Below are 56,630 nucleotides of genomic sequence, written 5' to 3' on the forward strand. Positions count from 1 at the left end.
GGCTACGTAGCTCAGTTGGTTAGAGCACATCACTCATAATGATGGGGTCCCCTGTTCAAATCAGGGCGTAGCCACCATTTTCTTGCTACCAATAAGAAAATGGTATAAAACACAAAATGTGGAAGATGCGGGATTTTGATTCCTTCTTTGTACACATAAAAATGCGGGAGTGGCGGAATTGGTAGACGCGCTGGATTTAGGTTCCAGTATCTTCGGATGTGTGAGTTCAAGTCTCACCTTCCGCACCATGTATTAACCTTCTTAGTTATCCTTCAAAAATATCAATCCTGATTCTTAATCATTTAAACACCCTTAAACTTCTTTCTATCCATTCGTTATATACCTGATTTTTTATGGCATAAAAAAAGCCGCCCTATTGAGCAGCTTAGATAGATTTGCAGTCACTTTTACAATTAAGTAATGCCGCCCATGGCGTGTTTCAAGACCTGTTGTTTCAGCGGACCAGCCTTGTTCGCTGCTGTCAAAGCCAAATTACGCAAATATTTAAGTGGCGATACGCTGTTCGAGAAACCAAAATAACAGGCATCCATCATACTCATCATCAGCAGATTGTCCGTGCGGCGCGTGCGCTGATAATGCGCCAGAGCGTCCGCTAAGGTCGCGCTGGTATCAGCTAACGCCTTAGCAAGTGCATCCACATCTTTAAAACCAAGATTAACTCCTTGTCCCGCCAAAGGATTAATGGTGTGGGCAGCATCACCAATGAGTGCGACGCGTGAGCCGATATAGGTATTTGCATGCTGACGGGCTAATGGGAACACGGCGGCGGCTTCTACCTCAAAGTCACCGGGAAGAGTAAAAAAGTGCGCTTCAATCTGTTTCTTTAACGCCGATTTATCCAGCTGTTGCAGTTGCTTAAGCTTGGCGCCTTGGTCATACCAAATAAGATTGGCATAGGGATATTGCATGGGTAGAAAAGCAATGGGGCCACTGGGTTTAAATTGTTGCCAGGTTTTCGTTTGTTGTGGGGCGTCCAGTTTTATCAGTATGCCCATACAATGTTGCTGATACTGCCAGCCGGTCACACCAATTCCTGCTAATTGACGAATACGAGAGCGGCCACCGTCGGCGGCAATAATCAGATCACAATGAAACTGCTCGTGTTCATAGATAAGAGTCGCTCCTTGAGACGTTTGCAGCAATTGCTGAGCTTGTCCCTCGGGTGAGCATACCTTGATGTCGTATTGGTCGAACTGGGCCCACAGGGCTGCTTGTAGAAGCTTGTTCTCGACCAGATGTCCTAAGTGGCTGGCGCCAAGTTCCTGGCAGTCGAAAAGCAGCTGCTCGGGCTTATCTTCGTACGCCTCCAATTGGGTGTACTGGGCAATACGGTTTTGACGCAAAGCCGGCATGGCCCCTAACTCGTCCAACAGCTGCTCGGAAAAGCGGTTAATAGCGGATACGCGAATATCAACCTGATCGCTTTGTAGAACCGCCTGCGGGTCTATTACCTGCTGCTCGATAACGCATACCTGCATGCCCTGCTTGGCCAGCTTGATGGCACAGGCTGCGCCCACCATACCGCCACCGACAATCAGCACCTGTTTTACACTCATTGGCCTTGTCTCTTATTCTTGTTTCGCTGGCGCAATTGTAACCCAGTTCTTTAGGCAAATGGCAGTTGTTGACATCAAGATGTCAAGCATCTTTGATTTACTGCACCCCGGCGCGGCAAATATCAAAACTATACTTGGCTCATAGCGCGATAGCATATAAAATACGCGTCCTTTAGGCTAAGCTAAGTCAATGACCACAGGTCCAGAGTATTAACTTGGCCTAGTCGTGCATAGTCAGTACCGGATTGAAAACGAGGCAATATTTCAATGAGCAAAAAGCTGCATATTAAAACCTGGGGTTGTCAGATGAATGAATATGACTCCCAGAAAATGGCGGATCTTCTAGATGATACCAATGGTTATCAACTGACCGAAGAGGCCGAAGATGCGGACGTGATTTTGCTTAACACCTGCTCTATCCGTGAAAAAGCACAAGAGAAAGTATTCCACCAGTTAGGCCGCTGGAAGCCGTTAAAAGATAAAAACCCGGACCTGGTTATCGGTGTGGGTGGCTGTGTTGCTTCACAAGAGGGCGACACCATTCGCCAACGCGCGCCTTTCGTTGATATCGTATTTGGCCCGCAAACCTTGCACCGCCTGCCGGAAATGATCCAGCAAGTACAAGCCAAAGAAGGCTCGGTCGTTGATATTACCTTCCCGGAAATCGAGAAATTTGACCGTTTACCTGAGCCGAAAGCGGAAGGCCCGAGCGCTTTCGTATCAATTATGGAAGGCTGCTCTAAATACTGTACCTTCTGCGTGGTGCCTTATACCCGAGGTGAAGAAGTAAGTCGCCCTCTTGATGATGTGTTGCTTGAAGTGGCTCAGTTGGCCGAGCAAGGCGTGCGTGAAGTAAACCTGCTTGGTCAAAACGTAAATGCCTACCGTGGTGCCACCCATGACGGTGAGATTTGCTATTTCTCAGATCTACTGCGCTATGTCGCCGCCATCGATGGTATCGACCGTATTCGTTACACCACATCGCACCCGGTTGAATTTACGCAAGACATAGTCGATGCCTATGCCGATATACCAGAGTTAGTTGATCACTTACACTTGCCAGTGCAAAGCGGCTCAGATCGCATTCTTAATCTGATGAAACGCGGCCACATGGCGATGGAATACAAGTCGACTATTCGTGCCCTGCGCAAGGTGCGCCCGAATATCAGCATGAGCTCTGACTTTATTATCGGCTTCCCAGGTGAAACCACCGAAGACTTTGAAGCAACAATGAAGCTTATCAATGACATCGGTTTCGACATGAGCTTTAGCTTTATCTACAGCGCCCGTCCGGGTACGCCGGCGGCCGATTTACCGGATGACGTAAGCGAAGACGAGAAAAAGCAACGCCTTTACATTTTACAAGATCGCATTAACCAAATGGCTCAAAAGATCAGCCGTGATATGTTTGGTACCGAGCAGCGTATTTTGGTTGAAGGTCCTTCGAAGAAGAACCCGATGGAACTGCGCGGCCGTACCGAGAACAACCGTGTGGTAAACTTTGAAGGTCCACACTCGGTGATCGGTCAATTTGTGGATGTACGTATTACCGAAGCGCTGCCAAACTCACTACGTGGTGAACTTATCCGTACCGAAGCAGATATGAATCTGCGTCGTGACGTGGCCCCAAGCGATATTCTCGCCAAGGCACCAAGCGAAGAGCAAACCAATGAGATTGGCGTGGTTACCTTTACCCCTAATTAATAAAAATAATGCGCTGTGGCCAAGGCCACGGCGCCAATCAACAGGAAGCAACTTTGAGTAACCAGCTGAAGAACATCGATATTTATTTAGAACCGTCCGATAACACCCGCCTTTCTTCTTTATGCGGTCCTTTTGACGAGAACATAAAACACATCGAGCGTCGTCTGGGAGTTGAAATTGCGCACCGCGAAAACCTCTTTAAAATAACCGGCAAACCACATACGGCAAAGGCTGCAGGCGAGATCATCAAAAGCCTGTACCTTGAAACTGCACCGGTCAAAGGCAAGCAAAAAGAAATCGAGCCCGAGCATGTGCATCTGGCCATTATTGAAGCCGATGTGCTGGAGCAAGAAGCGCCGAGCGTCTGGGGTAAAGAAGTCTTTATTAAAACCCGCCGAGGCGTGGTAAAGCCCCGTAACCCGAATCAAAGCCAATATGTGGCCAACATCCTGAACCATGACATATGTTTTGGTATTGGCCCCGCCGGTACGGGTAAAACCTATCTGGCCGTTGCAGCTGCCGTTGATGCCCTGGAGCGCCAGGAAATCCGTCGTATTTTGCTTACCCGCCCTGCGGTAGAAGCCGGTGAAAAACTGGGCTTCTTACCGGGTGATTTAACTCAGAAAATAGACCCCTATTTGCGCCCGCTTTACGATGCCTTGTTTGAGATGCTGGGCTTTGAAAAGGTTGAGCGCTTAATTGAGAAAAATGTCATTGAGGTTGCACCACTTGCCTATATGCGTGGCCGTACCTTGAATGACGCCTTTATTATTCTCGATGAAAGCCAGAACACCACGGTGGAGCAAATGAAGATGTTCCTGACCCGTATCGGCTTTAACTCTAAGGCGGTGATCACAGGTGATATCACCCAGGTCGACTTGCCTCGTGGCGCCCGCTCAGGCCTGCGCCATGCCATTGAAGTCTTGGGGGAGGTTAATGAAATAAGCATGAACTTCTTCCAATCTCATGATGTTGTTCGCCACCCAGTGGTAGCGCGCATCGTTGAGGCCTATGAGCATCACGAAGAAACAGAGCGTGTTAAGCGACTGCAAAAAGAACAAGCCAAAAAAGAGTCTGACCAATGAGCACCACAGTCGATCTGCAAATAGCCTGTGAGTTTGATAACTTACCAAGCGAGGCCCAGTTTCAGAGCTGGGCGGCACTGGTACTGGATGAGCTGAAGCCCGACTCAGAGGTCACCATTCGCATTGCCGACGAGCATGAAAGCCAAAGTCTGAATCACAGCTACCGTGGTAAAGACAAGCCGACCAATGTCTTATCCTTTGAATTTGACGCCCCGGCCGGAATCGAATTACCCTTGGTGGGTGATTTGATTATTTGCCCGCAAGTGGTATATGGTGAAGCCTTGGAACAACATAAGGCATTTCATGACCACTTTGCCCACATGGTGGTACACGGGTGCTTGCATTTACTTGGCTATGACCATATAAATGAGGCCGATGCCGAGATTATGGAAGCGTTGGAAAAACGTTTGCTGGCCAGCATCAATATTAGCGACCCATACAGGGATGATGAGTGTTAATCCCAATAGTGAGCTAGGTCTCATTATCGGAATTAATTCAACTTGGAGCGCATAAAGCTAATGAGCGACGAAAACTCGCATAGTAGAGAGGGTTCTTCTGGAAAATCCTGGTTAGATCGTATCAGCCAGATGTTTCAAGGAGAGCCCCAAAATAAGGAACAGCTGGCAGAAGTGATCTCAGATGCCCAGGAGCGCGATCTGATCGATCCTGAAACCAAGGAAATGATTGAAGGTGTTTTGGGTGTCTCTGAACTCAAAGTACGAGATATCATGATCCCCCGCTCGCAAATGATCACCCTGGATGTCGATAAACCCTTGTTCGACCAATTACCGCAGATGATCGAGTCGTCACACTCGCGTTTTCCTGTGGTCTGTGAGGACAAAGATCATATTGAAGGGATCTTGCTGGCGAAGGATTTACTTCCTCTGCTGATGGATAAGGAAGCCGATCTTCCTACCTTACGCGAAGTATTACGCCCGATTGTGATTGTTCCCGAAAGCAAGCGTGTTGACACCCTGCTTAACGAGTTCCGTCAGCAACGCTACCATATGGCCATAGTCATTGATGAATATGGTGGTGTATCCGGCCTGGTAACCATTGAAGACATTTTGGAAATTATCGTCGGCGAAATCGAAGATGAGCACGATGATGAGGAAGAAAATCTGCAAATTAAGCAAATTTCCAAGCATGTTTTTTCAGTGCAAGCCCTCACTCCTATCGATGAATTTAACGATAAATTCAACACAGATTTCAATACCAACGAAGCCGATACCATAGGTGGTATTGTTCTTCATGCCTTTGGCCATATGCCTGGGCGCGGTGAAATCATCGACATCCCTCCCTTGCAGTTTAAGGTAACAAGCTCCGACAGCCGTCGTATTTTGCAACTGCAAGTGACTTTGCCAAAATCGAATGATGGCGAAGACTCTGACGCGGCTTAAGGGCGCACTAAGGGATAATAAAACCTGGCTGGCCTTCGTGGCCGGCCTTGTTTTAACCCTGGCCTATGCCCCATTTTCAATTTGGCCCATCGCCTTTCTCAGCATCGCAGTGCTGAGCTGGTGCAGCTATCAACAAACGCCCAAAAAAGCAGCCTGGTACGGTTTTGCCTTTGGCCTTGGCTGGTTTGGCGCCGGAGTTAGCTGGGTTCATGTTTCCATTGCCGAGTTCGGCGGCTTACCCATTATCGCCTCCTTGGCGGTCATGGCGTTATTGGTGTGCTATCTGGCCCTGTTTCCGGCTCTGGCGCTGGCGATTACCGGCTGGTGTTACCGTCGCAGCGGCAGCTGGTTTGCCCCTCTCATTCTTAGTTTCGCGTTCGCTGAGTGGCTACGCGGCACACTGTTAACCGGTTTTCCCTGGCTCTCCCTGGGTTATACGCAAACCGACTCACCGCTTAATATTCTTGCCCCACTGGTCGGTGAGTTTGGTCTCGCCTGTGTCGTATTGGCACTGGGTTACAGCCTGTTTCGCTTAGTCTTGAACCGTGCCTGGCAACCCCTGGTTGGTACTTGTGCCCTAGTGGCTATAATAGCGCTTAGTGCATACTTTGCCCCGGCTAATCAGTATGCCAACAAGCATCTTTCGGTGGCTCTGGTGCAGGGCAATATCAAACAAAGCATGCGCTGGGAGCCGGAAAACTTCTGGCCAACCATGCTCAAATACCAGGATATGACCCGCACTCACTGGCAGGCGGATCTGGTGGTCTGGCCCGAGGCGGCCGTGCCCGAACTGGAGTCCCTGGCCGGCGACTTCCTGCGCTCTTTGGATAAGGCCGCGGTCTTTAACGACAGCGCCCTTATCACCGGCATAGTGGATTACCAGTATGACACCCGCAAGGCCTACAACACGCTTGTGGTTATGGGTAAACAAGAGGCAGACAGCAGTGAGGGTCAATATACTTACCTGCATAGAAATCGTTATCGCAAGCACCAGCTTTTGCCCATAGGCGAGTTCGTGCCTTTTGAGGATCTCCTACGCCCCATAGCGCCGCTGTTCGACTTGCCCATGTCGAGCTTTAGCCGTGGAGAGCGAGTGCAGAATAACCTGCTCGCCAACGGCTATCATATTTTGCCGGCAATCTGCTATGAAATCGTCTTTCCCGATTTGGTGCGCGCCAACTATCGCAGTGACTCGGATATTCTCTTTACCGTCAGCAACGACGCCTGGTTTGGCGACTCCCACGGCCCCCATCAGCATATGCAAATATCACGTATGCGGGCGCTAGAGCTAATGCGTCCCCTGATTCGCGTTACCAACACAGGGGTCACTGGGGTGTATGATCCGCTGTCACAAAAGCAGGTGAGCCTGCCTCAGTTTGTTGATGATGTATTACTTACCGATGTACAGCTTATCGACGGCGACAGCTTCTACGCCCGCCAAGGTACATGGCCGGTGTGGCTGCTGTTGATTGGCTTTGCCCTGGTTAGTATGGGCATTACTTACCGAAGTAAAAAAGGCGCTTAATAGCGCCTTTTCACTTTCCTATTTCAGTATCACTTATCCAGGTAATCAAACACCAGATTAGTGAGGGCCTTCACGCCTAGCGGCAGCCCCTGCTCATCAATATAGAAGTGTGGCGAATGGTTGCTTGGCGCCGTTTTTGCGTTTTGATCGGCTGGAGTGATCCCTAAGAAAAAGAACATTCCCGGCGTTTCTAGGGCGTAGTAGGAAAAGTCCTCGGCACCTGTGATCAGGTCGGTAATAATGACATTATCCTTACCCGCCGCTTGCTCCAGGGTAGGCATCATCTTCGCCGTGAGTTCGGGGTTATTCACAGTCACCGGATAGCCATGGTCTATATGCACCTCGGCCTTGGCACCTGCGGCTTGTGCAGTCAATTCGGCAGTATGTTGTAAGCGTTTTTTAATGTCGGCGCGCATATCCTGATCAAAGGTGCGAATGGTGCCGACCATTTCCACCTCATCGGGAATAATGTTATTGCGCACACCACCTTTAATGGCACCGTAGGAAATAACCGAAGGTGCCTTGGTCACATCTACCTGACGTGACGCTATGGTTTGAGTGGCCATAATGATCTGACTGGAGGCCACGATTGGATCTATGCCATTCCACGGCCTCGAACCATGGGTTTGACGGCCACTGACCTTGATACTAAAGGCATCCGAGCTGGCCATCAGCGGCCCAGAGCGCAACCCTATCTGGCCGCTGTTAAGGGATGAGGTTACATGCAGGCCGAATACCGCCTCGGGCTTTTGCGCAAACAAACCTTCTTTCAACATTAACTCGGCGCCACCCTCCTCGCCTTGAGGCGCCCCTTCTTCGGCGGGTTGAAAGATCAAGAGTACATCGCCGGCAAGTTCATCCTTTAAGGCCACCAGCGACTGTGCCACCGCCATTAAGATGGCGACGTGAGCGTCATGGCCACAGGCATGCATTACACCTACGTCTTCACCACGGTAAGTGGCTGTTTGCTTTGAGGCAAAAGGCAAGTTCACCTGCTCGGTCACCGGCAGAGCATCCATATCGGCGCGCAGCGCTATCAAGGGACCACTTTTACCACCCTTAATTTTTGCCACTACCCCGGTGTGGGCGACGCCCGTTTGTACCTCTAGGCCTAAACTTTCGAGATGTTCGGCGACATATTTGGCGGTTGCAAATTCGCGGTTACTGAGCTCCGGGTATTGATGCAAGTGACGGCGCCACTCGATCAGCTTGTCTCCTACCTCGGCATTGACGGTATCGATTTGCGCCGCTAATGAAGCGGCATAGGTGTGCATACTTAGGCCAGTGACGGCACTAAAGAGCAGAGCCTGACATAAAGGTTTACCTAGTTTCATTGTTTCATCCCCTGTTGATTGCTTTGGGCTGCTGGCTCTGTGAACAGCACAGCTTCATTAAAACTAGGCTATCAAGGCGGGGAACAACAGCGCAATGCGACAAAAGGCAGGTATAAAAAACCACCGCAGGGGCGGTGGTTTTTTTATTGATTAGCACTGATTTAACCTAGGCGCAGTAGCTCAACCTCAAAAATTAACGCACTGGCAGGCTCAATGATCCCCACGCGACGGTCGCCATAGGCGAGGTGGGCGGGGATGTACAAGGTGGCCTTATCGCCCACACGCATCTGTTGCAGCCCCAGCTGCCAGCCCTTGATCACCTGATCCAATTTAAAATCTAAAGGCTTGTCACGCTTATAGGAGCTGTCAAACTCACGGCCATCTAGCAAGGTGCCACGATAGTGCACACAAACCTTGGATGTTGGCTCTGGCTGTACTCCCTCATCGCTGCGACTCTGCCACAGGATTTGCACCCCGCTTGGCAGCTCCTCCAGCCCTTCCTGCTCTTTGTTTTTGGCAAAGAAATCGGCTTCCTTCTGCTTGTTGAGGGCCGCAACCTTACGGTTGCGCAGGTGCCCGCGTATGGTCAAGACCAGTAAGACAAGAATAATGACCGAAAGAATAAGATTAAGCATCGTCTTCATCCTCCCCACCGACTATGGCGGCAATTTCGCGCAGTCGGGTCATGGCCAGGTCGTGAATACTGCCCTTGGTATAGGCGCCATCTTTTAGCTCGCCGCACTCCTTGCCTGTAAGCAGGCTTAGCGCTTCATCGACATTGGCCACAGGGTAAATATGAAAACGTCCCTGCTCCACGGCATCAATCACGTCCTGGTTTAATACCAGATTCAAGCAGTTCGATTTAGGGATAATCACCCCCTGCTCACCACTTAAGCCGCGCATCTGACAAAGCTTGAAGAAACCTTCAATCTTCTCATTCACACCGCCTATGGCCTGCACCTCACCGCGCTGGTTAATCGAGCCGGTCATAGCGATGCCCTGGTCGATGGGCACTCGGGTAATACTCGATACCAGGGCACACAATTCCGCCAAAGACGCGCTGTCACCATCGATATAGCCGTAGCTTTGCTCGATGGCAATATTGGCGCTCAGGGTCAGGCTGAAATCTTGGGCATACTTGCTACCCAAATAACCTGTCAACAGCATCACCCCTTTAGAGTGAATCGCCTTACCCAGCTCGGCCTCACGTTCGATATCGATAACACCATCACTGCCGGCATAGACGGAAGCACTGATGCGCGCCGGGGTACCAAATGAGGTATCACCCACATGCAACACGGTAAGACCGTTGACCATGCCCACCGCCTTGTCCTCGGTGGCAATCAAAATATGACCTTCGCGGATATCGCTGAGCATATGTTCACTCATTTGCCCGGTGCGGTATTCCTTGCCGGCCAGGGCCTCGTGTACATGAGTGGCGTGGATCTGCTCGCTGCGGTCCTGACGGGCGTAATAGCTGGCCTCTGCCACCAACTCCATCACATCGGCAAAACGCGCCGAGAGCTTTTGCTGATGTTCGGCCTGACGATGGCTAAAACGCAGCAAAAGTGACATGGCATCGCAATTCACCTCGGTTTTTAAGGTCTCGCGGCAATATTCCTGCACCTTGGTAATAAACTGGTACTGGTATTTGTCCGTGCCCGGCAGGTAGAAATCAAAGTCCGCCAGCACCCTAAAGTGCTCGGCAAACTCTTCATCGTATTCGTTAAGTGCGTAGTAGAGGTCGCGAGAGCCCAACAAAAGCACTTTTACATCCAGGGGAATAAGCTGGGGGCGCAGGGTAAAGCTGCTGCCCACAGAGCTGTCCTGATAGGGCAAATCATTTTTTATCTGGTGGGTTTTTAAACTCAGCTTTAAGCCATCCCACACCTGGGCATTGGCCATCACCTTCTCGGCATCCATAATCAGATAGCCGCCGTTGGCACGGTGCAAGGCGCCGGGCTGAATACTGCGGTAACTGGTCACCAAAGAGCCTTGCGAGGTAGAATATTCAATCTTGCCAAAAAGATTACCAAAGGTGGGATTCGGCTCGTAAATTACCGGTGCGGCATCGTGCTCCTTGTAGGGCACCAAAAGGTTAGGAGCAAAGAATTCGGTAAGCATTTCCTTGCGGTCATACTCCTCCTCGCTCTTGTCATTGCTCTGCTCTTCATCTAGCCATTCCAGTACTGTATCCACCAGCTCCGAGCGCAGGTCTTTTAGATAGCGTAATACGCCGATATGGGTGGCGTATTTGTGCTCCAATTCACGCAGTAACGGCTTAATGGCCGCCTCTGCCGTGGCCTTTTTCAGCTTACGCAGCGCTTCGCTCGACTCACGTTTCCATTTCGGCAGCTCGATCAGGGCATCGATTAAGGCATCTTCGAGCTCAGTAATGGCGTTGATAAAGCGCTCCTGAGTGTGCTCGTCCAGGGCGCTGAATTGCTCATCACTTAAACGTTGATTGTTCACTATGGGCACAAAGCCAACGTTGTTTTGATCTTCAATCAGCTCCACGCTGTGTTCATTGGCCAGCTCTTCTACATGGGCCAGCGCATCTTCGTATTTGTCTTCAAATTCGCGGTCGATTGACTTTTTCTTACGCTGATAGCCAGGGTTGTCAAAGGCAGCAGGAAAGGTATCGAGAATTTCCTCAAGCACGGCGTCAATATCGTCCACCAGAACCTGCCCTTCACCCGGGTTCATCAAGATAGCAATAGGCTCACGGTGATCCTGATAGTTGTTTACGTACAACCATTCTCTGGGGGTTTCCCTGTCCTTGGCATACTGTTGCAGCTTGTGTTGCACCAGGGTGTAACGACCCAGAGCCGGCTCGCCCATCACATACGCATTGTAACCCGGCAAGTGCATACCCAAGGCAAAATCAAGGGCACTGTCGGCACGCTTTTGGCCGATAAAAGGCAGCTCTTCGGGGTAAGGATGAGTGAGACAAGTACGAATATGATTTTCGGAAATTTGCGGCGCAAGAGCGCAAGCACTTAAGGTGCTGACCACGCCTGATGTTTTATGTTTCATACAACACGTCTTTTGCTGGGCCCATAGCCGGGCCCTTGTTATTTTCAACGCCGCTAAAATTGGCTATGGCTGCAGCGCCTGACGATTAAAGTGAATGCCGCCGCACTCGGTGCAGGGCAGAATTTCACTGGGGTGGTAAACATCTACCTTAGAATGGCAATTTTGGCACACTAAGGTGCCCATGGCTATCCATTCTCCGCTATGATAAACCCCTTTATGTTTAAAGTCTTGGCTCAACGCCTGCCACTCCAACTGGGACTTGTCTTCGATATGGGATAACTCAAACCAGAGGCTCTCCTTAAGCTCCTGCCAGGCCAATGAGTTGTAATAGTTCTCGTGCTCGATAAGGTGGTCTATATCCCGAGCCAAATAACGCTTATATTCTTCGTACTTATCCTTGCTTAAATCCTTTAGCGCCTGCTTAGACTCTAAAAAGGTGGCCACCATATCTTTGACTTCATGGTCGTTAACATCCTTTAGCCAATCGCTAAATTCGGATAACCATTGTCGATAATCTGCCATATTAACTCCTTGCATAATTTTTACCCCTACTAGTTAACTATAGCCTGCCTGCCCACAATTCAATAATGGCGACAAAAAAGCCTGTCCCTTGCTGTGATTAACCATAGATTTGGGGTATGCTATCGGGCAAATTTGTCATCATTTTGCAAGAAGTCTGGAAGAGTAGATGCAAGAGCAATATAACCCGCAGGAAATTGAAGCGAAAGCCCAGTCATACTGGGAAGAAAACAAGGTATTTAAAGCCACAGAAGACGACTCGAAAGAGAAGTTTTACTGTCTCTCCATGTTCCCCTACCCCAGTGGTCGACTGCACATGGGTCACGTGCGCAACTACACCATTGGTGATGTAGTTTCTCGCTTCCAGCGCCTGCAAGGTAAAAACGTAATGCAGCCTATGGGTTGGGATGCTTTTGGTCTACCTGCTGAAAACGCCGCGATTAAAAACAACACGGCGCCGGCTAACTGGACCTATCAAAATATCGATTACATGCGCAACCAGCTAAAACTGCTTGGTTTTGGTTATGACTGGGATCGTGAAATCGCGACTTGTCACCCTGGATACTACAAGTGGGAACAGTGGTTCTTCACTAAGCTTTACGAAAAAGGCTTGGTGTACAAGAAGATGTCAACAGTTAACTGGGATCCGGTAGACCAAACCGTACTTGCCAACGAGCAGGTTATCGATGGTAAAGGTTGGCGTTCAGGCGCGGTAGTTGAACAAAAAGAAATTCCGCAGTGGTTTATTAAGATCACCGACTATGCACAAGAGTTGCTGGATGACTTAGACAAGCTAGAGCACTGGCCTGAGCAGGTACGCACCATGCAGCGTAACTGGATTGGCCGCTCAGAAGGCGTAGATATCACCTTTAAACGTGCCGATGGCCAGGGTGAATTCAGTGTCTACACTACCCGTCCTGATACCTTTATGGGCGTGAGCTATGTGGCCGTGGCCGCAGCGCACCCGATTGCCCAGGAAGCAGCGGCAGCCAATGCCGAGGTAGCGGCCTTCGTTGAAGAATGTAAAAACACCAAGGTGGCCGAAGCCGATGTTGCCACCATGGAGAAAAAGGGTATTGCCACAGGTTTGTACGCCATCCACCCATTAACGGGTCAGGAAGTGCCAATCTGGATCGCCAACTTCGTATTGATGGATTACGGTTCAGGCGCAGTTATGGCCGTACCGGCACACGATCAGCGCGACTTTGAATTTGCAACGGCTTACGGCCTTGATATCAAACAGGTTATCGCAGCAAACGAAGGCGATGAGTGCGACCTTTCAAAAGCCGCCTACACGGAAAAAGGCACGCTGGTTAATTCTGGCGAGTTCGATGGCCTGGATTTTGATGGCGCCTTCAATGCCATCGCCGACAAGCTAACCGTGCTTGGCGTGGGTGAGCGCAAGGTTAACTTCCGCCTACGTGACTGGGGTGTAAGCCGTCAGCGTTACTGGGGCTCACCAATTCCTATGTTGAACACAGAAGATGGCTCTGAGCTGGCCGCGCCTGAAGACATGCTGCCGGTGCGTCTGCCAGAAGACGTAGTCATGGACGGTGTAACTTCGCCGATCAAATCAGATCCAGAGTGGGCCAAGGCTACCATTAACGGCGAAACCGTGTTCCACGAAACAGATACCTTCGATACCTTTATGGAGTCGTCTTGGTACTATGCCCGTTATTGTAGCCCGCGCTACGATGAAGGCATGTTAGAGCCGGGTGCAGCCAACTACTGGCTACCGGTAAACCAATACATTGGCGGTATCGAGCACGCGATCTTGCACTTATTATATGCGCGTTTCTTCCACAAGCTATTGCGTGACTTTGGTCTAGTTAATTCTGACGAGCCGTTCGAGCGCCTTCTGTGTCAAGGCATGGTACTTGCTGAAACCTACTTCCGTAAGGATGAAAAAGGCGGCGATATCTGGATTTCACCCACTGACGTTGAAACCGAAAAAGACGACAAGGGCCGCATCATCAAGGCGTGGCACAAAGACGACGGCCAGCCGGTAGAAAGCGCCGGTATGAGCAAGATGTCGAAGTCGAAAAATAACGGTATCGACCCGCAGCATGTTATCGATCAATACGGTGCCGATACCGTGCGCTTGTTTATGATGTTCACTGCGCCACCAGAGCAAACCCTGGAATGGTCAGACTCGGGCGTAGAAGGCGCGCACCGCTTCATTAAGCGTGTTTACAAATATGCGCTAGATGTGAAAAAAGCCGGCTTTGTAGCGTTAGATGTTGCTTCGCTCTCGAAAGAGCAAAAAGAACTGCGTCGTGAACTGCACAAGGCGATCGCCAAGATCACCGACGACCTAGAGCGCCGTCAAACCTTCAACACCGCCATTGCCGCCGTGATGGAGCTGTCTAACAAGCTGATCAAAGCACCATTAGCGGATGAGGGTGACAAAGCGGTGGCCAACGAAGCCCTAGAAGCCATGTTGATCATGCTTGCGCCTATCACCCCGCACTTGTCGCACCAGCTATGGCAAGACTTGGGCAAAGAAGGCGATGTGCTTGACGCTACTTGGCCGGTTGCCGATGAATCGGCTATGGTTGAAAGTGAAAAGCTGGTCGTGGTCCAGATCAATGGTAAGGTACGTGCGAAACTGACTCTTGCGGCGGATGCCAGCCAAGAAGCGGTAGAGCAAGCTGCTTTTGCCGATGCCAATGTACAGAAATTCACCGAAGGCCTGACTGTGCGTAAAGTGATTTATATTAAAGGCAAAGTGCTTAACGTGGTGGCGAACTAAGATGTTCGCCCCATCGCGTTTGCTCAACCTTATGATCCTCGGCTGCTTAGCGCTTATGCTAAGCGGCTGCGGCTTTCATCTTAAACGAGCTTCCGACCTGCCTGAAGAGCTTATGACCTTAGAAGTCACAGCGCAGGACCCTAACTCGGCCCTTTTTGCCGAGGTATTGCAGGAGCTTGAGCACAGCAATGTGCTGGTAAACCAAAATCTTAGTGCTAAATCCCCGACACTCACTCTAAAAGCCGATAGTCTCGACAGACGCGTACTATCGCTGTTTAAAAACGGCCAGGTAGCGGAATATGAGCTGATTTATTCGGTTTCCTATCGCTTAGAGCGCGCCAACGCCGAGCCAATTGAGCAATACTTTGAGCTCTATCGTAATTATCAGGATGACCCGGATAATGCCCTGGCTAAGGCCAATGAGATGACCATCTTGCTCGACGAGTTGCGCAAACAGGCCAGTCGTCGCATCGTTCGTGAGTTGGCCCAGCTCTAATGCGCGTCTACGCCAATCAACTGCCGCAACAACTACAAAAAGGGTTAGCGCCATTTTACATGGTCTTTGGCGAGGAACCCTTTCAAGTCAGTGAATGCGTGCAGCAAATTCGCCACAGCGCCAAGCAACAGGGCTTCGATGAAGTCATTAAGCTGAGCGCCGGGGCGCAATTCGATTGGCAAGAGCTAGACGGTCATTATCAAAGTATGTCGCTCTTTAGCGCCCGCACCCTGATTGAAGTGGATATGGCGGGGCAAAAACCGGGCAAAACCGGAGCCGAGCACCTAAAAGGCTATGTGCAATCCCCTAACCCGGATTGTGTTATCGTCCTGCACGGCATGAAGGCATCGCAAGAAATCCAGCGCAGCGCCTGGTTTAAGGCTCTGGATCAGCAGGGCCTCTTTATCCCCTGCTACCCCTTAAGCGGCAATCATTTGCGCCGCTGGCTCGACGGCCATTGCCGTCGCCTGCAGTTAAACCTCGAAGGCGATGCTAAACAGGTGTTGCTCGACACCACGGAAGGCAACCTGCTGGCCTGCTATCAGGAGCTGGAAAAGCTCTCCCTGCTCTATGGGCAGCGCGCCATTAATGGCCATACCCTGCTCGGAACCTTACTGAATCAAAACAAGTTCGATATTTTCGATTTGGCCAATGCCATCTTGCTGGGCGACAGCACTAAGGCCATCCAGGTATTAACCCGGTTGCAAAACGATAATACCGAGCCCACCGCCATTGCCTGGGCCCTGACCAAGGAAGCGCAGCAATTACAAAAGCTGCTGAGCTTGCAACAAAACGGGCAAGACTTTAACAGCGCCTGCAAACAGCTGGCCATATGGAAAAACCAACAAGGTATGTACAGCCAGGCCTTGCAGCGCCTGCGCAGCGAACACCTAAGTACGTTGCTCGACCTGCTGGCCGATTTCGATAGCGCCTACAAAAGTGGCAAACTGGGCTCTCCTTACCCCATGTTGGCCCATATCAGCGTCAGCTTTTGCCGGGCACTGCCTTTTGCCGCACCTAGCTTTGTGGAGTAAGCATGTTGTTATTTGGCGGCACCTTTGATCCGGTGCATTTTGCTCACCTGAATATGGCCGAGCAGTGCCTTGAGCACTTCGGCGGTAACACCCTATTTTTTATGCCCAATCGGGTTCCCGCACATAAACAGGCAAGCGGTATCGACAATGCCGATAAGTTGGCAATGCTGAAACTAGCTATTGCCGCCGAGCCCCGCTTTGCCATAGACGAGCGCGAATTGCACCGCAGCGGCCCCTCTTATTCCTTATTAAGCCTGCAAGAATTGCGCAGCGAACTCAACGCCAGCGGTCGGACGCAGGAACCCATTTTGTTTTTGTTGGGTATGGACTCCTTTAACGGCTTTGATTCCTGGTACCAGTGGCGCGACATTCTCGAGTTATGTCATCTGGTGGTGTATCAGCGCCCGGACGAGCATCTGTCCCCCTCGCCTCAGTTGCAGGCCTATTTAAACCAGCACCAATGCAACCAAGGTTCGGCGCTGGAGTCTAAACAAGCGGGACTGGTGTACTTTTTAGCCGGGCCGCAACGGGCTGTCTCCTCAACCTTGGTGCGCGAGCGCTTGCAACGTGGAGAGCCCTGTGAAGATTTAATACCCGCGGCGGTGAGCCAATATATACGCGATAAGCGCCTGTATATGGCCGGTTAAAAGTGATAACATCACCCGCTTAAATGAATTTGATTAAACAGAGAGTGTATTTTGCAAACCAACGAACTCCTTGACTTTGCATTAGACAAAATTGATGACATGAAAGCCCGCGACGTGATCACCTTAGACGTACGCGAAAGCTCAGACATTACCGACTACATGGTGGTGTGCTCTGGTAACTCCAAACGCCAGGTACAATCTATTGCTCGCCATCTAGCTAAAGAAGCCAAAGAACATAACTTCGACGTCATCGGCCAAGAAGGTCAGGACGTGGGTGAGTGGGTATTGGTCGACCTTGGCGATGTAATCGTCCATGTTATGCAAGACGAAACCCGCGACTTCTACCAGTTAGAAAAACTCTGGGGTTAAGCGGTGAAGATCCAATTGGTCGCCGTGGGCACCAAGATGCCTGCTTGGGTTGAAGCGGGCTTTAGCGAATATCAGCGCCGCTTTCCCAAAGATATGGCCTTAGAGCTGGTCGAGATCCCCGCCGGTAAGCGCGGCAAGAATGCCGATATTAAACGCATCTTGCAGCAAGAAGGTGAGCGTACCCTGGCCGCCATCCCTAAGGGCAACCGCATAGTCACTCTGGAGGTGACGGGCAAGGCCATGGACACCCATCAATTGGCCAAAGCCATGGAAAAGTGGCAGCTTGATGGCCGTGATGTCAGCTTATTGATCGGCGGCCCAGAAGGCCTGGCGCCCGAGTGTATCGCCCGCTCGGAACAAAAATGGTCGCTATCGAATTTGACCTTGCCACATCCCTTGGTTCGCATTATTGTAGCCGAAAGCCTGTACCGGGGCTGGAGCTTAAACAACAACCATCCTTATCACCGAGAATAATTAGAACCCATGCTGCGTAAACGCACTCCGATCCGCGACCATTCCGCCGAGGCCAATTTGTTTGCGCGGCGGGCCTTTACCGCCTTTGTTTTTGTCTTGATCATGGTCGCGATACTTATTTCAAACCTGTATAACTTACAGATAGTTTCGCACCAAACCTATCAAACACGCTCGAACGATAACCGCATTAATGTGATCCCCATAGCGCCCAACCGTGGCCTTATTTATGACCGTAATGGCAATCTGCTGGCGGAAAACAAGCCCGTGTATAACCTGGAGGTGATCCCCGAAGAGGTGGATGATCTCGATGCCGCGCTTGATGAAATTGGTAAACTGATCAGCATTAGCGAGCAACAAAAAGAAGAATTTTTAGACGATATCCGTCATAACCGCCGTTTTAAAAGCCAGGTGCTTAAAGGCCGCCTTGATGAAAAAGAGGTAGCGCTTTTTTCCGTCAATCAACATAAATTTCCCGGCTTTAGCATAGAAGCCCGACTGGCTCGCCATTACCCCTACGGCGATACCTTAACCCATGCCCTGGGTTATGTGGCCAAGCTCAATAAAAAGGAGCTGGCACAGCTTGAGGCCGAAGACTTAGCCACCAACTACCGCGCCACCCGCGACTTCGGTAAATTGGGCTTAGAAAAATTTTATGAAACCGAATTGCATGGTGAAGTGGGCTCGCAATCGGTGGAGATCAATAACCGCGGCCGCGTGCTGCGCAGTTTGGATGAAACCGCGCCTGTGCCGGGTAAAGATCTGGTACTGACCTTAGACATTGGCCTGCAACAAATCGCTCAATTGAGCATGGAAGATAAGCGCGGTACGGTAATCGCCCTGGATGCGAAAACCGGTGGCATCCTGGCCCTGTATTCCAACCCCAGCTACGACCCTAACCTCTTTGTTCACGGCATCAGCTCGGCGGACTACAAGGCCCTGTTAAATCCAGACAGACCGCTTATCAACCGCGCTACTCAGGGGCGCTACGCTCCGGCTTCAACCATCAAACCGCATATGGCGATTTTCGGCATGGAAGAAGGGTTAGTGACAGAGCAAACCAAGATGTTCGACCCAGGGTTTTTCCAAATTCCCAATGTTGAGCATAAATGGCGTGACTGGCGCCGCTGGGGTCATGGCCATGTTGATGTGTATAAGGCCATCGAAGAGTCGTGCGACACCTATTTTTACGATATCGCCTATCGCGCCGGCATCACCAAGATCAGCGACTTTATGGCGCAATTTGGCTTTGGCGATCTCTCTGGTATAGATATTAAAGAAGAAACCACCGCCATTTTACCTACCAGGGAATGGAAAGAAGGACGTTTCCGCGAGCCCTGGTGGCGCGGCGATACCATCTCAGTGGGCATAGGTCAGGGTTACTGGACGGCAACGCCGATTCAAATCGCCAACTCCATTAATATCCTGGTGAATAAGGGCAAACACCATCCGCCGCATCTGGCACAAGCGCTGCGCCGCGATGAGCAAGTAGAAGTAATCAATAATGATGAAAAACCACCCATAGTCTTGAACAACCCTAGACACTGGCAAGTTGCCCTCGACGCCATGCATAATACCGTGACCAAGATCACAGGTACGGCGCATAAAGCCTTTAAGGGTGCGACCTACGACCCAGCGGGTAAAACCGGTACGGCGCAGGTAGTCAGCATAGCCCAGGGTGAGCGTTACGAAGCCGATAAACTTAAAGAACGTCATCGCGACAACGCCATCTATGTGGGTTTTGCCCCCTTTAACGACCCGCAAATCGTGGTCACCATTATTGTGGAAAACACCGGTGGCGGCGCTTCGGTGGCGGCTCCTATTGCCCGTCAGGTAATGGATTATTATTTCCTCGCCAATCCCATTAGCCAAGGCAAGAAGGAGCCGCAGTCATGACGCCAGTCACCAATAAGATTTCTATTTGGCAGCGTGTACATATCGACCTGCCGCTGTTTTTGGCACTGTTGGCAATGATGGCAGGTAGCTTAGCCATAGTGTATAGCGCCAGTGGCCAGGATACCGGCATGATGATGCGCCACAGCACCCGCATGGGCGGCGCCTTTATTGCCATGATGATCTGTGCACAAGTCTCGCCAAGCACCCTAAAACGCGTGGTGATCCCCGTCTATCTGGTGGGCACGTTAATGTTGGTCGCCGTGCTCTTTGTCGGTGTCAGTTCCAAAGGCGCGCAGCGCTGGCTGAATATAGGTATTCGCTTTCAACCCTCGGAAATCATGAAACTGGCGGTGCCCATGTGCGTCGCCTGGTATATTGGTCGCAACCATTTACCGCCGAAATTAAGCAACCTCTTTATCGGTTTGGTGATAGTCATGGTGCCGACCTTGCTCATTAAGGAGCAGCCTGATTTAGGTACCTCGATTCTGATCGCCAGCTCAGGCATCTTTGTGCTGTTTTTAGCTGGCGTCAGTTGGCGCCTGATCGGCTCTTTAGCGGTATTAGTCGGCGCCGGTGCGCCGCTGTTTTGGCACTATGGCATGCACGCCTATCAAAAGCAGCGGGTACTCACCTTCCTCAATCCGGAAAGTGACCCTTTAGGCTCGGGTTATCATATTATTCAATCGAAAATCGCCATAGGCTCAGGTGGTATTGAGGGCAAGGGCTGGCTGCAAGGCACTCAGTCGCAACTGGAGTTTCTACCCGAGCGCCATACCGACTTTATCTTCTCGGTACTGAGCGAGGAGTTTGGCCTTATCGGCGTCTTATTCCTGCTCGGTGTCTACCTCTTTATTATCGCCCGCGGCCTCTATATCGCCGTGAATGCTCAGGAAGCCTTCGGTAAACTATTGGCCGGCGCTTTGACCCTGACCTTCTTTGTCTATGTCTTTGTAAATATCGGCATGGTATCTGGCTTATTGCCTGTGGTGGGTGTTCCGTTGCCGCTGATCAGTTACGGCGGCACATCTATGGTGACACTGCTCGCAGGCTTTGGCATCATAATGAGTATCGCCACGGAAAAACGGATGTTGAATAAATAATGGCCTTACGCGCGCTTTTTATCGTCTTACTTAGTTTCATTATCACCGCCTGTAGTTCACCCGGCAGCGCCCCGAGCAAGGGTCAATCCGGCCGCTATCAGATGGAGCATGATGCCGCACCGCTGCGTCACCCTTCGGACTTAGAACTACAAGACGCAGTGGTCACAGACGAAGCGAAAAGCGCCGCGGCGAATCGTCCTTACCAAGTCAGGGGCAAGCAATATGTGCCTATATTTGATGAAACCGGCTTCACCCAAAGCGGTATCGCCTCCTGGTACGGGCGCAAATTTCACGGCTATCACACCTCCAACGGCGAGGTGTACGATATGTTTGCCATGACCGCGGCCCATAAAACCTTGCCGCTACCTAGCTTTGTGCGCGTCACCAATATCGACAATGGTCAGAGCGTGGTGGTACGAGTTAACGACCGCGGTCCTTTCCATGAAGACCGTATTATCGATTTATCCTACGCTGCGGCGTATAAACTGGGTTATCACTTAAAGGGTACAGCCAAGGTTAAGCTCGAAGCCATTACCCTTGCCGACGCAAAGCCGCGCACCAATACATACAAGTTGCTGCCGGGTCACAATTGGCGAATATTCAGGCGCTGGCACTGCAGCTAGAGCAGGATTATCACGTCCCGACCCATATAAAACAGCACAAAGATGGAATTTTTCGCCTTCGCTTAGGTCCAATAAGCGACGAGCAACAGGCTAAGACGTTATTAGAGCAATTAAAAAGTACTAGGTTTGCCCAAGCTTTCTTGCTTTATGACGACCAAGCCCTTTAAGATAACACCCTAACCGCACTTTCACCCAAAACAGATTAAACAAGCATAATGAAATCAATTAAACATTCTCTTCTAAAAGGCTTAAGTGGACTGCTATGTGCTAGCGCCGTTTTTACCGCTAACGCCCAAATTATCCCCGCAGCTCCTGAGGTTAATGCCAAGGGTTATTTCCTGGTTGACTTCACCACAGGCAAAGTAATCGCTGAAGGCGAAGCCGATACCAAATTGGCACCGGCCAGTTTAACGAAAATGATGACCAGTTATGTGGTAGGTACAGAAATCGCCGCAGGCAACCTGGCTCCCACCGATATGGTGACGGTCAGTGAAAATGCCTGGGCAAAGAATTTCCCAGAATCATCAAAAATGTTTATCGAAGTAGGTAAACAGGTCAGTGTTGAAGATCTTAACCGCGGTATCATAATTCAATCGGGCAACGATGCCTGTGTAGCCATGGCCGAACATATTGCCGGCAGCGAATCAGCATTTGCCGATTTAATGAATGCGCATGCGGAAAAACTAGGCATGAGCAACAGCCACTTTATTAACAGCCACGGCCTAGACACCAACGAGCATTACACCACGCCACGCGATATGGCGACCCTAGGTGCCGCCTTGATCCGTGATGTGCCGGACGAGTATGCCCTGTATAAAGAAAAAGATTTTACCTATAACGGCATTAAGCAGTTCAACCGTAACAGTCTGTTATGGGATCAAAGCCTTGAGGTAGACGGCATTAAAACCGGTCATACCGATGATGCCGGCTATAGCCTGGTTTCTTCAGCGACCAAGGGCGATATGCGCTTAATCGCTGTGATCATGGGTGCCAGCTCTGAGCGTGCCCGTAAGGTTGAAAGCAAAAAGCTGCTTAACTACGGCTTCCGCTTTTTTGAAACCATCACTCCGTATCAAGCCGGTGACAAGTTTGCCGAGCAACGTATTTGGATGGGTGATAAGGAAATCGTTTCTCTGGGTATTTTAGAGAGCACACCAATCACTATTCCGCGTGGTCAACAAAAGAACCTGGAAGCCAACTTCGAGCTTGATACTACATTGGAAGCGCCACTGGCCAAGGGCACTAAGGTAGGTACCTTATACCTGCAGCTAGCCGGTGAAGACATTGCCAGCTATCCTTTAGTCACTCTGGAAAGTGTTGAAGAAGGTGGTTTTTTCAGCAAGATCTACGACTACTTACGCTTGCAAATCATTGAGTAAGTAGAAATATACTTACAACTGGCCTAATCCAGAATAAGCGCCCCTATTGAGGGGCGTTTTTTTTGCGCTAAAAAATGCTAGAATATGCGCCATTGTGAACTAATGAGCCCATTAGTTTGTTTGCGTCCTGTGCTGTAAATGAGGGTCAAGCATTATGGTCAATCCGGTTAAAGACACCAAGTTTGATGAGTATCTAGAGTTTCCTTGTCCGTTTACCTTTAAGGTAATGGGCCTTGCTAACGTAGAATTAACTGAGCAAGTACTTACAGTTATGCAAGAACATGCTCCGGGCGACTACGCGCCAAGAACCAAGCCCAGTAGCAAGGGTAACTACGAGTCGGTCACCCTGATTGCGACCGTAACGTCAAAAGAGCATATCGAAATTATCTACACTGAGCTGGGCAGCCTTGAGCATGTCCGCTACGTGCTTTAACAGCACCACAGAGGACACGCCGTGAGTAATCTAATTGTTCGCCAGCTAGGACGCCAAGAATACATGCCCATTTGGCATGCCATGCAGGAATATACCGATGTGCGCGATGAGCAAAGTGCTGATGAAATCTGGCTGGTTGAGCACGATCCCGTATTTACCCAGGGCCAGGCCGGTAAAGAAGAACACCTGCTGATGCCGGGTGATATTCCTGTGGTTCAGGTCGATCGCGGCGGCCAGGTGACCTATCACGGCCCGGGCCAGCAAATGCTCTATGTACTGTTTAACTTACGCCGCCTGAAAATTGGCGTACGCGAGCTGGTAACCTGGCTCGAAGAAAGCATTATCGATTGCCTGCAAGAATATGGCGTCGAAGCCTATGCCAAAAAAGATGCCCCGGGCGTCTACGTGAATGAAGCCAAGGTTGCCTCGCTAGGCCTGCGTGTACGCCGTGGTTGCTCCTTCCATGGGCTGGCCTTAAATGTCGATATGGATTTAGGCCCATTTTTACGCATTAACCCTTGTGGTTACGCCGGCCTGCAAATGGTGCAATGTAAAGACTTAGGCGGTCCACAAAGCGTTGAAAGCGCCGGACAAGGACTGGTGCAGCAATTAATTAAACGACTCAATCCTGCAGAGGTTGAGTACCAAGAAGGTTTAGTGAAAGAATGACAAAATCATCTGTACGTATGGAGCCGGGCGTAAAGCTTCGTGACGCCCAAAAAATGGCACTGATCCCGGTTAAGGTCTTGCCGACAGAAAAAGAAGAAATGCTGCGCAAGCCACAGTGGCTGAAGATCCGTTTGCCTAAGTCGAGCGAGCGTATCGATGGTATTAAACAAGCCATGCGTAAACACGGATTGCATTCGGTATGTGAAGAGGCCAGCTGCCCTAACCTGTCCGAATGTTTTAACCATGGTACGGCCACCTTTATGATCTTGGGTGCTATCTGTACCCGCCGCTGCCCGTTTTGCGATGTGGCACACGGCCGTCCGCTTAAACCGGATGCCGAAGAGCCAGAAAAACTAGCACTGACCATCAAGGATATGAAGTTAAGCTATGTGGTGATCACCTCGGTTGACCGCGATGACCTGCGTGACGGTGGTGCTCAACACTTTGCCGATTGTATCCGTGAAATTCGCAAGCACAACCCGGGTATTACCATAGAGATCCTGGTTCCCGACTTCCGTGGTCGTATGGAACGTGCACTTGAGATCCTCAGTGAAACACCGCCGGATGTGTTCAACCACAACCTGGAAACCGCGCCACGTCTGTATAAACTGGCACGTCCAGGTGCCGATTATAAATGGTCACTAGAGCTGCTACGTCGCTTTAAAGAAGCGCACCCAGAAGTTCGTACTAAATCTGGCCTAATGGTTGGTTTGGGTGAAGAAATGAGTGAAATCGAAGAAGTGTTACGTGATCTACGTGAGCACAATGTTGATATGCTGACCGTGGGTCAGTATCTGCAACCTTCGAAGCACCACCTGGCGGTGAAGCGTTATGTGCCACCCGAGGAATTCGACGCACTAAAAGAATATGCCGATGAAATTGGCTTTTCTCATGCTGCCTGCGGACCTTTCGTTCGCTCCAGCTACCATGCCGACCAACAGGCGGCGGGTAAAGAAGTTAAGTAACACCCAAAAACACGGCACTGCGTCATGCAAGTGCCGTGTCTATTTCAGGCACATTTTGGGCGCTTCCATAACCCTAGTGACATTACTCCCACAGACCGACAAGATCTTTATCTCCAACCAGTGCCCTGCTCAATATAACTTCCCTTAAAATTCCACCTCAAAGTGCGATGGCTAACCGAGTTTTGTCTCAGTATGATGCTTAACCGCTAAAGCTAAAAAAGAACTAAAAAGTATCTTTGGGCAACTTAAATAGCATTTTCAGCGCACTTTTCAATCTTTGACTTATGCTTGTTAAATGCCTGTTCAGCCTCATTTGTTAAGCTCAAAAATACTGCAAACAAAGGGAATCAAAAACTATGAATAAACTATTACTAGCAACGGCCATCTCAGCTACTTTACTAACAGGTTGTGGTGGTTCTTCGAGTGAAGAAGAAACGGCTCAATTCAGCCTAGGTGTATCTGATGCGCCTGTCAGTAATGCAAAAGAAGTATGGGTAGCTTTTGATAGCATCATCATTAATGGTGCCGACGGCGAACGTCCAATGTTCGAAACCCGTACCGCAGACGGTGAACCTGTAATGGTTAACCTTTTAGAATTCACCGGTAGCGATGTATTCAGTCTTATCAATGATGAAGTTGTAGCACCGGGTCAGTACAACTGGCTACGCGCCAATATCGTGAACGGTGATGAAGCCAATATCGCGATGACTTCTCACATTGTATACAACGATGATACCGTTGCTCCTTTGGTAGTTAACCGTAAAAACAAAGATGGTCTTGGTGAGATTCAAATCAACGACTTCACCCTAGCGGTAGGCGAAAACCAGTTCGTCCTTGAGTTCGACCTGAAAAAATCACTGGTTGATCCTAGCAACAGCGAAGTTGTGAACCTTAAACCTACCGGTATCCGCCTTGAAAACCTTGCCGATGTTGAAGACATCGAAGGCTTAGTAACAGAAGCCATGATTACGAGCTGTGAAGCCGACAACATCGCCTTTGCTCCAGAAACAGGTGCCTTTGGCCATGCAGTTTACCTATACAGCGGTGATGTTGTTGAGCCTAAAGATCTGTATGTTGAGGCAGACGGTGTAACCTCACCTGCCGATGCACCAATCGCAACGGCTAACGTGGTATTCAATGAAGAAAGCGGTCTGAACGAGTTCGAAATCGGCTTCGTTGCAGCAGGTAGCTACAAGCTTGCCTACACTTGTACGGCACACCTTGACGACGCTGAAGTACTGAATGAAGAAGTTACTCTGTACTCTACTCAGGACGTGACTGTAGTAGCCGGTGAAGACGCTCAGGTTACTTTTGATATCGCTGAATAAACAGCTGAAATAAAGCGATAAAATTTTTAAAAATTTTGCTTGCGTGGCGCAATAATTTGGCTATTATTGCGCCACTTTTATTAGATAGCCAATCCTAGTACAGCATTTCTTGCCAAGGCGAAAGAGTAACTATCCAAATTAACTTTTGGAGTTATGATGTCGGTTTCTACCTTTGCTCAGCCTTTTGCTACAAACAACGAGCACCTTTCTCTATGCACCGCCCTTGCGAAGCAACACGGCACCCCATTACTGGTGCTTGATCTAAACCAAGTGCGTGAAAATTATTTACAGCTGGCTAACGCCTTGCCTAATGTTGCCTTGCATTATGCGCTTAAGCCTTTGCCTCATATTGATGTGGTACACACGTTAAATGAGCTTGGTGGCAGCTTTGATTTAGCCACGAACGGCGAAGTGGATCTTGTGGCTCAGGCAGGTGTTGCTCCTACTCAGGTGATCCACACTCACCCGATCAAACGCGTAAGTGATATAGAGCATGCTCTTAACTATGGCTGTACCACCTTTGTGTTCGACAGCGAAAATGAGCTGCATAAGTTTGTGCCCTATCGCGACCAAGTCGAGTTATTGCTGCGCCTGAGCTTCCCTAATAAAGATGCGGCTGCTGACTTGTCCAAGAAGTTTGGGGTGATCAGAGCTGATGCCTTACCCTTGCTTAAGCGCGCAAAAGAGTTAGGCATTCGCGTACGTGGTTTATCATTTCACGTTGGTTCACAAACCATGGATGCGGGTAAATATGTGCATGCTATCGAACAATGCAAAATAGTCTTCGAAGGAGCCGTCGCCGAAGGCCTAGGCGCTATGAATACCTTGGATATTGGCGGTGGTTTCCCGGTGAGCTACGCGGGACAGCCCATTGATATCTATGAATTTTGCGCACCGATACGCGATGCTTTGAGCAGCTGGCCCGACACGGTACAGTTTATTGCCGAGCCAGGACGCTTTATCGTTGCTTCGGCTATGACCCATGTCATGAGCGTGATGGGTCAAAGCAAACGCGGGGGCACCACCTGGTACTACATGGACGATGGTGTCTACGGCGCCTTTAGTGGCCGAGTGTATGGTGAGCCAGAACAGCGCTTTTACAGCCTGGCATATGAAGATGTGCAACCCTGTGTTTTAACCGGGCCGACCTGTGACAGTATCGATGTGATCAGCGATAACTGTTTAATGCCGGCCTTAGCCGACGGTGATTTGGTGTTTACCGAGAATATGGGTGCCTATACCTGGACCACCAGCACCGAGTTCAACTTCTTTGCTAAAGCGCAGTTGATCAGTCTCAATTCAACGATGCTAATCGCAGAAGTGGGTTAAATTAAAAAGCGGTGCCATTAAGGCACCGTTCTTTTTAGAACCATATTCTACTTCGCTTTTAATAGCGCATACTCGTTTGTTAGACGTTGCAATGCTTTTTGTTCTATGTCGATTAAAGTTGCGTACTTAGCTGTTATTGCTGACATTCTTTGCGCATTGGCATTATCGAACTTCGCAGCCACTAAGTTCGCAGACTGGCCCGTAGTCTTAATCTTCAACGCCTTGAGCTCCGAATCTAATTGCTGATGATAGGTCTCAATTTTATCTTCATGCTCTCGTATCTCCCGCTCAATTCGCTGCATTTTGATGTATTCATCAACGCTATCATCCTTATTCGATGGCTCAGCGGTCATCTGTTGCTTGAGAAGAAGACGATCGATATTAAGTTGCTCTCTGTTTATCAACGCTTGGTAATGATCGATGCTTGATTGCATTTGTGTTGCTATCGCCTTTTCTCGTTCAGCACCGGCAAGATTCTTGCGCTGACCGTTAGCCTGGGCTTCGAGCTCAGTTAACTCCTGCCTCATCTGCAATGAATAGGTATCTATTTTGTCTTTGCTTTGCGCTAACTCACGCGATATGGCTCGGTTATCTATGTAGTTCGCAATACCTGAATCTGCCGGCGTTGAGGTCATTACTTGTTGTTTATCGACTAGCGTTTTGACATCAAGCTTTTGCGCATCTTCGCTACAGGGTAATTGTGAGTAGCTTACAACCCCATCAATAACACATTTGTACACCGCGGTTTGTGCAACTAACTGATTACTAGATAATAATAACGTTATCGCCAATATCCTTTTGAACATGATAAAAACTCCTTTTGCACTGTTTAATTGCTTCCATTGTAGCTGATTTACACACCTGTCTTCGCTAAAACGATCGAACTCACTGTTAATTCCGTATCACTAAACATAGAACACTCACATGATGAACCTATGTCTACGGGCTTATATCTATTTAGTAACGATCTCAGAATCGCCGACAATGAGTTGTTGCAACGACTTTGCCAACATTGTAAGCAGCTTATTTTCATCTATACGCCACTAAATGAGCTCATCGATGCGAGCTACAACGCTTATCCAAAACAAGACGTCTCCATAAGCGTATGTTCGTTTAGAGGGCAAACGCTTAAATACCTCGCCGATGACCTATCGCGCCAAGGGCACAACCTCTATTGCGCAGACAGCATAGAAGATTTAGTTCGCATAATACGAGAGCATAATGTGAGTGATATCGCCATTGCCAACCAATTCGGATGGAATGAGTCATTAGCACTGCGTAAATTGACACAGCAAGTATGGGGGATCAACTTTTGGCATAAGTCCAACCATACGCTGTTTGCAAAAGAGCAGTTACCCTTTCAAATTGACGACACTCCCGACACCTTTAGCCGCTTTAGAAAGCTTGTGGAATCTAGCGTTGCGGTCCATCCAACCATGGGAAGCCCACTACATTTTCCTACTTCGGTGCAATGTAAATTACCCTTATGCACGGACATATACAATGATTTGCAGCCAATGGGCGCATGGTTTTCACAAACAGCGACTACAGCGTTAACTAGTTATTTCAGTAGCACTGCTCCTAGTCGCTACAAGCAAACACGTAATGCCTTATCTGGCGACAAGTTCTCCACCGGGCTTTCTCCCTGGTTGGCCAATGGCTCTCTCAGCGCTCGCCAGGTCTATAGCACCCTACTTGCCTATGAGCAGCGCTGCGGCGCCAATGAATCGACTTACTGGATCTACTTTGAACTCTTGTGGCGAGAGTATTTTCAATGGCTGGCTCTAAAGCAAGGCCGCTCGCTATTTGTATTTAAAGGCATGAGCCAAACGGCCCCAAAAACCAGCTTTTACCCGGAACGTTATCAGGCCTGGTGTCATGGCAATACCGAGTTTGAGCTGGTCAATGCGCTCATGCATCAACTCAATACCAGTGGATGGATGTCCAACAGAGGCAGGCAAATCGTCGCCAGTTGTTTTGTCAATGAATTGGAACTGGATTGGCGCTACGGCGCGGCCTACTTCGAGCATCACTTAATTGATTACGATGTTGCCAGCAATTATGGCAACTGGCAGTACATAGCCGGGGTCGGTGCCGATCCCCGCGGTGGACGGCATTTCAACATTGCTAAACAAACCGAGTTATTCGACCCCGACGGCCGGTTTATCAAGCGTTACGGTGGAGAGGCTGTGCAAGCACAGGAGCGGGACCACAATGGCTGGCCACAGAAATAATATCAGAGACAGTATGAGCAATAAGCAATACAAAGAAGTTCGCCTGATTTTGGGCGACCAACTCAATGCCAATCATTCTTGGTTTAAAACCAAGCGAGATGATGTGCTTTACATCATTGCTGAGCTGCATCAAGAAATGCACTACACCAAGCATCATATTCAAAAGATCATGTGCTTTTTTGCTGCGATGGAACGGTTTGCGTCTGCCCTTAGCCAGGCGGGGCATCAGGTTTTACACCTTACTCTGGACGACACCCAAGAGTTTGCACAGCTCAATGAGTTAATTGCCCACTGTGTCACCGAGCATCAAGCCGACTGTTTTAGCTATCAGCTACCGGATGAATATCGGCTACGCCGGCAACTGGAGCAGCTGACATTAAGTGGCGTTGAGATAAGGCGCTATGACAGTGAACATTTTATGCTCGGATTTGAAGAATTAGGCGACTATTTCCAGGCGGATACCCATCACACCATGGAGCAATTCTATCGCAAGATGCGCAGGCGCTTCGATATATTGATGGACCAGGGTAAACCCCTTGGCGGCCAATGGAACTTCGACAAAGAGAACCGTAACAAGCTCAAGGCCGAGGACATTAAACAGCTTCCCTCTCCCTTGTGCTTTGATAACGACGTTAAGGCAATTGCCGAGCGCATTGCTCGCCATAAAATAAAAACTATAGGCAAAGGCGGGCCCAGGCTGCTGTGGCCGGTGACACGCAAACAAGCACTGCAGTTGCTTGAGCATTTTTGTAATCACCTGCTGCCTCTGTTTGGCACCTTTCAGGACGCCATGACCTGCCACAGCGACGCTAAATGGTCCTTGTACCATAGCCGCCTGTCGTTTGCGCTCAACGCAAAAATCCTCCACCCACTGCAAGTCATCAACGCGGCAATAGAGGCATATCATGAATCTGAAGGAAGGATCACCCTTGCGCAAGTTGAAGGCTTTGTACGCCAAATCCTCGGTTGGCGTGAATATGTCAGAGGCGTCTATTGGCTCAATATGCCCAAGTACGCACACAGTAATGCCCTCGAGGCGCACCAGGCGCTGCCGGAATTTTTCTGGAGCGGCAAAACAAAAATGAACTGCCTGCAACACGCCATTGGCCAAAGCCTGGACTATGGGTATGCCCATCATATCCAACGCCTGATGATCACCGGCAACTTTTGCTTGCTGCTGGGCGTTGAACCGGACCAGGTGGATGCCTGGTACCTGGGTATTTATGTCGATGCCATTGAATGGGTGGAAATGCCTAACACCCGGGGCATGAGTCAGTTCGCCGATGGCGGCATTATTGCCACCAAGCCCTACTGCGCCGGCGGCAATTACGTCAATAAGATGAGCGATTACTGCCAAGGCTGTCACTATAAGGTCAAGGAAAAAACCAGCGACCTCGCCTGCCCCCTAAATAGCCTCTACTGGCACTTCTTACACCGGCACAGAGCGCGCTTTGGCAATAACCACCGCATTGGCATGATTTATCGAAACTGGGATAAGCAAAGCGATGAGGCCCGCCGGGCCGTGCTTAATAGAGCGCAGTGGTGCATAGACAATGCCGATTATTTATAAAGACACAAAACAGGAATTAAAAATTAACAATTCAGTAACCTCATTGTAAGGCGCGACAATTTAAATACAGGCTGATTTAACACTAAAATGGAAACAAAATGAAACAGCCTCTTATTTTCGGCGCCCTATTAGTTGCCGCTATTACGACCGATGCCCAGGCATTTAGCCAGCAAACCCATAAGCGCATCGTGCTTGATGCCATTGCCTATATGCAACAAAATCAAAACAGCACCGCCTATGCAAAATTGCAACAATACGCACAACAGCACAATATGTCGGTGGCTGCCCTGGCAGAACTGCTAGGCCAGGCGGCGTACGATGTGGATGATTTCGAAGACACCTTTTTCTGTGGTGCCATGTCAGGGTCTTGTGTTCAGGCTCCTGTCTGGGGAGCCGCCGAAAGCATTGTAAAATATACCAGCTACTGGCACTTCCAAAACCACACCCAAGGGGCGGATGTGCACGGCAATGACTTTGGTGGCTATAACTATGAAAAGCTCACCGTCTGGGGTGACATAGATAATATGGCGGCCTCCTGGTTGCAGGGCGACTACCTGGATGACGGTCAGGGTGGCGCCAGCGGCTGGTTTGGCGACAGTAGCCAGTACAACACCTATGGCATCACCGAAGCTCACTATCGCATCGATAGCTACTCCAGCTACAGTATGTACGATGACTTTGAGGAAATGCCCTTCCAACCCATAGATAACCTGGGTCAGTACTGGTACCAAAGCTACCTGCAAAGCGGTAACCCTCAGGTATTAGGGTTTGTATTTCACACCACAGATCTACTGCAGCCGCATCACACCTGGACCACCTCGGCCCTCAATCACTCAAGTTGGGAAAGCTGGGTCAATGACTACTATGATCAAGAGCAGCTCAATGACTTTACCTTGGTCTCCAACGCCATGACCTCATTCGCAGCCCTCGACCCGCAAAGTCAGGATATCCGTCCATTGCTAACCCAAGGCGGTGCGTTCAGCTACGCTCAAGGCGGCATAGTGCTCAACTCTGAAGATCATTATGATCGTGTGCAAATTGGCCGTATGGTGATCCCTCATGCCATTGCCATGGTCGTTCACTTACTTAACCATGCGATGGAGCAGCGCTAATGCGCTGCTTTTTCTCAATCTTGATAGGCCTATTTGGCCTATCTTTTATTGCCCAGGCTAAACTTCCAAGTGAACATATACCTAGTAAGCAAGAAGTTCGCTTTATGCAGGAAATTTATAAACAGCATAACAGCGAGCTGGCACTGCATACTCGGGCGCGCCTGTTAGAAAATGCCTACCTGTTAGAACAAGCTCACCGACACTACCCCGCACTCCTTAAGCGCCAAGCCGGTGTGGGGTTTGATAACCGTTACCATATCCGCCGCTATTTGTTTGATGCCTGGACTGCACAAGCTTGGTTTAATGCGGCATCACTTAGCATATTTACGCCACCAGCGCGCCAAGATGCAAAGTGGTTACAACGCACACTTGGCCAATACCCAAGTAATGCACAGCTGACAGAGAAACAACTAGCAGACCTTACGCAAATAGAGGTGTTACCTAAATCAAGCGGCTTTGATGCCCTCACACTGGCAGATTTTTATACGGCCATGTCGATGCAAATTAAATTTCGCCTGCATCAAGGCGATCTAGCTGCCTACAGCGCAGAGCTAAACCGTTGGTATCAGTATCGCGAGGCCATCAGCAAAATTACTGCCGCGTTAAAACAACAGCAACTGTCACTACCGCGATTGGAGCGACTTGCGCTTGGGGACATATTAAGGCCGACAATACTTAGCCAACTGGGTGTGCAAGACATGATGCATGGTCATAGTCCGATGTTAAACACCTTAAAAGCAGACATCACAGATTCGCAAATTAACCAATATTATCAGCAACATAAAAACCGGTTTAAGTACATTGATTCCGTTACAGCTTATGGCGCAATCTTTGATGACAAAACGCAGGCGGAAACCTTCTATACTCAGGCGAGCAAGCTCGGCGTTAAAGAAGCGTTTACGCAACAGCAAGACATCTTTGCCGCACAACAAGGCGTGCTAACGCGACAAGACAAACACAAAGGCTTTGCGTATCAACTGGCATTTACCAACCCGGAAAACACCTTGTCTCGTGTGGTGCGCACGCCAAAAGGTCAATGGCTTGTGGTATACACGACAAGCAAACGCCATGCGACCTACCCCGTCGACTCGCAAACGGTGCGTTACCAGGCAAAGAATCATATTGCCCGCGAACTGGCGAAAAGCCAATACCAACAAGGATTAGCAACCTGGCTGGCACAGGTGGAGGCCAAGCAATGAAAAAACTGATAGTCACCTTGGTTTTGCTAGCTGCTGCACTGCTGGTGTGCAATTACCTGCGCACAGCTGAACCCAGCAGCATGTCTGCAAAACGACAACCCGTTTTAAACCATTCTGAACCTGCCAGTAAAGCGCCCAAGATAGAAGAAGCACTAGCGCACGCAAGCGAATTAAAGGAGCAAGCGGTTGAACTAGACAGCCCTGAAACCGCTGAGCCAACGCCTATTCGCCAACCGGATTATCTGCCCCCCATAGCCCAACGTGAGGCAAAGACCAGCGGATATCAATATCAAGGTGATTTAGACGACCATCAGGCCTATTTGCAATTCCAGCACCAGCAACAAGCCGATATAAAGCAGGCCTATATTGTTGCAGCCAAGGTCAAAGTAGAGCAGCTTAAAGAGCTGCTCGCGCGCGGCGAGCGCGAAGGCATCAGTGAAGAGCAACGCCAATTCGCCAGAGGCAAAATCGCCGCAATAGAGAAAATGAGTGCAGAGCTAGAGGAACAGCTAGAAGCACAGACGATTGCGCAGTAAGAAGTTGTATAAATGAGATGACACATGAATCACAGCGTCGATTAGATTCATAAAATCGGCGCTGAAGGACAGTTATGTGCCAGAAGCGGACGGTGAACGCCTCATTCAGAGGCAATAAAATAGTTGGTTAAAATAAGCGACGAAGGAGCAAAAACCAACTGTTTTTTGTCCTTTGGAATGACTTGTTATAAATCATTTTTCTGAATAGGTTTAACACCAACTGCTTGTTTATTAAGATCTAAAATATTTTGTTCTCCTGAGAACAAAATAAATCTACCTTGAGAACCAGATGCCAAATAGGCATATGAATACGGTTTAAATTGTAAGTCTACTGTTAATGACTCTTTAGATGGAACGTGTCGGAACCACCCGTCACCAACCTCTTTGATATGCGGAGTAACAGTTACGCTGTTACTTGACCACTTTAACGAAAATTGAAAAATATCAGGTAATTTATTCTCTGATATTACAATTTTATCAACAATTAAGTTTTTGTGCCTAGTTACTACAGAGTATTCAAACTTCTCTTTCTCTGGAACATATTCTACTTGGACGCGGGCTGAATAATCTTGCGTTTCATCTTGAATTGCAAAGGCTGAAAAAGGTAAGAAATTAAAAGAGGAAGAATATCCTCTAATATCTAGCATTAATTTCACATTGCAGTTTTCTGTACAATGTGGAATATAAGAATTAAATGACAACTGATCCGCAGGAGCTTCGAACGGAACAGGAATTAAGAAATTTTCTGGTTCTGATTTCTGTGTATCTTTGCTAGTTGTGTTACATGCACTAATCAGAATAATTAATATCCCTATTATAGAATTACGCACCAAACCTTCCTTATGATTTATAACAATTTAATATCGAGCGATTGGGTCGTTTTCCTGCCGCAATCTGTCTCGTTTTTGTCCTATGACCATTGATAGCAAATTTAGAAAGTACTTGCCAGCATTGAAGTTACGTTACATTGCACTAAACGTGGACACGACAAAAACGACCCATTGGGTCGTTTTCCTGACTATGGGAGAAACTCAAGGATTATGGATGTATAAACAGTAATTTCGGTGGAAGGATGAACGTCAGCTCTTCGCTCATAGCAGCCACTAGCCAAGCAACAAGCTCTCATCAATGGCGCGAAAATGACTGGCGGCATTAATTAACGATGCGGCGGTGAGCTTTTCGCAGCTATACACTTCCACACGCTTGTTTTTTTCGTCCCGTAACTTTTTCGCTAACAGGTCAAAATCGCCATCGCCGGAGAGTAAAATGGAGGTGTCGGTTTGGCTACCATATTCAATGGCGTCCAGGGTAATGCCCACATCCCAATCCCCTTTCGCCGAGCCATCGGCGCGTTGAATAAAAGGCTTAAGCTTGACCTCAAAGCCGATGGCACGAAGGATATTTTGGAATTCACGCTGCTTGTTGTCGCCCCTGTCGATGGCGTAGGCGATGGCCTTTTCAATGCGATATTGGCCGCTGACTTCACGCCAAAAAGCGTTGTAATCGAAGTTGCGTGCAAAGGTTTCGCGACAGGTATAATAAATATTTTGCACATCGACAAAAATTGCGGCGCTGGGCAGTTCGGTGCTCATACTTTGAGTCCTTGTTATTTTAACCGTTTTGCCCAATTCCCCCTATGGTGAATCTGGCATTGTTGTTCGCTGTCGTATATTAACTGTTTGGTCTTATTAATCGGGCTCAGCCCTATCACTTTAAGAGCCTTAACTAGCTCGTCTTCAACTAACGCTCGGGTATCGCTTGCTAAATATGCCTCTAACTCATCGTCCGTGGTAAAAACAAGGGTGAGTGTGAGGCTCTTTTGTGGGCTTTTCCAGTCTATTTTATGAGTTAACCAGCAAAAGCCGGCAATGGCTTTACAATGATCGTCACAAATTTCGGTGAGTAGGTCACGCAATTGTTTATCGCGCTTTTTATCCGTTTTAGTCACATCGGGCTCTAAATAATAAAAACGCCGCCCAAAAGGGCGGCGTATCAAAGGGAGAATGGCAAGTAATTATTTACTCTCTAGCAACTTACCTGTGCCAATTTCAATTTTGCGCGGTTTCAACGCTTCTGGAATTTCGCGCTGCAGGTCAATCACCAGCAGGCCATTTTCCAAACTTGCGGCCAACACTTTGACATGGTCGCCCAGCTGGAACTTACGCTCGAAGTTGCGCTCAGCAATCCCTTGGTGGATAAACTTGCGCTCTTCTGTCGATTCTTTGGCGGCCTTTGTTCCGGTAACCTTGAGCGTGTTATTCTCCGACTCAATGGTCAGCTCGCTTTCGCTGAAACCGGCTACGGCCATGGTAATTCTGTACTGATCTTTACCCAGTGCCTCTATGTTATACGGCGGGTAACTTGGTTGTTTATCGGTGCGTGCCGCTGCATCCATAAGTGATGCCAGGTGATCAAAACCGATAAATGAACGATATAGTGGAGAAAGGTCTACTGTACGCATAATAATATCCTTAATTTAAGCAATATTTGGCGGTTGTTTTTCTGCTGAACAAACAACCTTTATATATAAATATCAATAACTTTGTTTTGGTTGGGACCCTTTATGGCGTCCTCATAATCAGATGTATGGACGCCATATATATTTTCAAGATAATAATTTCACATTTTTCTTAAAAAAGCCGGTCTACAATATGTATCAATTTGAAACTAAAGAATTTTTATGAAGAAGTTTTTTTTCCAACTTGTGCTGATGGCGGTGGTATTTTTCGCGGTGAGCGCCTATCAGGAGCGTAACCTCTTGTCTGCCGACCACAGCCCGGCGCCTTATTTTTCCCTGCCGCAATTACACAGCGATACCCGCTTTAGTATTAAGGAACTGCAAGGGCAAAAAACCCTGGTATATTTTTTCGCCCCCTGGTGCTCTGTGTGCAAGTTGTCTATGCCGAATTTACAAAAAGCCATGGACAAGGGCGATGTTCACGCCATCGCCATTGCCCTGGACTATCAATCCAAGACGCAGGTACAAGAATTTGTCGATGATTTACAGCTGACAATGCCTATACTTTTAGGTAGCGAATACACCGCACAGCAATATAAAATATCCGCCTTTCCAACCTATTACGTGATTGATGAGTCTTTATTGATCAGTGCACGGGCAATGGGTTACTCCACTGAGTTGGGTATTAAATTAAGAGGTAGATCAGATGATTAAAATGCTTTGCGCCGCCATGGGCCTGGCCCTGTGTGGCCCCCTGTTCGCCGCAGAGTTACCGGCACTCCCGGAACCTGTCAGTAATAATGCTGTGGCCAAGGTGGACACAGATCAAGGCAGTTATTTCCTCAGCTTTATGGGTCTTGGGGCGGGTAAAACGCACCTGGATATCCATAACAAGGTATGGGCGTTAAAGCTTGGCAGCAATGCCTGGCACACTAAAGCGCCCGTTCCGGCCTCAACCCAGCTTACCGGACGCCTTGCAGCCACCGCCGTGGGTGTAGGTAAATACGCCTATGTGTTTGGTGGTTATACAGTGGCTGCCGATAATACCGAGCTATCTGTACCGGATGCCTACCGCTATGACGTGGAGAAAGATCAGTATCAGCGCTTGGCCAACATGCCGGTGCCGGTAGACGACAGCGTCGCCCTTAATTACAACGACCAATACATCTATCTGATCAGCGGCTGGCACAACGACGGCAATGTCAATTTAGTGCAGGTTTACGATATCGCCAAAGACAGCTGGTCTCAGGCCTCACCCTTCCTTGGCGATGCGGTATTTGGCCATGCCGGGGCCATTAAAGATAACCTGATGATCATTTGTGACGGGGTTAAAACCGTGGCCTTTGCCGATAAGCACCGTGGTTTTGCCGCCAAGGCCCAGTGCCTTAAAGGGGTTATCGACCCACAAGACCCACGCGAGATCTCATGGCACAGCCTGACTCATCCAACCGGCAAAGCACACTACCGCATGGCGGCGGGCACCATTAATGGCAACCTGGTATTTATTGGCGGCTCACCCAATCCCTACAACTATAATGGCATAGGGTATAATGGCAAACCCAGCTCGCCCTCAAGCCAGGTATGGCGCTTTGATATTCCCAGCAATCGCTGGCAACGCATGGAGCACGCCCAAAAGGCAACCATGGATCACCGAGGCCTGCTTGCCCATGAAGGCACCGCGTACCGCATCGGCGGCATTGGCGAGAAACAAAAGGTGTTAGACCAGATCACACCGTATCGATTTAAATTTTAGGAGTAAAACCATGGCCAAAGCCTGTGCCTATCACATTCTCGTGAAGAGCAAAGAAGAGTGTTTAGCAATTAAAGCCAAACTGGATAAAGGCGGTGATTTCAATAAGCTTGCGAAGCAATACTCAACCTGCCCGTCGAAAAAACGCGGTGGCGATCTCGGCGAATTTGAACGCGGCACCATGGTCAAGGCTTTTGACGATGTGGTCTTTAAAAAGCCGCTTTTTGAGGTGCACGGCCCGGTAAAAACCAAGTTCGGTTATCACCTGATTAAAACCGTTTATCGCACTTAATCGCTTTTAGCGAACAGATAAATCGTTTTTTGGCATTTTACCTGAGCCCTTAAGCTCGTTACACTGCACCTCGTACCTTAAAAGAAGCACTGGAGAGATTATGTTAACTGTTATTTTTGGTCGAGATGGTTGTCCTTTTTGCGTGCGTGCAAAAGATGTCGCCAGTCAACTAGCCGAGCAACGTGATGATTTTAAATTCCGCTATGTGGATATCATCAAAGAAGGGATCAGCAAGGCAGATCTGGAGAAATCAGCCGGAAAACCTTGTGAAACCGTGCCGCAAATTTTTATCGGCCAAGAGCATATCGGTGGCTTTACAGAATTTGAAGCCTACGCCAAGGCAAATTTGGGTCTGTATCAAGAATAACAGCTGCCCTAAAGCGCCGCTCACCCAAGCGGCGTTTTCATTTGTTCATAAAACAAACTAAAAATTAAAAAAACAAGCGTAGCGCGAAACAAATCAATAAACACCTTATTTTCAGCATTTTTATTCTGCCATTTCTACTTTGGGCAAGGACTAAAAAACTCTTTATTCGCTAACAGAAAACCCTTTATTTATGCCGTTTACACAGGTTTCCTAAAATACACCTGATTAAATTTCATACAAAACCAATCACATAGGAAATAGTTTCAATTTATACAAGCAATTACTGCTTCATTCCTGTACAATGCGCGCTCTTTGAATTCCTGAGGCGTTTTAATGTCAGAACCAGTCACCTTTGAGTCGTTGAACCTTTCTCCTGCTATCTTAAAAGCAGTGGAACAGTTGGGTTATGAGACTCCTTCCGAGATCCAAACTCAATGTATTCCCCTTTTACTCGACAAAAAGGATGTCTTGGGAATGGCGCAAACAGGTACAGGTAAAACTGCTGCCTTTGCTTTGCCTTTATTGAACAACATTGATGCCGATGCTAAGCATCCGCAGATCCTTGTACTTACCCCCACTCGTGAGCTTGCTATCCAGGTAGCGGAAGCGTTCGAGCAATATGCAAAATTTACTAGGGGCGTAGAAGTCCTAGCACTTTACGGTGGCCAGAGCTACGGTATCCAGCTAAGTGCATTGCGTCGCGGCGCACAAATCATAGTCGCGACCCCTGGTCGTCTATTGGATCACATCAGCCGTAAGTCTATCGACCTATCTCGTCTTAGCGCACTTGTGCTGGACGAAGCAGATGAAATGCTGCGCATGGGCTTTATCGACGATGTAGAGAGCATCATGGCGCAAACGCCAGAAGACAAGCAAACCTGTTTGTTCTCTGCGACTATGCCAAAACAAATTCAGTCTATCTGTAAAACCTACCTGCAAGACGCCGAGCAAGTGCGCATCACGCCACGTAACAGCACGGTATCGACCATAGAACAGGTTTACTGGCAAGCCCGCGTACACAAGAACAACGCTATCGTGCGTTTCTTGGAAGCGGAAACGTTTGACGCCGCTATCGTATTCGTACGTACCCGTAATGACACGGTACAGCTGGCAGAACTGCTAGAACGCGAAGGTTTCTCAGCGGCACCGCTTAACGGCGACATGAACCAGCAAGCCCGTGAGCGCACAGTAGACCGTCTGAAGAGCGGCTTACTTGATATCGTTATTGCTACCGACGTAGCGGCCCGTGGCCTTGATGTTGAACGCATCAGTCTGGTTGTGAACTACGATATCCCACAAGACAGTGAAGCCTATGTACACCGTATCGGTCGTACCGGTCGTGCTGGTCGCCAAGGTAAGGCCATCTTGTTTGTTAAGGGTAACGAGCGTTACCTGCTTAAAAACATTATACGCCACACCAAGAGCGACATCGCAGAAGTACAGCTACCAAGTGCTAAAATGGTTGAGCAAAAGCGTATCGACGCCCTTGAAACCAAGATTGCGGCAGCCCTTGAGCACAAAGACAGCGAGTTCTTTGCCCAGGTTGCCAGTTCAATCGGTAACAAGCTGCAACTTAGCCAAGGCGACCTTGCCGCAGCCCTGCTATGCCTAGCGCAACAGCAGACGCCATTGAAAGTGGAAGAGATCAAAGCGAAGGAACGTCCAGAGCGCGGTGAGCGCAACGACCGAAATGAGCGCCGTAACGAACGCGGTGATCGAGGTGAGCGTCGTCGCGACGATAACCGTCGTGATGGCGATAAGCCACGCCGTGAGCGTCGTGACTCAAACACACCTATGGATACCTACCGTATCGAAGTAGGCCGTGAGCACGGTGTACAGGTTAAAAACATCGTTGGCGCTATTGCTAATGAAGCTGACATCTCTAGCAAGTACATTGGCGACATTCGCTTGTTTGATGCTCACAGTACCGTTGAGCTACCTCAAGGCATGCCGGCTGAGAAAGTGGCACACTTCCAGAAGGTATACATCTGTAAGCGCCCAATGAAGCTAACATTGAGCCCTTCTGAAGCGAATGCGCCACGTGAGCAACGTGATTCACGTCCACCACGTGACCGCAATGATCGTAATGAACGCAGTGAAGGCAAGAAGCGCAGCTTCCGTGACCCTAATGCGAAAAGCAAAGCACCGCGCAAAGAGCGCCGCGCTGTAAGCTTTCAGTAATTGCACTCGCAATAGTTAAAAAAACCGCCTAAGGGCGGTTTTTTATTGTCTAGTTATTACGTATCCAGCCAACACTGAAGACATATCGCGTGCCTTCCTCTACCTCTGTGACTTCATGAGCATGCATATCGGGGCGAAACAGTTTAATGCGCTTACTGACATAGATGGGCTGCTCGCATTCAAACTCACCGCCTTTCCCCGCGGCTTTAATAACGATATTAAGGCGATAGTGGCGGCCGGACTCCACTTTGTCTACATGGCGCCTGATAAAACTACCTTGCTTAAAGCGCAACAGGTAACAATCAAACTTAATCGGCCAATAGGCACCGGCCAAAAACATTTTATCGTACCCAGATAATTGGCGGCCCATTTGCCAGCGCAACCAACCCATAAGCTTACCTTGTTCACATAAACGGACTATATCTTGCTGTTTATCAGCGAGTTTGGCAAATATCCAGACACAAAAAAACCGCGCCTAAGCGCGGTTTTTCAAACTAGGGTGAAACCTTATAGGTCGCCTTCGTTTTCAGATAGGAACTTAGCAACACCTTCAGGGCTTGCGTCCATACCTTTTTTACCTTCAGTCCAACCAGCAGGACATACTTCGCCGTGCTCGCTGTGGAATGCTAGTGCGTCAACCATGCGTAGCATCTCGTCGATGTTACGGCCTAGAGGTAGGTCGTTAACTACCTGGTGACGTACAGTGCCTTCTTCGTCGATTAGGAAAGAACCACGGAAAGCAACGCCCGCTTCTGGGTGCTCAACGTCGTATGCTTGACAGATTTCGTGCTTAACGTCAGCAACTAGAGCGTATTTAACTTGACCGATACCGCCGTCTGCAACAGCAGTGTTACGCCATGCATTGTGTGAGAATTGTGAATCGATAGACACACCAATTACTTCAACGCCACGCTTTTGGAATTCTTCATAACGCTTGTCGAAAGCGATTAGCTCTGAAGGACAAACGAAAGTGAAATCAAGTGGGTAGAAAAAGATAACTGCTTTCTTGCCTTTGATTGTCTCGTGTAGGTTGTAGCCATCTACGATTTCGCCATTACCTAGCACTGCTGCAGCTGTAAAGTCTGGTGCCTTGCGGCCTACTAATACACCCATTTTATTCTCCAAAATAGTTTGAGTTTATCGTACTTTGCGACTGAGACGATGACTTCGCCTCGTCTGTATTTCTTCCTGCACATAGATATAGTGGCGGGCTGTTGAAAAACAACCCCGACAATAAAAATACATGCATTTATATTCTGAGCGCTATGTTACTGAGCTAGGGCGCAAAAGAACAATCGCATTTAACGATAGCAGCTATCGAAAAAAGTGATTGTTAAATTTTTAAGTGAGCAGAGACAAAAAGGCCCGCAATAGCGGGCCAATTATTAATCCATAATATTTTCGGGCATATCGCCACGAATTTCCTGCCAGATTTGACCACTTTGATGACCATAGCGACGCATCAAGGAAATAGCACCGTCGTGATCTTGCTTCTCAGCCAGCTCAGCCAAGTCCGAGTAGAACTGACGTGCTAACTCACGAGTACGAGGATCAGAGAAATAGTGGCAACCTATCTTGGAGTAAAAACCTCTAAAACCATTGAGGATCAACACATAAATTTTATTGTTGCCGGCACTGGCCAGGTGGTGGTGTACCAAATAATCATAATCCGCAAAAGCCTGAGCCGTGTCTTCAACACCATCGCGCTCGGCAACAATTTCCTTAACGCGCTCTGGGTCTATTTTAATCGCTGCACGCATATAGATGGCACTGATGTTAGTGCGGGCAGAAAGTAACTGATCGGTCAGCTCCGGCATTTTATCTTCATCAAGGCGCGCCAGCGTCTCAAGAATGTTCAGGCCCGAGGTTTCCCAAAAGTTATTTACTCGCGTTGGCTTACCATGCTGAATGGTTAACCAACCGTCTCGAGCAAGACGTTGTAATACTTCACGCAGTGTCGTGCGAGTCACGCCGATGAGTTCCGATAGCTCGCGCTCGGCAGGAAGAATAGAGCCTGGTGGAAACTCCCCATTCCAGATGGACTCAACTATATATTCCTCAGCAAATCCAGCTGGGCTTTTCGCTTTAAAAATTCTCATCTAAGGTCCACTTCAACACGGTTTATTTCATTTTAGTTATTCCACTGATTGTACCAGATGATCAGCAACTAACAAGAAAACTTCACTGTAAAGCACGCCTCGTATAGCCGGCAATTACACAAGACAATAATAAAGTATCAGCTTTCGAGTGCCATTGACCTAAACTTGCATAGACCTAGGTGCAGGGGCATAATCTCCAAAATAAAATTAATAAGAGAATCTCATGAGCTGGTTAAGTAGCATCTCGCGCACACGCGCTCCTTGGTTGTTGTTGGCACTGATTGCCTTTTTATTCGAGGCAACGGCCCTTTATTTTCAATACGCCATGGATTTAGCTCCATGCATCATGTGTATCTACCAACGTACCGCCGTGTTAGGCGTGTTATTGGCTGGCCTTATTGGCGCCATCAACCCTGCTAATCTGTGGCTGCGCCTGAGCGGCTTAGCAACCTGGCTGGTTGCCAGCATTTGGGGTCTGCTTTTGGCCCGTGAGCACATTATGATGCAAACCACCACAGACCCTTTTGCCTTCGTTTGTGAATTTGAGCCTAATTTCCCGGTGCCCTTGCATGAGTGGATCCCTGGATTTTTCGCTGCAACCGGTGACTGTGGCAACATAGACTGGCAGTTTTTAGGTCTGTCTATGCCGGGTTGGATGCAGGTTATTTTTGCAGCCCTTGCTGCGGCAGCGGTTATCGTGACCTGTGCGAGCTTGTTCTTTAAGCCAAACAAGCCATGATTTATTTTTTAGCCAGCCAGATCCCCGGCCTGCAATCCTTTAGCCACCGTCAGCGTTTGCAACTGGTGGCTGAGGCGTTGGAAATGTTAAGTGCCCAGGAACGTATCCTGCTCAATATAATTAAACTGCTGCTTATCACGCCGCTGTTTTTATTATTGGTGCGCTTTGAGGGGTGGAGCATGCTGCCCTGGTTATTGATCGCCGGTCTTGCCTACCCCATTTTGGTGCTGCCGGTGCGCCACTACTTTGCCTGCCGTCACCTGGACCAGGCGATTGCAGAACATAATAAAGGCAGCTAACGCTGCCTTTATATTATGCCAATTACAACGACACCTTTTCCTTGAGCTCAGCCATTAGCCGCTCGCCTATCCCTGGCACATCATCCAATTGCTCAATACTCTTAAAACCACCGTTTTTATCGCGATAATCGATAATTGCCTTGGCTTTCGCCGGGCCAATACCGGGCAAGGTCTGCAATTGCTCGGCCGTGGCCTGGTTTAAGCTGACCTTAGCATGGCTTGAGGCTTCGCTTTTACTGGGCTCGGCTGGCGCTGCAATAACCGGGGCTGTGGTGGCAAGTAAGAGTGTGGTGGCAAGAACGCCGATAATGGCGCTTGCAGAGGTGTTAAGTAGTTTCATACTTCTCTCCTTAAAGTGATGAATCTTCCATTGGTACTACCGTTATTAAATAAAGAAGACGAGACAGGGCTTGTCAACCTAAAGGCTTATGAACGCGGGCACTAAGCCTCTCACGCGCTCACAAGTTAAGTAAAAAGCGTAAAAACACCTTGACCTTAGCTGCTTGCCACCCTAATCTAACTGTATAAAAAAACAGTATAGTTAGGAGATCCCATGGCTGTTGTCGTTAAGTACGTAGTTGAAAGAAATGGAGTCGAGCGCATGACCTTTACCAGTAAGAAAGAAGCCGATGCTTATGACAAAATGCTCGATATTGCCGAAAGCCTTGAAGGTCTGTTGGCAAATGCCGATGTGCCCTTAAGTGAACAACAGGTAGAAGGCCTAGCACTGCAAATAGCTAAACAAAAAGATGAATTTATGCAGGTGTTAAAAGGCGCGAAACCAAGCGAAAATAAAGCAGAAAAAAAGCCAAAAGCGCAAGATAAAGACAGCCAGGAAAATGTCACCGAACTGAAAGCCAAAGAAGCCTAAGTAAAAAAAGAAAAGCCAGCAAATGCTGGCTTTTTTTGCTTCGCTGTCAGCGAAAGTTATTTCGTTACTTCGGCTACGGCGTCGGCGAAGTAATCGATATTGGCGTGGCTGATACCGGCTACGTTAACGCGGCTCGAACCAACGATGTAAATCGAATACTCTTTTTGTAGACGCTCGATCTGCTCTTTATTAATACCTAAGAAAGAGAACATACCGTGCTGGCGCTCAATAAATGAGAAGTCCATGCCGTGGCATTTGTCGTTTAGCTTCTCTTTTAGCAATGAACGGAATTCATTGATGCGTGAACGCATTTCATCCAGTTCATCGTGCCACATAGTAGTAAGCTCAGAACTAGATAGAATAGTGCTAACAATGTCCGCACCGTGCGCCGGCGGCATAGAGTAAATGCTGCGCACTACACTCAATAGTACCGAGTTAGATACATCGGCAGCGCTGGCATCTTTAGAGATGATAGAACAGGCGCCGATACGGTCACGGTAAAGACCAAAGTTCTTCGAACATGAAGAACAGATGATCAGCTCTTCAACCTGTGAAGCAAGCAGGCGTAGGCCAGCAGCATCTTCGTCCAGGCTAGTACCAAAACCCTGATAAGCGATATCGATAAGCACGGTAAAGCCTTGTGCTTTAGCGATGTCGGTTACGGTTTGCCATTGCTCGGCGTTCAAATCCATACCGCTTGGGTTATGACAACAAGCGTGTAGCAATACCACATCACCTGCTGGGATCTGACTTAAGGCGTTAACCATTTCGTCGAACAATAAACCCTTATTTTCATAGTCGTAGTAAGGGTATTCTTTTACCGTCAGACCGGCAGCTTCAAACAGGCTGATATGGTTAGCCCAGGTCGGAGTTGTCACCCAAACAGTGGCATCTTCATTACAACGCTTAATAAACTCAGCGGCTACGCGAAGTGAACCTGTACCGCCTGGAGTTTGTGCCGTGCGTACACGGTTTGCCAGCAAAGCAGGGTGTGCATCGCCTAGCAACAATTCTTCCATTTTCTGACAATAATCCAGGTTACCGGCCAATCCGATATAAGACTTGCTGGTCTCATTGGCTAAGCGAAACTCTTCCGCTTTTTTTACCGCTTTTAGCACAGGGGTATTACCCTGCTCGTCTTTATAAACACCGACACCTAAGTCGATTTTATTGGCATTGGTGTCAGCCTTAAACGCAGCCATCAACCCAAGAATGGGATCCGTCGGTAATGGTTTTAATTGTGAGAACATGGGACTCTCTTTTTATTTATCTCAGGGTTAGCAGTACCCGGCCACATTAGGCTGGCAGATGCGCGACAATTTCTTTGCTTGCGGCGACCAACAAGGCTATGCGTTCGGGGGTAAAAAAATCTGTGCTGAATGCTTCTGCATCTATGATGCCCACTACTTTACCCTTCTGCGAATAAAGCGGCAAGCAGCTTTCCGCCTTCACTTTAGGATCACATGTATAGTATTCGCCACCGCTGGCAACATAGTCTTCCACATTGTTGATAATTCTGGCCTTTCCAGAGCTTACAACCTGCACATTATTACTGGTGGCGGCAAACTCAGGGGTAATGGGAAACAAGGGACGACTGGGGGCGCCGTGATACGCCAGCTTTAGCAACTGCGACTGACCATGGATATCACGAGACTGATAAATACCGAACCAATCGACGCCGCTTTGTTGTACGACAAAATCGACTATCCCCTGCAACTTGGCAAGCTGTGCCTCGGCATCAATATCAAGATGTTCCCGCAGGCTAAAGGGCTCTTCCTGTAAATGACCAAACAAGCTGCATGCGCCGCCCTCACCCAGCTCTGGAATAAGGTATTGCCATTGCACCTGGGCACTTGTATTCGCCAAATATTCTTGTAATAAAGCTTGATAATGCAGGGTCTGCGACTCATCCGCCTCAATTTGTGCCCACTCGTTATATAAAATCATTTAGCCATCCAAACATCCAAAAATTTGAAAGGATGCTAGCACAGAGGCAAAAGCACAGGCAATAGCAAAATGAAATGGGATCGGGGCCGGAGCAACTGCTAACCTAAAGCTCATAAGCCTCTGATTATCTACCCGCTTGAAGTGCAGTTCTCAGCACTATTTTGGCAAGACGCAGAGCCCAGTTATGATAAGCTAACAGCCTGTTTAGGTCGGAGGTACTGATGAGCGACAATAACCTAGTGTATTCAACTGAAACGGGCCGTATTAAGGCACCCGTTGAGAAAGAGCAAGCCGACGTTAAGTTGTTTAAAGACGGGGCGCTACGCATAGAGCGACAAACCAAAGGTCGTAAAGGCAAAGGGGTGATGCTGGTTGTGGGAATTGATCCGCAGGAGCATGATCTGAAGAAGCTGGCCAAGCTGTTAAAGTCAAAAATGGGCCAAGGCGGCGCCGTTAAAGATGGCGTTATCGAAATCCAGGGAGATGACCGCGACAAGCTAAAGGGCTTGCTTGAGGCACAGGGCTTTAAGGTAAAAATTGCTGGCGGCTAAAGCCGGAGATTCGCAGTTATTACGGGCTATGCTATTGCGGGCTATACAAGGCCCGCCAATGGCCGCGTAGCGTCTGTGGGTCATAATCTATCTGAGCTACACCACAGGTTGGGAAGATAGGCATTTTATCCGGACACAACTCCGCCACCATATAGCTGACTATGGGCATATGGGCGACCACCAGCCAGCAATCAATTTCATCATGCACAGCTATCAGGGCGCTGAGGTAATCAACGGCGCGTTTGGCATCGGCACTAGGAGTCACCTCTTCGCTGTCTTCACTGTAAATAAAGTTACGACAATGCCCCTTCACCTGCATCGCGGTTTGCTGCGCCCGTACATAGGGACTGACAATTAACCCTTGTGGATTAAAGCGTTGCGCCAGCCATTGACCAACATGATCCGCCTGCGCCAACCCCTTATCGGTTAACTCACGCAAATTATCTTGTTCCTGCACTGCCTGCGCATCCCCATGACGCATGATTAAAACTGTTTTCATTTCTGTTAAATCAACTAATTAGAGAAAAAGTTTTGCCGCAAAAGCTAGCCATTAAGGCGCGATATTCGCTATAGTTTAGCTTTACCACCCGATATTCAGGTAGGCACTTCGCCGTAACCGCTGGCCCTGAACATCTTGTAACTTTTCTAGTTTCAGGAGCAATAATTGAATATCAGCCGCAATGATAACAGACTCTACCAAGCGCTAACACTGCCCAATGGTCTTAGGGTTTTGTTAGTCGCCGACAGTGATAGTCAAAAAGCGGCCGCCGCGCTTACCGTTAACGCCGGGCATTTTGATGACCCCTGGCATCGTCAGGGCCTCGCCCATTTTGTTGAGCACCTGCTTTTTCTCGGCACCGAAAAATACCCCGAAGCCGGTGAATTTCACGACTTTATCAGCCGCCATGGAGGCAGCAGCAATGCCTGGACCGGCACCGAGCACAGCTGCTATTACTTCGACATCACCAAGCAATTTTTTCAACCGGCTCTGGAGCGTTTTAGCCAGCTGTTTATCGCGCCGCTGTTCAATGACGGGGAAATAGACAAAGAGCGCAACGCCATCGATGCCGAATTTAAACTCAAGATTAAGGACGATGGCCGTCGTATCTATCAGGCGCACAAGGAAACGGTGAATCCAAAGCATCCCTTTGCCAAGTTTTCGGTGGGCAGTCTCGATACCCTGAGCGATGCTCACGGCCCGATAAAGCAAGAGCTGGAAACCTTCTTTGCCGAGCACTACCAGGCCCAGTGGATGACCTTGGTGCTGTGTGGTCCTTACACTCTGGCGCAATTAAAGGCCTGGGCCGAGCACCTTTTCGCGGATATCAACAGCAATGCAACCGCTAAGCCGGATATTGCAGAGCCTCTGTATCGCCCGCAAGATCTGGGGCTGGAGCTGCATATTGAGCCCCATAAGCATTTGCAAAAGCTGATCATCAGCTTCGCTATGCCAAGCATAGATAAGTTTTATAAGCACAAAACGGTCAGCTTTCTTGCCCATTTACTCGGCTATGAAGGCGAAGGCTCCTTGCATTCTCTGCTAAAAAATCAGGGCTGGATCAATGCCCTGTCTGCCGGTGGTGGCATTAACGGCAGCAACTTTAAAGACTTTAATATCAGCTTGGCGCTGACCGATGACGGCATCGAGTATTATCAGGATATAGTCGAGATGGTGTTTGCCTATATCGCCCTTATCCGCCAAAACGCCGAACAATTACATGCCCTGTATCGGGATAAGCAAACGCTGTTGCAAATCGCCTTCGATAATCAGGAAAAGGCTCGTTTACTGGATTGGGTCAGTGGTTTGAGCGTGAATATGCACCATTACCCCAGCGAGCATTATCTTAACGGCGACTATTTGATGGCCGGTTATGAGCCCCAGCAGTTTGCTAAGGTGCTCGACTGGTTGAGCCCGAAGAATATGCGCTTGGTGTTGATCCACCCGGGCGTAAGCAGCAGTAAAACCACACAATGGTACAACACCCCTTATTACACCAAGGCGTTGGAGCCTCAGTGGCTCGACGCCCTGGCCGCCATAGATACGCCGCTGGGCACCATGTCGCTGCCCGAGGTAAACCCTTATTTGCAGCGCCCTTGCGTGCTTCATGAGCTGGAGTCCCCCGGTGCCACCCCGGAAAAACTGGCCTCACATCCGGGCTTTAACTTTTGGTTTAAACAAGACGCCACCTATCGCGTTGCCAAGGGTCATTTTTACCTCGCCATAGATTCCCATTTGGCGGTCAAAGATGTGCAACATATGGCCCTGACCCGCTTATTTGCGGATCTCTTTATCGACTGCGTGGCTGAGCAGTTTTACCCCGCCGAACTGGCGGGCCTGAACTACCATTTATCGTCGCACCAGGGCGGTTTAACATTACATACTGCGGGCCTGTCTTCGAGCCAGCTTGAGTTGGCGCAGGGGCTCTTGGATGCCCTCTTTAATGCAGATATTTGTGCCAAGCGCTATGCCGAATACAAGAAGCAATTGGTACGCCACTGGCAATCGAGTAATCAAAACAAACCTGTAAGCGAGATTTTCAGCCGCATCGGCGCCGAGATCATGCCTTGGAATCCAACCCCGGAGGCCTTAGCACAGGCACTGAAAAGCACCAGTTATTTGCAGTTTAAGCAATTCCGTCAGGAGTTTTTTGCCGCCGTGCATATTGAAGCTTTTCTACATGGCAATTGGCGACCCGCCGATGCTTACGACTTTTTACGCTTGATCCAGACACATCTGGAACAAAGAGCCAATATCGAGGCCATTAACCGCCCCCTTGCGGAGATCACCTCTGTAATCCAGCAACAGCTTAGTTTGCCCAGTAACGACCATGCCATGGTGATCTATTATCAGGCCGCCACGCACGATATCGAAGAGAAGGTGCTGATGATGGTGGTCAATCACCTCCTTAATCAGCCTTACTTTAATGCCCTGCGCACCGAGCAGCAGCTTGGCTATTTGGTTGGCGCCGGTTATGCACCTTTTAATTCCCGCGCAGGCCTGGCATTTTATGTGCAGTCGCCCAATGTCTCGGGAAAGGAGCTCTTGGCGCACCATAATCAGTTTATTAGCCAGTACTGCCAGCAGGTGGCGCAAATGGATGAGCAAACCTGGGAGCACAGTAAACAAAGTCTGTATCGCCAAATTGCCGAGAAAGATAAAAACCTGCGCCTGCGCTCACAGCGCTTTTGGCTGGCGATCAGTAACCCGGGGGTTGATTTTACTTTGCAGGCCAACCTGTTGAACACTTTAGAAAATATAGAGTTTGAGCAGGTACTGCAGTATCTTAACGCGCTGTTTGCGCCACAACGAGCACGGATGGAATGGTTGAGTGATCCCCAAGGCTCAACACAGGCGTAAACCTGACCCCCAACCCAAGGAACAAGTTATGTGTACCAGATGTAGCTGGGTGGATCTCAGCAAAGAAGATTATGTGGCCTACCATGATAATGAATGGGGCGTGCCCATTTATGACGACCAACAATTGTTTGAGTTTTTAACTCTGGAGTCGGCCCAGGCCGGACTGAGCTGGTACACCATTTTAAAAAAGCGCGACAACTATCGCCGTGCCTTCGCCAACTTTGATGTACACAAAGTGGCCGCCTTTAACGATCAGGACGTCGCCCGCCTGCTCGACGATGCAGGGATCGTCCGCAATAAACTCAAGATCAACGCCACCATTAATAACGCCCAGCGTTTTATCGAAGTGCAAAAGGAATTTGGCAGCTTTAGCGCCTATCAATGGCAGTTTGTCGATAACAAGCCCAGGGTGAACTCGATTCGGTCGCGTGAGGATTATGTCGCCACCAGCGAACAATCCGATGCCTTTGCCAAGGATCTAAAAAAACGCGGCTTTAAGTTCTTAGGGTCAACGACCGTGTACGCCCATATGCAAGCCTGCGGCATGGTCAACGACCATCATGATGACTGTTATAGAAAAGCGCAGGTTTTGGCTATGTATAAGTAAGTAGCTAAGGCGAACTCTTGCGCCTTTTAGTTGGTGAGCGAGTAAGTGTCAGAAATTGGTATTTACACCCAATGTTGAGATTATTTCGTAATAACCGAAAAGCACAAGAATAAAAAAAACAATTAAAATTAGCTCTTGTTTGAAGTGATGGCGTAGATAGAACAAGCGCTCTTTATGGTGAAAAACGTCCATCAGTTCATCACCAAATCGGATAGACAGAAACGTCCCCACCCCAGACAGCAAAATAACCAGCCAATATGGAAAAGGTGTGGTTAATATCATTTTCATAGTCTGTGTAACAAATGTTGTTTCATAAAACTCAGGAAGGTAAGACAGCAAGAGCGCATTAATCATAATAGCAATCAACCAGACTGCTATTTCTGAGAACACCATACGAATACCCAGTAATAATCGAATGGGAAAGTCCAGTAAAAAGCCAGCATCGGCAACCGGAGTGCAAAGCACAAAGAAGCTCCAGGTAATCAGGGATGCGACCCCGCCTGTCACAAAGTCATACTGGTAAGTTAAATAACCAAAGTAGGATAATAAAATTAACAACAGTAGTATGAACTTTACCCATACCTGATGCCTAGGATGCTTCATTAACCGCTCCTACTTAACTATTTGAATGCCAGAAGAAATACGCCTTTAGAATCCGACCAAAAGCATCAACTTCTTAAGCCCGTTTCTCGTTACATCGAGCGAGCTTTACCAGTAACGACTTTTTCGCAAGCGTATTTAATCAATAGTAGAAAAAGAGGAAGGTTTCCGCCTGTCCAAGGCTAGCAGAGGCGTTAATTAACAACTCGCAGCCAATATCACTATTGTTAGCCCGATCATTTGCGATGAGCTTGAGTTTATAAATAGCTGAGGCGAGCTGTTACGCCTTTTAGCTGGTGAGGGTGAAACGCAGCTGAAGTGCACTAACTCAGACACCCACTTCAAAAAATAACTAAGACACCCACTCCAAAATTTCACACTTCCAGACTCATTGACTACACTTTGAATGTTCGACTCAAGGAGGAGTGGATGATGGCAACGCCTCGTAAAAACCAAATTAGTCTGGCTGATACCCCCTATTATCACTGCATCTCTCGTTGTGTACGGCGGGCGTTTTTATGTGGCATAGACGCACTGACCGGCCGCTCTTATGAACATCGCCGCGATTGGGTTGAAAGTAAACTGTTGCAGCTAGCGCAAATTTTCTGCATAGATGTATGCGCTTATGCAGTGATGAGTAACCACACCCATGTGGTGTTGTATGTGGATAAGCCTAAAGCCCAGCACTTAACGGATAAAGCCATAGTGCTGCGTTGGCATAAATTGTTTAAAGGCACCGTGCTCTGCCAACGTTTTGTGCAAGGAGAGCAGCTTGATACAGCAGAGCTGGCCGCGCTGCACAGTCGTATCTTGATTTATCGGGAGCGTCTTAGTGATATCAGCTGGTTTATGCGTGTCCTCAATGAAGGGATTGCCCGTCAAGCCAATCGCGAAGATGACTGCACCGGCCGTTTTTGGGAAGGGCGTTTTAAGTCCCAGGCCCTCCTTGATGAAGCTGCCTTGGTTGCCTGTTTAGCCTATGTGGACTTAAACCCGATCCGTGCAAAGGCTGCTGATTTACCCGAACAATCCGACTACACTAGCGTGAAAACTAGAATCGCTTCAGCAAAGAAGGGTCAGCAACCCACTACCTTAATGCCCTTTGTTGGTAATCCACGCAAAAACATGCCTAAGGGGTTGCCATTTGAGCTACAGAGTTACTTAGAGCTGATTGAATGGACAGGACGCTGTATGCGCGAAGATAAGCCAGGGCATATTTCATCAGATGCAGCCCCCATACTTCAGCGCCTCGATATTTGCCCGAAAAACTGGCTAGCGCTTACGACTTCATTCACCAAGGTCTTTCACGGTGCGGTAGGTAAGGAGCAAGCCTTAACAACCTACTGCCAGCATCAACACCGAAAGCGACGTGTAGATTTAAGTAATAGCCAAAGCTTATTCGCTTAAGTGTTACTTTCCTTCCCTATGTTTGAGTCCTTAACCGAAGTGTCGATTTCGCACGTCCAGAATTTACGACAATGACAAAAACGAAGGGTAAATCCACTAAAAACCGCTTGTTCTGATTGAACTCGCTTTAAAAATGTATTTTCTTGTTCCGTTGCACAAGCTCAATTCTTAAAGTGGGTGTTTTGTTTGTTTTGGTTATAATTGTTTTATTCTTTTGTAGAGGATGCTAGTTTGAGTCAAATAACGCGTTTATATAAAGGGATTTATTGTGAGTCTTCTAAAGCCGACCTGCGCTCTGCTGATGACTTTTTTTGTCGCCACGCTGACCTCAACCATGACTTTGGCTCAAGAACAGCCAGATAACATCTACAGTCAACACACCGAAATCATACAGTCAAAAGTGCTTGGTGAAGAGCGCGCATCCTGGTGCAATTACCTAAAAGCTACCACACCAACCCTGACAAGGTGTACCCGGTAATTTACCGCCTAGATGGTGCCAGTAATCTCCCCCTGCTTACGGCGGTTATAGAGCGCTTACAGAATGCCCAATCAGCTCCCGAGGTTATTATTGTCGCCATAGAAAATACCAACCGCCTGAGAGATCTTTATCCCACGGTAAACCAAGACCCAAGGGGGCCGGTCGGACTCGGTGGCGGTGGCGCCAAGTTTTTGGATTTTTTCGAACGTGAATTAATCCCTTTGGTCGATAATAAATACCGTACCCATGACTTTAGAGTCATTGCCGGCGCTTCCGCAGCCGGAGTCTTTGCCCTTTATGCGCTACAAACCAAGCCCGAGCTTTTTCAGGCCCATATCGCCTATAGCCCTGCGGTGTGGTGGAACCATGGCGCGTCGGCAAAGAGTACCAAGGAGTTCATTGCCAAAGCAAAAACGCTTAATAGCTATGTGTATATGAACATAGGTGAAGAAGGTGGCGATATGCGCGCTGTGTATGATGACTTGCATAAGTTTATGATGGCCAATAAACCCAAGAATCTGACCCTGGTCACCAACGCCTTCGACGATGTAGCGCACGCACTGACATCCAGCGCCGGCATATTCAATGCGTACCATCATTTATTTATGCCCAGGGCCATGCCGGTACAAGCATTCACCGGCGAGCTGGACTCTATTACCGACTACTACGCTCGCCTTTCACAGCAATACGGCGAACAGATAGCGCCGCCGGAACAGGTAATAAGAGAACTGGGTTACCACTTTGTCTTTGAAGATGACTTTACAACGGCAATAAAGCTATTCAAGTTTAATATCGAATTGCACCCTAAGTCCGCCGATGCATATAACGGACTGGCCTTTGCCTATGAGCGCAACGGACAATATAAGGACTCACTGCAACAGGTTAATATGGCCTTAGAGCTGTCCAAAGAAGACGATGCTGGTTATGACTTCTTTATCCAACGTCGCGATAGATTGCTTCCGTTAGTGAAGGGCACGCAAAGTTAACTGGCTTACAAGGCCGCGATAATCAACTTTAGTTTGAAAAGGAAATCATGGGTGCATTTGTATTTTTATACTTCTTTCTAATTATCTATGCACTTGCAATTAGGTTTGCATCTAGAAAAGAGTTCTCTTCTGGTCATGTTAGTTGGGCATATAAATTACAAGCTTTAACTTGTGTTGCTATTACAGCATTAACTAGTGCATCAATTGCATTTCTTTTTGCTCAAAATATAGCCGAATGGTTCTATCAGTTTATACCTGCATTTATTGTGGCAGTCATTGTTGCTGCAAATAAGCCTATTGATTACAGTGAAATTCAAACTAACAAGTTGTTAAAGCAGGACAAGTAAAGCTAGGCTGGCGCTAATTTTAGCCAAGCTGAACCTGCCCATCATGCGGATGTTATATCTCTAAGGAAGGAGTTACCTCATGGAAGAAGAATCGACGTTTATTACCTTTGCATTGTTTACGCTCTTGGCAGCCATTAGTCCCATTATTTTGGCCATTATTGCGAGCGTGAAACTGCACGGAACCTTTGGCAAGGGAGCCATTTATTTTCTTAGCCTTGGGATTATCCTGGTGGGCTTGCTGCCATTGGATACGCTCATGACAGTTGCAATCGCAAGGTTGGATACCGACCTACTTGCTAAAGCTATGCTCTATAAAAGCTATGTTGTCATGGCGTTGACTTATCTGGGCTCGGTCTCTATCTCAGTGGGCATTTTAATGCTGTGCCACCAGTATCAAACAAAGCCCTAACCATGCCGCTTGGGAAAGTATTCACTCTCTTCAGCCCTTAGATTGTGCCACCTCGCTACCCATGCTGGTTTTAGCACAGCCAACAAGGTAAGCTAACTTCAAGGACTGAATAATAACCTATTATAAAGAAAGGAAAAATTGTGCACCCAAATAGAAATGCAATCGCTTTTGGTGGTCTGGTGGCCACAGTTTTATTCTTTGTGATATTAATCATACTGGCCTTATGGGCTTGGCCTAAATACAAAGTATATAAATTAGAAATGAATGGTATTGCCGCATTAAAAGAGGCGGAATGGAGCAAACAAATCCTCATTGAAGAGGCCAAGGCCAGGGAGCAAGCAGCGCTCATGCAAGCAAAGGCGCGGGTCACGTTAGCCCAAGCCGAAGGTGAAGCCAAAATTGTTCAAGCAAAAGCCGAGGGTCAAGCAGACATCGAAAGAGCAAAGGCAGCCGCAGAGGCAAACAGAATCATAGGCGAGTCTCTAAAAGGGAATGAAGCTTACCTGCGTTATGTCTGGATTAAAGGCCTGCAAGAAGGCAATGGCGAGCGCATATACATCCC

General features: G+C 48.6%; 58 protein-coding genes, 2 tRNA genes and 1 pseudogene (1 of these 61 running past the window's edge). 43 read left to right on the plus strand and 18 right to left on the minus strand.

Translation table 11 applies throughout. The features are described from left to right. A tRNA-Met gene (locus C2M17_RS10165) sits at window positions 1–77 on the plus strand. A gap of 86 nt (window positions 78–163) precedes the next feature. Further along, window positions 164–248, plus strand: a tRNA-Leu gene (locus C2M17_RS10170). A gap of 165 nt (window positions 249–413) precedes the next feature. On the opposite strand, the gene C2M17_RS10175 is transcribed toward C2M17_RS10170, so the two are convergent. Then, complete coding sequence (locus C2M17_RS10175; RefSeq protein WP_105200658.1) at window positions 414–1,577, minus strand: FAD-dependent oxidoreductase; 1,164 nt, start codon at window positions 1,575–1,577, stop codon at window positions 414–416. A 267-nt stretch (window positions 1,578–1,844) separates the two neighbouring features. On the opposite strand from C2M17_RS10175, the gene miaB reads away from it, so the two are divergent. From miaB to lnt, 5 genes are read left to right on the plus strand one after another with little or no spacing between them, the layout of a single operon-like run. After that, window positions 1,845–3,281 carry a tRNA (N6-isopentenyl adenosine(37)-C2)-methylthiotransferase MiaB gene (gene miaB, locus C2M17_RS10180; protein ID WP_105200659.1) on the plus strand — a complete coding sequence of 479 codons (1,437 nt, stop codon included), beginning with the start codon at window positions 1,845–1,847 and terminating at the stop codon, window positions 3,279–3,281. Between the two features lie 53 nt (window positions 3,282–3,334). After that, window positions 3,335–4,366 carry a PhoH family protein gene (locus C2M17_RS10185; protein ID WP_105200856.1) on the plus strand — a complete coding sequence of 344 codons (1,032 nt, stop codon included), beginning with the start codon at window positions 3,335–3,337 and terminating at the stop codon, window positions 4,364–4,366. Then, entirely contained in the window at window positions 4,363–4,824 is a 462-nt protein-coding gene (ybeY, locus tag C2M17_RS10190) for an rRNA maturation RNase YbeY (protein ID WP_105200660.1), read from the plus strand. The genes C2M17_RS10185 and ybeY overlap by 4 nt, the downstream gene beginning before the upstream one ends. Before the next feature lie 60 nt (window positions 4,825–4,884). Next, a complete protein-coding gene (gene corC, locus C2M17_RS10195) occupies window positions 4,885–5,766 on the plus strand; it encodes a CNNM family magnesium/cobalt transport protein CorC (protein WP_105200661.1) in 882 nt (293 codons plus the stop codon). After that, the gene (gene lnt, locus C2M17_RS10200; RefSeq protein ID WP_105200857.1) at window positions 5,741–7,291 is read left to right on the plus strand and encodes an apolipoprotein N-acyltransferase; all 1,551 of its coding nucleotides are present in this window, start codon (window positions 5,741–5,743) and stop codon (window positions 7,289–7,291) included. Before corC ends, lnt begins: the two co-directional genes overlap by 26 nt. A gap of 29 nt (window positions 7,292–7,320) precedes the next feature. Here lnt and C2M17_RS10205 read toward each other — a convergent pair whose 3' ends face one another. The 4 genes from C2M17_RS10205 to C2M17_RS10220 all read right to left on the minus strand — a co-directional run bounded on the left by C2M17_RS10205 (window position 7,321) and on the right by C2M17_RS10220 (window position 12,183). Next, window positions 7,321–8,565: an amidohydrolase gene (locus C2M17_RS10205; RefSeq protein ID WP_442792604.1), complete on the minus strand. Its 1,245-nt coding sequence runs from the start codon at window positions 8,563–8,565 to the stop codon at window positions 7,321–7,323. 221 nt (window positions 8,566–8,786) lie between these two features. Then, window positions 8,787–9,260, minus strand: a complete 474-nt coding sequence (locus tag C2M17_RS10210) for an FKBP-type peptidyl-prolyl cis-trans isomerase (RefSeq protein ID WP_105200663.1) — start codon at window positions 9,258–9,260, stop codon at window positions 8,787–8,789. After that, on the minus strand, window positions 9,253–11,661 hold the full coding sequence (locus tag C2M17_RS10215) for a Lon protease family protein (RefSeq protein WP_105200664.1): 2,409 nt from the start codon (window positions 11,659–11,661) through the stop codon (window positions 9,253–9,255). Before C2M17_RS10215 ends, C2M17_RS10210 begins: the two co-directional genes overlap by 8 nt. A gap of 63 nt (window positions 11,662–11,724) precedes the next feature. Further along, complete coding sequence (locus C2M17_RS10220; RefSeq protein ID WP_105200665.1) at window positions 11,725–12,183, minus strand: zinc ribbon-containing protein; 459 nt, start codon at window positions 12,181–12,183, stop codon at window positions 11,725–11,727. A 166-nt stretch (window positions 12,184–12,349) separates the two neighbouring features. Between C2M17_RS10220 and leuS the strand changes: the two genes are divergently transcribed. The 15 genes and pseudogenes from leuS (at window position 12,350) to C2M17_RS10295 (ending at window position 27,671) form a co-directional block, all read left to right on the plus strand. Continuing rightward, window positions 12,350–14,932, plus strand: coding sequence for a leucine--tRNA ligase (gene leuS, locus C2M17_RS10225; protein ID WP_105200666.1), 2,583 nt, complete (start codon window positions 12,350–12,352; stop codon window positions 14,930–14,932). A gap of 1 nt (window position 14,933) precedes the next feature. Then, window positions 14,934–15,428, plus strand: coding sequence for an LPS-assembly lipoprotein LptE (locus tag C2M17_RS10230; protein ID WP_105200667.1), 495 nt, complete (start codon window positions 14,934–14,936; stop codon window positions 15,426–15,428). Next, complete coding sequence (gene holA / locus C2M17_RS10235; RefSeq protein ID WP_105200668.1) at window positions 15,428–16,462, plus strand: DNA polymerase III subunit delta; 1,035 nt, start codon at window positions 15,428–15,430, stop codon at window positions 16,460–16,462. Before C2M17_RS10230 ends, holA begins: the two co-directional genes overlap by 1 nt. 2 nt (window positions 16,463–16,464) lie before the next feature. After that, entirely contained in the window at window positions 16,465–17,109 is a 645-nt protein-coding gene (nadD, locus tag C2M17_RS10240; RefSeq protein WP_105200669.1) for a nicotinate-nucleotide adenylyltransferase, read from the plus strand. Between the two features lie 51 nt (window positions 17,110–17,160). Continuing rightward, complete coding sequence (gene rsfS, locus C2M17_RS10245; protein ID WP_105200670.1) at window positions 17,161–17,478, plus strand: ribosome silencing factor; 318 nt, start codon at window positions 17,161–17,163, stop codon at window positions 17,476–17,478. A 3-nt stretch (window positions 17,479–17,481) separates the two neighbouring features. After that, window positions 17,482–17,952, plus strand: a complete 471-nt coding sequence (rlmH, locus tag C2M17_RS10250; protein ID WP_105200671.1) for a 23S rRNA (pseudouridine(1915)-N(3))-methyltransferase RlmH — start codon at window positions 17,482–17,484, stop codon at window positions 17,950–17,952. Window positions 17,953–17,961: 9 nt separating this feature from the next. After that, window positions 17,962–19,845: a penicillin-binding protein 2 gene (mrdA, locus tag C2M17_RS10255; RefSeq protein WP_105200672.1), complete on the plus strand. Its 1,884-nt coding sequence runs from the start codon at window positions 17,962–17,964 to the stop codon at window positions 19,843–19,845. After that, window positions 19,842–20,945 carry a rod shape-determining protein RodA gene (gene rodA, locus C2M17_RS10260; RefSeq protein WP_105200673.1) on the plus strand — a complete coding sequence of 368 codons (1,104 nt, stop codon included), beginning with the start codon at window positions 19,842–19,844 and terminating at the stop codon, window positions 20,943–20,945. Before mrdA ends, rodA begins: the two co-directional genes overlap by 4 nt. Continuing rightward, window positions 20,945–21,735, plus strand: a pseudogene (locus tag C2M17_RS16170) (septal ring lytic transglycosylase RlpA family protein). The gene rodA and the pseudogene C2M17_RS16170 overlap by 1 nt, the downstream one beginning before the upstream one ends. A gap of 48 nt (window positions 21,736–21,783) precedes the next feature. Beyond that, window positions 21,784–22,947 (plus strand): serine hydrolase, encoded by a 1,164-nt coding sequence (locus C2M17_RS10270; RefSeq protein ID WP_105200674.1) that lies wholly within the window; start codon window positions 21,784–21,786, stop codon window positions 22,945–22,947. Between the two features lie 154 nt (window positions 22,948–23,101). Continuing rightward, window positions 23,102–23,380 (plus strand): DUF493 family protein YbeD, encoded by a 279-nt coding sequence (ybeD, locus tag C2M17_RS10275; protein ID WP_105200675.1) that lies wholly within the window; start codon window positions 23,102–23,104, stop codon window positions 23,378–23,380. A gap of 21 nt (window positions 23,381–23,401) precedes the next feature. Beyond that, window positions 23,402–24,049, plus strand: a complete 648-nt coding sequence (gene lipB, locus C2M17_RS10280; RefSeq protein WP_105200676.1) for a lipoyl(octanoyl) transferase LipB — start codon at window positions 23,402–23,404, stop codon at window positions 24,047–24,049. Next, window positions 24,046–25,014 (plus strand): lipoyl synthase, encoded by a 969-nt coding sequence (gene lipA, locus C2M17_RS10285; RefSeq protein ID WP_105200677.1) that lies wholly within the window; start codon window positions 24,046–24,048, stop codon window positions 25,012–25,014. Before lipB ends, lipA begins: the two co-directional genes overlap by 4 nt. A gap of 356 nt (window positions 25,015–25,370) precedes the next feature. Beyond that, on the plus strand, window positions 25,371–26,342 hold the full coding sequence (locus C2M17_RS10290; protein WP_105200678.1) for a DUF4382 domain-containing protein: 972 nt from the start codon (window positions 25,371–25,373) through the stop codon (window positions 26,340–26,342). Window positions 26,343–26,498: 156 nt separating this feature from the next. Beyond that, the gene (locus tag C2M17_RS10295; protein ID WP_105200679.1) at window positions 26,499–27,671 is read left to right on the plus strand and encodes a type III PLP-dependent enzyme; all 1,173 of its coding nucleotides are present in this window, start codon (window positions 26,499–26,501) and stop codon (window positions 27,669–27,671) included. A gap of 47 nt (window positions 27,672–27,718) precedes the next feature. On the opposite strand, the gene C2M17_RS10300 is transcribed toward C2M17_RS10295, so the two are convergent. Then, complete coding sequence (locus C2M17_RS10300; protein WP_105200680.1) at window positions 27,719–28,477, minus strand: DUF4124 domain-containing protein; 759 nt, start codon at window positions 28,475–28,477, stop codon at window positions 27,719–27,721. A gap of 129 nt (window positions 28,478–28,606) precedes the next feature. Here C2M17_RS10300 and C2M17_RS10305 point away from each other — a divergent pair, with 129 nt between their 5' ends. The 5 genes from C2M17_RS10305 (at window position 28,607) to C2M17_RS10325 (ending at window position 34,322) form a co-directional block, all read left to right on the plus strand. Beyond that, on the plus strand, window positions 28,607–29,905 hold the full coding sequence (locus tag C2M17_RS10305; RefSeq protein WP_105200681.1) for a DASH family cryptochrome: 1,299 nt from the start codon (window positions 28,607–28,609) through the stop codon (window positions 29,903–29,905). Between the two features lie 13 nt (window positions 29,906–29,918). After that, on the plus strand, window positions 29,919–31,475 hold the full coding sequence (locus C2M17_RS10310; protein ID WP_105200858.1) for a cryptochrome/photolyase family protein: 1,557 nt from the start codon (window positions 29,919–29,921) through the stop codon (window positions 31,473–31,475). Window positions 31,476–31,573: 98 nt separating this feature from the next. Beyond that, window positions 31,574–32,587: a phospholipase gene (locus C2M17_RS10315; RefSeq protein ID WP_105200682.1), complete on the plus strand. Its 1,014-nt coding sequence runs from the start codon at window positions 31,574–31,576 to the stop codon at window positions 32,585–32,587. Between the two features lie 104 nt (window positions 32,588–32,691). Further along, a complete protein-coding gene (locus C2M17_RS10320) occupies window positions 32,692–33,786 on the plus strand; it encodes a peptidyl-prolyl cis-trans isomerase (protein ID WP_158684008.1) in 1,095 nt (364 codons plus the stop codon). Beyond that, window positions 33,783–34,322 (plus strand): hypothetical protein, encoded by a 540-nt coding sequence (locus C2M17_RS10325; RefSeq protein WP_105200684.1) that lies wholly within the window; start codon window positions 33,783–33,785, stop codon window positions 34,320–34,322. The genes C2M17_RS10320 and C2M17_RS10325 overlap by 4 nt, the downstream gene beginning before the upstream one ends. A gap of 185 nt (window positions 34,323–34,507) precedes the next feature. Here C2M17_RS10325 and C2M17_RS10330 read toward each other — a convergent pair whose 3' ends face one another. The 4 genes from C2M17_RS10330 to C2M17_RS10345 all read right to left on the minus strand — a co-directional run bounded on the left by C2M17_RS10330 (window position 34,508) and on the right by C2M17_RS10345 (window position 36,783). Further along, window positions 34,508–35,152, minus strand: a complete 645-nt coding sequence (locus C2M17_RS10330; RefSeq protein WP_105200685.1) for a hypothetical protein — start codon at window positions 35,150–35,152, stop codon at window positions 34,508–34,510. Window positions 35,153–35,425: 273 nt separating this feature from the next. Beyond that, complete coding sequence (locus C2M17_RS10335) at window positions 35,426–35,914, minus strand: LabA-like NYN domain-containing protein (RefSeq protein ID WP_199776014.1); 489 nt, start codon at window positions 35,912–35,914, stop codon at window positions 35,426–35,428. Between the two features lie 14 nt (window positions 35,915–35,928). After that, window positions 35,929–36,270 carry a Fis family transcriptional regulator gene (locus C2M17_RS10340; protein ID WP_105200686.1) on the minus strand — a complete coding sequence of 114 codons (342 nt, stop codon included), beginning with the start codon at window positions 36,268–36,270 and terminating at the stop codon, window positions 35,929–35,931. 66 nt (window positions 36,271–36,336) lie between these two features. Further along, window positions 36,337–36,783, minus strand: a complete 447-nt coding sequence (locus C2M17_RS10345; RefSeq protein WP_105200687.1) for an Hsp20 family protein — start codon at window positions 36,781–36,783, stop codon at window positions 36,337–36,339. 219 nt (window positions 36,784–37,002) lie between these two features. Between C2M17_RS10345 and C2M17_RS10350 the strand changes: the two genes are divergently transcribed. The 5 genes from C2M17_RS10350 to C2M17_RS10370 all read left to right on the plus strand — a co-directional run bounded on the left by C2M17_RS10350 (window position 37,003) and on the right by C2M17_RS10370 (window position 41,370). Next, window positions 37,003–37,494, plus strand: coding sequence for a TlpA family protein disulfide reductase (locus tag C2M17_RS10350; RefSeq protein WP_105200688.1), 492 nt, complete (start codon window positions 37,003–37,005; stop codon window positions 37,492–37,494). Further along, complete coding sequence (locus C2M17_RS10355; RefSeq protein ID WP_233997959.1) at window positions 37,487–38,533, plus strand: Kelch repeat-containing protein; 1,047 nt, start codon at window positions 37,487–37,489, stop codon at window positions 38,531–38,533. Before C2M17_RS10350 ends, C2M17_RS10355 begins: the two co-directional genes overlap by 8 nt. Window positions 38,534–38,543: 10 nt before the next feature. Then, the gene (locus C2M17_RS10360; RefSeq protein WP_105200689.1) at window positions 38,544–38,822 is read left to right on the plus strand and encodes a peptidylprolyl isomerase; all 279 of its coding nucleotides are present in this window, start codon (window positions 38,544–38,546) and stop codon (window positions 38,820–38,822) included. A 100-nt stretch (window positions 38,823–38,922) separates the two neighbouring features. Next, window positions 38,923–39,189 carry a GrxA family glutaredoxin gene (locus C2M17_RS10365; protein WP_105200690.1) on the plus strand — a complete coding sequence of 89 codons (267 nt, stop codon included), beginning with the start codon at window positions 38,923–38,925 and terminating at the stop codon, window positions 39,187–39,189. A 333-nt stretch (window positions 39,190–39,522) separates the two neighbouring features. Beyond that, on the plus strand, window positions 39,523–41,370 hold the full coding sequence (locus C2M17_RS10370) for a DEAD/DEAH box helicase (RefSeq protein ID WP_105200691.1): 1,848 nt from the start codon (window positions 39,523–39,525) through the stop codon (window positions 41,368–41,370). 49 nt (window positions 41,371–41,419) lie between these two features. Here C2M17_RS10370 and C2M17_RS10375 read toward each other — a convergent pair whose 3' ends face one another. The 3 genes from C2M17_RS10375 to fadR all read right to left on the minus strand — a co-directional run bounded on the left by C2M17_RS10375 (window position 41,420) and on the right by fadR (window position 43,469). Further along, window positions 41,420–41,761, minus strand: a complete 342-nt coding sequence (locus tag C2M17_RS10375; protein ID WP_105200692.1) for a 2OG-Fe(II) oxygenase — start codon at window positions 41,759–41,761, stop codon at window positions 41,420–41,422. Window positions 41,762–41,877: 116 nt separating this feature from the next. Next, window positions 41,878–42,483, minus strand: coding sequence for a peroxiredoxin (locus C2M17_RS10380; RefSeq protein WP_105200693.1), 606 nt, complete (start codon window positions 42,481–42,483; stop codon window positions 41,878–41,880). A gap of 272 nt (window positions 42,484–42,755) precedes the next feature. Then, window positions 42,756–43,469 (minus strand): fatty acid metabolism transcriptional regulator FadR, encoded by a 714-nt coding sequence (fadR, locus tag C2M17_RS10385; protein WP_105200694.1) that lies wholly within the window; start codon window positions 43,467–43,469, stop codon window positions 42,756–42,758. 223 nt (window positions 43,470–43,692) lie between these two features. On the opposite strand from fadR, the gene dsbB reads away from it, so the two are divergent. Continuing rightward, on the plus strand, window positions 43,693–44,208 hold the full coding sequence (dsbB, locus tag C2M17_RS10390; protein ID WP_105200695.1) for a disulfide bond formation protein DsbB: 516 nt from the start codon (window positions 43,693–43,695) through the stop codon (window positions 44,206–44,208). After that, entirely contained in the window at window positions 44,205–44,507 is a 303-nt protein-coding gene (locus C2M17_RS10395; RefSeq protein ID WP_233997960.1) for a DUF6170 family protein, read from the plus strand. Before dsbB ends, C2M17_RS10395 begins: the two co-directional genes overlap by 4 nt. A gap of 22 nt (window positions 44,508–44,529) precedes the next feature. Here the strand turns inward: C2M17_RS10395 and C2M17_RS10400 are convergent, their stop codons facing one another. Further along, complete coding sequence (locus C2M17_RS10400) at window positions 44,530–44,847, minus strand: ComEA family DNA-binding protein (RefSeq protein ID WP_105200696.1); 318 nt, start codon at window positions 44,845–44,847, stop codon at window positions 44,530–44,532. A gap of 213 nt (window positions 44,848–45,060) precedes the next feature. Between C2M17_RS10400 and C2M17_RS10405 the strand changes: the two genes are divergently transcribed. Beyond that, on the plus strand, window positions 45,061–45,378 hold the full coding sequence (locus C2M17_RS10405) for a YebG family protein (protein ID WP_105200697.1): 318 nt from the start codon (window positions 45,061–45,063) through the stop codon (window positions 45,376–45,378). A 56-nt stretch (window positions 45,379–45,434) separates the two neighbouring features. On the opposite strand, the gene C2M17_RS10410 is transcribed toward C2M17_RS10405, so the two are convergent. Both C2M17_RS10410 and C2M17_RS10415 read right to left on the minus strand, forming a co-directional pair. Beyond that, complete coding sequence (locus C2M17_RS10410) at window positions 45,435–46,628, minus strand: amino acid aminotransferase (protein ID WP_105200698.1); 1,194 nt, start codon at window positions 46,626–46,628, stop codon at window positions 45,435–45,437. 46 nt (window positions 46,629–46,674) lie between these two features. Continuing rightward, window positions 46,675–47,325 (minus strand): GAF domain-containing protein, encoded by a 651-nt coding sequence (locus C2M17_RS10415; RefSeq protein WP_105200699.1) that lies wholly within the window; start codon window positions 47,323–47,325, stop codon window positions 46,675–46,677. Between the two features lie 221 nt (window positions 47,326–47,546). Here C2M17_RS10415 and C2M17_RS10420 point away from each other — a divergent pair, with 221 nt between their 5' ends. Further along, complete coding sequence (locus C2M17_RS10420) at window positions 47,547–47,876, plus strand: stress response translation initiation inhibitor YciH (protein WP_105200700.1); 330 nt, start codon at window positions 47,547–47,549, stop codon at window positions 47,874–47,876. A gap of 31 nt (window positions 47,877–47,907) precedes the next feature. On the opposite strand, the gene sixA is transcribed toward C2M17_RS10420, so the two are convergent. Next, window positions 47,908–48,375 carry a phosphohistidine phosphatase SixA gene (gene sixA, locus C2M17_RS10425; protein WP_105200701.1) on the minus strand — a complete coding sequence of 156 codons (468 nt, stop codon included), beginning with the start codon at window positions 48,373–48,375 and terminating at the stop codon, window positions 47,908–47,910. Between the two features lie 165 nt (window positions 48,376–48,540). Between sixA and C2M17_RS10430 the strand changes: the two genes are divergently transcribed. Both C2M17_RS10430 and C2M17_RS10435 read left to right on the plus strand, forming a co-directional pair. After that, complete coding sequence (locus tag C2M17_RS10430; RefSeq protein WP_105200702.1) at window positions 48,541–51,234, plus strand: insulinase family protein; 2,694 nt, start codon at window positions 48,541–48,543, stop codon at window positions 51,232–51,234. Between the two features lie 28 nt (window positions 51,235–51,262). Beyond that, window positions 51,263–51,841, plus strand: coding sequence for a DNA-3-methyladenine glycosylase I (locus C2M17_RS10435; protein ID WP_105200703.1), 579 nt, complete (start codon window positions 51,263–51,265; stop codon window positions 51,839–51,841). A gap of 48 nt (window positions 51,842–51,889) precedes the next feature. On the opposite strand, the gene C2M17_RS10440 is transcribed toward C2M17_RS10435, so the two are convergent. Further along, a complete protein-coding gene (locus C2M17_RS10440) occupies window positions 51,890–52,444 on the minus strand; it encodes a hypothetical protein (protein ID WP_105200704.1) in 555 nt (184 codons plus the stop codon). Window positions 52,445–52,873: 429 nt separating this feature from the next. Between C2M17_RS10440 and C2M17_RS10445 the strand changes: the two genes are divergently transcribed. The 5 genes from C2M17_RS10445 to C2M17_RS10465 all read left to right on the plus strand — a co-directional run. Next, a complete protein-coding gene (locus tag C2M17_RS10445; RefSeq protein ID WP_105200862.1) occupies window positions 52,874–53,848 on the plus strand; it encodes a transposase in 975 nt (324 codons plus the stop codon). Between the two features lie 426 nt (window positions 53,849–54,274). Then, on the plus strand, window positions 54,275–55,312 hold the full coding sequence (locus C2M17_RS10450; RefSeq protein WP_325050668.1) for an alpha/beta hydrolase-fold protein: 1,038 nt from the start codon (window positions 54,275–54,277) through the stop codon (window positions 55,310–55,312). A 47-nt stretch (window positions 55,313–55,359) separates the two neighbouring features. Then, the gene (locus C2M17_RS10455) at window positions 55,360–55,659 is read left to right on the plus strand and encodes a hypothetical protein (protein ID WP_105200705.1); all 300 of its coding nucleotides are present in this window, start codon (window positions 55,360–55,362) and stop codon (window positions 55,657–55,659) included. Between the two features lie 79 nt (window positions 55,660–55,738). Continuing rightward, window positions 55,739–56,068 carry a hypothetical protein gene (locus tag C2M17_RS10460; protein ID WP_105200706.1) on the plus strand — a complete coding sequence of 110 codons (330 nt, stop codon included), beginning with the start codon at window positions 55,739–55,741 and terminating at the stop codon, window positions 56,066–56,068. Between the two features lie 140 nt (window positions 56,069–56,208). Then, window positions 56,209–56,630, plus strand: partial view of a hypothetical protein gene (locus tag C2M17_RS10465; protein ID WP_105200707.1) — the 5' portion only. The gene runs 49 nt beyond the window's last position; 422 of the gene's 471 nt are visible here — the first part of the coding sequence; its start codon is at window positions 56,209–56,211; its stop codon lies off the right edge, out of view.

This window comes from Pseudoalteromonas sp. T1lg10, assembly GCF_002964545.1.
Lineage (GTDB): Bacteria > Pseudomonadota > Gammaproteobacteria > Enterobacterales > Alteromonadaceae > Pseudoalteromonas.

What these genes read in the sequence shown, in the direction of transcription:
- C2M17_RS10175 (WP_105200658.1), bottom strand. Translation starts at nt 1,577, where the DNA reads ATGAGTGTAAAACAGGTGCTGATTGTCGGTGGCGGTATGGTGGGCGCA.
- miaB (WP_105200659.1), top strand. Translation starts at nt 1,845, where the DNA reads ATGAGCAAAAAGCTGCATATTAAAACCTGGGGTTGTCAGATGAATGAA.
- ybeY (WP_105200660.1), top strand. Translation starts at nt 4,363, where the DNA reads ATGAGCACCACAGTCGATCTGCAAATAGCCTGTGAGTTTGATAACTTA.
- corC (WP_105200661.1), top strand. Translation starts at nt 4,885, where the DNA reads ATGAGCGACGAAAACTCGCATAGTAGAGAGGGTTCTTCTGGAAAATCC.
- lnt (WP_105200857.1), top strand. Translation starts at nt 5,741, where the DNA reads ATGGCGAAGACTCTGACGCGGCTTAAGGGCGCACTAAGGGATAATAAA.
- C2M17_RS10205 (WP_442792604.1), bottom strand. Translation starts at nt 8,565, where the DNA reads ATGCACACCTATGCCGCTTCATTAGCGGCGCAAATCGATACCGTCAAT.
- C2M17_RS10210 (WP_105200663.1), bottom strand. Translation starts at nt 9,260, where the DNA reads ATGCTTAATCTTATTCTTTCGGTCATTATTCTTGTCTTACTGGTCTTG.
- C2M17_RS10215 (WP_105200664.1), bottom strand. Translation starts at nt 11,661, where the DNA reads ATGAAACATAAAACATCAGGCGTGGTCAGCACCTTAAGTGCTTGCGCT.
- C2M17_RS10220 (WP_105200665.1), bottom strand. Translation starts at nt 12,183, where the DNA reads ATGGCAGATTATCGACAATGGTTATCCGAATTTAGCGATTGGCTAAAG.
- leuS (WP_105200666.1), top strand. Translation starts at nt 12,350, where the DNA reads ATGCAAGAGCAATATAACCCGCAGGAAATTGAAGCGAAAGCCCAGTCA.
- C2M17_RS10230 (WP_105200667.1), top strand. Translation starts at nt 14,934, where the DNA reads ATGTTCGCCCCATCGCGTTTGCTCAACCTTATGATCCTCGGCTGCTTA.
- holA (WP_105200668.1), top strand. Translation starts at nt 15,428, where the DNA reads ATGCGCGTCTACGCCAATCAACTGCCGCAACAACTACAAAAAGGGTTA.
- nadD (WP_105200669.1), top strand. Translation starts at nt 16,465, where the DNA reads ATGTTGTTATTTGGCGGCACCTTTGATCCGGTGCATTTTGCTCACCTG.
- mrdA (WP_105200672.1), top strand. Translation starts at nt 17,962, where the DNA reads ATGCTGCGTAAACGCACTCCGATCCGCGACCATTCCGCCGAGGCCAAT.
- rodA (WP_105200673.1), top strand. Translation starts at nt 19,842, where the DNA reads ATGACGCCAGTCACCAATAAGATTTCTATTTGGCAGCGTGTACATATC.
- C2M17_RS10270 (WP_105200674.1), top strand. Translation starts at nt 21,784, where the DNA reads ATGAAATCAATTAAACATTCTCTTCTAAAAGGCTTAAGTGGACTGCTA.
- ybeD (WP_105200675.1), top strand. Translation starts at nt 23,102, where the DNA reads ATGGTCAATCCGGTTAAAGACACCAAGTTTGATGAGTATCTAGAGTTT.
- lipA (WP_105200677.1), top strand. Translation starts at nt 24,046, where the DNA reads ATGACAAAATCATCTGTACGTATGGAGCCGGGCGTAAAGCTTCGTGAC.
- C2M17_RS10290 (WP_105200678.1), top strand. Translation starts at nt 25,371, where the DNA reads ATGAATAAACTATTACTAGCAACGGCCATCTCAGCTACTTTACTAACA.
- C2M17_RS10295 (WP_105200679.1), top strand. Translation starts at nt 26,499, where the DNA reads ATGTCGGTTTCTACCTTTGCTCAGCCTTTTGCTACAAACAACGAGCAC.
- C2M17_RS10300 (WP_105200680.1), bottom strand. Translation starts at nt 28,477, where the DNA reads ATGTTCAAAAGGATATTGGCGATAACGTTATTATTATCTAGTAATCAG.
- C2M17_RS10305 (WP_105200681.1), top strand. Translation starts at nt 28,607, where the DNA reads ATGTCTACGGGCTTATATCTATTTAGTAACGATCTCAGAATCGCCGAC.
- C2M17_RS10310 (WP_105200858.1), top strand. Translation starts at nt 29,919, where the DNA reads ATGAGCAATAAGCAATACAAAGAAGTTCGCCTGATTTTGGGCGACCAA.
- C2M17_RS10315 (WP_105200682.1), top strand. Translation starts at nt 31,574, where the DNA reads ATGAAACAGCCTCTTATTTTCGGCGCCCTATTAGTTGCCGCTATTACG.
- C2M17_RS10320 (WP_158684008.1), top strand. Translation starts at nt 32,692, where the DNA reads ATGCAGGAAATTTATAAACAGCATAACAGCGAGCTGGCACTGCATACT.
- C2M17_RS10325 (WP_105200684.1), top strand. Translation starts at nt 33,783, where the DNA reads ATGAAAAAACTGATAGTCACCTTGGTTTTGCTAGCTGCTGCACTGCTG.
- C2M17_RS10335 (WP_199776014.1), bottom strand. Translation starts at nt 35,914, where the DNA reads ATGAGCACCGAACTGCCCAGCGCCGCAATTTTTGTCGATGTGCAAAAT.
- C2M17_RS10345 (WP_105200687.1), bottom strand. Translation starts at nt 36,783, where the DNA reads ATGCGTACAGTAGACCTTTCTCCACTATATCGTTCATTTATCGGTTTT.
- C2M17_RS10350 (WP_105200688.1), top strand. Translation starts at nt 37,003, where the DNA reads ATGAAGAAGTTTTTTTTCCAACTTGTGCTGATGGCGGTGGTATTTTTC.
- C2M17_RS10355 (WP_233997959.1), top strand. Translation starts at nt 37,487, where the DNA reads ATGATTAAAATGCTTTGCGCCGCCATGGGCCTGGCCCTGTGTGGCCCC.
- C2M17_RS10360 (WP_105200689.1), top strand. Translation starts at nt 38,544, where the DNA reads ATGGCCAAAGCCTGTGCCTATCACATTCTCGTGAAGAGCAAAGAAGAG.
- C2M17_RS10365 (WP_105200690.1), top strand. Translation starts at nt 38,923, where the DNA reads ATGTTAACTGTTATTTTTGGTCGAGATGGTTGTCCTTTTTGCGTGCGT.
- C2M17_RS10370 (WP_105200691.1), top strand. Translation starts at nt 39,523, where the DNA reads ATGTCAGAACCAGTCACCTTTGAGTCGTTGAACCTTTCTCCTGCTATC.
- C2M17_RS10375 (WP_105200692.1), bottom strand. Translation starts at nt 41,761, where the DNA reads ATGGGTTGGTTGCGCTGGCAAATGGGCCGCCAATTATCTGGGTACGAT.
- C2M17_RS10380 (WP_105200693.1), bottom strand. Translation starts at nt 42,483, where the DNA reads ATGGGTGTATTAGTAGGCCGCAAGGCACCAGACTTTACAGCTGCAGCA.
- fadR (WP_105200694.1), bottom strand. Translation starts at nt 43,469, where the DNA reads ATGAGAATTTTTAAAGCGAAAAGCCCAGCTGGATTTGCTGAGGAATAT.
- dsbB (WP_105200695.1), top strand. Translation starts at nt 43,693, where the DNA reads ATGAGCTGGTTAAGTAGCATCTCGCGCACACGCGCTCCTTGGTTGTTG.
- C2M17_RS10395 (WP_233997960.1), top strand. Translation starts at nt 44,205, where the DNA reads ATGATTTATTTTTTAGCCAGCCAGATCCCCGGCCTGCAATCCTTTAGC.
- C2M17_RS10400 (WP_105200696.1), bottom strand. Translation starts at nt 44,847, where the DNA reads ATGAAACTACTTAACACCTCTGCAAGCGCCATTATCGGCGTTCTTGCC.
- C2M17_RS10405 (WP_105200697.1), top strand. Translation starts at nt 45,061, where the DNA reads ATGGCTGTTGTCGTTAAGTACGTAGTTGAAAGAAATGGAGTCGAGCGC.
- C2M17_RS10410 (WP_105200698.1), bottom strand. Translation starts at nt 46,628, where the DNA reads ATGTTCTCACAATTAAAACCATTACCGACGGATCCCATTCTTGGGTTG.
- C2M17_RS10415 (WP_105200699.1), bottom strand. Translation starts at nt 47,325, where the DNA reads ATGATTTTATATAACGAGTGGGCACAAATTGAGGCGGATGAGTCGCAG.
- C2M17_RS10420 (WP_105200700.1), top strand. Translation starts at nt 47,547, where the DNA reads ATGAGCGACAATAACCTAGTGTATTCAACTGAAACGGGCCGTATTAAG.
- sixA (WP_105200701.1), bottom strand. Translation starts at nt 48,375, where the DNA reads ATGAAAACAGTTTTAATCATGCGTCATGGGGATGCGCAGGCAGTGCAG.
- C2M17_RS10435 (WP_105200703.1), top strand. Translation starts at nt 51,263, where the DNA reads ATGTGTACCAGATGTAGCTGGGTGGATCTCAGCAAAGAAGATTATGTG.
- C2M17_RS10440 (WP_105200704.1), bottom strand. Translation starts at nt 52,444, where the DNA reads ATGAAGCATCCTAGGCATCAGGTATGGGTAAAGTTCATACTACTGTTG.
- C2M17_RS10445 (WP_105200862.1), top strand. Translation starts at nt 52,874, where the DNA reads ATGGCAACGCCTCGTAAAAACCAAATTAGTCTGGCTGATACCCCCTAT.
- C2M17_RS10455 (WP_105200705.1), top strand. Translation starts at nt 55,360, where the DNA reads ATGGGTGCATTTGTATTTTTATACTTCTTTCTAATTATCTATGCACTT.
- C2M17_RS10460 (WP_105200706.1), top strand. Translation starts at nt 55,739, where the DNA reads ATGGAAGAAGAATCGACGTTTATTACCTTTGCATTGTTTACGCTCTTG.